Below are 56,194 nucleotides of genomic sequence, written 5' to 3' on the forward strand. Positions count from 1 at the left end.
CGCGCCGGGCACGTCGGCCGGCCCGGGGGTGCGGCGTCCCTCGCGGTCGCGCCGGCGCGAGCGCATGGCGCCGACCAGGTCGAGCGCCGCGACGTCGTGCCCCGAGAGCTGGCCGCTGCTGCGCGGGGTGTCGACGCCGCCGTCGGCCTCGATGTCGTAGACGTCGGGGCCGGGCACGGCGGTGAGGCGCCCGCCGACCGGGGCGTCGGACGACGGCACCTCCTCGCTGAGCCAGCGCGCCTCGTCGTCGGCGGGAGTGGCGCTGCGGCCGACGAGGTCGAGGTGCCAGCGGGCCTGCCGGTCGCGACCGCCCGCGCTGAAGGACACGACGACCGTCCAGGGGCCGTCGTCGACCCGCCAGCTGTCCCAGGTGACGGCGTCCGCGTCGACGCCGCGCGCGGCCAGCCGCGAGGCCACCTCGGCGCCGAGCGTCACGCCCGGTCCGGAGCGGCGGCGCAGCCGGATGTTTCGCGCGAGGCCGGCGCCGTGCTCGCGCTCGGCCTGCACCGGGCCCTCGAACCGGCGCACGCGCTCGACCTGCCAGCCGGTCACTCGGGCGACCTCGTCGGCGCTGGCCCCGGCGCGGATGCGGCTCTGCACGTCGCGCGGCCGCATGCCGCCGTCCATCTCGATCTGCAGCTGACCCAGGTGCGCGCGGTCGCGGCGCACGGCGGCGCGCAGCGGCTCGTCGACGGGCAGCAGGTACCGCTCGCCGGCGGCGTCCTCGAGCACGAGGTGCTCGCCGTCGTCGTGCACGGCGACCAGTCGCAGGTCGGGCATGTGGCACCTCTCGGGCCGGGGGGCCGGGTGGCGGCCGCGCTCGGCGGGTGGGTCGGCGGGTCCGTCGCCCACTGTGCCACCTGCACCGCTCGACCCCGAGCAGGCGCGCCCTACCCTCGCCGGGTGATCCTCGCCGACGCCCGCCTGCAGCTCGTGCTCGACCTCGTGGGGGTGTTCGTCTTCGCGCTGAGCGGCGGTCTGGTCGCGGTGCAGCGCCGGCTCGACCTGTTCGGTGTGCTCGTGCTGGCGGTCGTGGCAGGGCTCGGCGGCGGCATCCTGCGCGACGTCCTGATCGGCGCCACCCCGCCGCGCGGGCTCACCGACTGGCGGCTGCTCGCGGCGGCGGCGCTCGGCGGTCTGGTGACGTTCCGCTGGCACCCGAACCTGGGACGTCGCCGGCTGCTCGTGCGGTCGGTGCGGGTGCTCGACGCAGCGGGGCTCGGTGCCTTCTGCGTGTCGGGTGCGCTGACCGCGCTGGCGCAGGGGGCTGCGCCGCTGACGGCGGTGATCGTCGGCACGCTGACGGCGATCGGCGGCGGCATGCTGCGCGACGTCCTGGCCGGTCAGGTGCCCGAGGTGCTGCGCCGCGAGCTGTACGCCGTGCCCGCCGCGCTCGGCGCCACGGCGGTCGTCGTCGCCCGCGAGCTGGGGGTGCTGGGCACCGGCGTGGCGCTGGCCGCCGCGCTCGGGGTGGCGGCGCTGCGGGTGCTCGCGGTGCTGCTCGACCTGAACGCGCCGAGCCCGCTTCGCACGTCCGCGCCGTCGCGGGCAGAATCGCGCGAGTGACCACCCTCGCCCCGTACGACGCCGTCCTGCTGCTCTCCTTCGGCGGGCCGAACGAGCCGGACGACGTGATGCCCTTCCTGCGCAACGTCACCCGCGGCCGCGGCATCCCCGACGAGCGCCTGACCGAGGTCGCCGAGCACTACCACCACTTCGGCGGCCGCAGCCCCATCAACGAGCAGAACACCGCCCTGCTGGACGCCCTGCGGGCCGAGCTGGTGCGCCGCGGCCACGAGCAGCCGGTGGTGTGGGGCAACCGCAACTGGGCCCCGTTCGTCGTCGACACCCTGCGCGAGCTGCACGACGACGGCGCCCGGCGCGTGGTCACGGTGCTGACCAGCGCCTACTCGTCGTACTCCTCGTGCCGGCAGTACCGCGAGGACCTCGGTGGCGCCGAGGTGCAGCTGGCCGCCGAGGGCCGGTCGCTCGAGGTCGACAAGGTGCGCAACTACTACAACCACCCGGCGTTCGCCCGGCAGAACGCCGAGGCGGCGCTCGCGGCCCTGCGCGAGCTGCCGGACGGCGCGCACCTGGTCTTCGTGACCCACTCCGTGCCGACCGCGATGGACGACGCGTCCGGGCCGACCGGCAACTGGTACGAGGCGCAGCACCGCGACCTCGCGGCGGTGGTGGCCGACGCCGTCGCGGCCGAGCTGGGGCGGGCCGTGCCGTGGGAGCTCGTCTACTGCTCGCGCTCGGGCCCGCCGTCGCAGCCGTGGCTCGAGCCCGACGTCAACGACCACCTGCGGGCGCTGCACGAGGCCGGCGTGCCGGGCGCCGCCGTCTGCCCGATCGGGTTCGTGAGCGACCACATGGAGGTCGTGTACGACCTCGACACCGAGGCCGAGGAGACGGCGCGCGAGATCGGCCTGCCGTTCGCCCGGGCGGCCACGGTCGGCACCGCCGAGCGGTTCGTCGCCGGGCTGGTCGACCTGCTGGAGGAGCGGGCGGCGCTGGCCCGCGGCGAGCAGCCCGAGCAGCCCGCGGTCGGCAGCCGCGGCCCCGTGCACTCGGTCTGCCCGGTCGACTGCTGCCGCAACCTGCGCGGTGCGAAGCCGGCCGCCTGCCAGGTCGACTGGACGACGCCCGAGCCGACCGCGGCCGCGCAGTGAGCGGCGCGCCGGAGGTCACCGACGCGCAGCTCGACCAGCTGGTGGCGCTGGCCACCTCGGCCGCGCACCGGGCGGGGGCGCTGATCCGCGACGAGCGGCCCGACCGGCTCGGCGTCGACGCCACGAAGTCGAGCCCGACCGACGTGGTGACCGTGATGGACCGTCGCAGCGAGGTGCTGCTGCACGAGCTGCTGCTGGGCGCCCGGCCGGACGACGGCCTGCTGGGCGAGGAGGGCGCGAGCGTGGCCGGCACGTCCGGGCTGACGTGGGTGGTCGACCCGATCGACGGCACCGTGAACTACCTGTACGAGATCCCGGCGTACGCCGTGAGCATCGCGGTCGTCACGGGCGACCCGCGCACCCCCGGCGGCTACGAGGTGCTGGCGGGGGTCGTGCACAACCCGGTGCTCGGCGAGACCTTCTCGGCGGTGCGCGGCCGGGGCGCCCGGCTCACCGACCCGCGCGGCGAGCGGCCGCTGGCGGTGCGGGTGGACGGCGACGCCGTCACCGACCTCGGGCAGGCGCTGCTGGCGACCGGCTTCGGGTACGAGGCGCGGCGTCGCGTCGTGCAGGCCGAGGTGGTGCAGCAGCTGCTGCCGCGGGTGCGGGACATCCGGCGGATCGGCAGCGGGGCGCTCGACCTCTGCAACGTGGCGGCCGGGCGGGTCGACGGCTACTTCGAGCGCGGCCTCAGCCCGTGGGACCTCGCGGCCGGTGAGCTGGTCGCCCGCGAGGCCGGTGCGCTCGTGACCGGGCTCGGCGACGCGCCGGCCGGGCACGAGCTGGTCGTCGCCGCGCCACCGGTGCTGCACGGGCTGCTGCAGCGTGAGCTGGCACCCCTGCGACCGGACCGCGACGCCTGACCTTCGTTTGCGGCGTCCCCCGGGCAGGAAGAGGATGGGGGCATGGCCGACTACACGCTGCCCGATCTGCCCTACGACTACTCCGCGCTCGAGCCGCACGTCAGCGGCGAGATCATGGAGCTCCACCACAGCAAGCACCACCAGACCTACGTCTCGGGCGCGAACACCGCCCTCGAGCAGCTGGCGGAGGCGCGGGCGACGGACTCGCTCGGCCCGGTCAACCTGTTCGAGAAGAACCTGTCGTTCAACCTCGCCGGGCACGTCAACCACTCGGTGTTCTGGCCGAACATGAGCCCCGACGGCGGCGACAAGCCGGACGGCGAGCTCGCGGCCGCGATCGACGAGCACTTCGGCTCCTTCGACGCGTTCCGTGCGCACTTCACCGCGAACGCGCTCGGCATCCAGGGCTCCGGCTGGTCGATCCTCGCCTGGGACTCGGTCGGGCAGAAGCTGCTCAACGTGCAGCTCTACGACCACCAGGGCAACCTCTCCGTCGGCCTGGTGCCGCTGCTCATGCTCGACATGTGGGAGCACGCCTTCTACCTGCAGTACCGCAACGTGAAGGCCGACTACGTGAAGGCGTGGTGGAACGTCGCCAACTGGGCCGACGTCACCGAGCGCTTCACCCGCGCCCGCACCGCGACGTCCGGGCTGATCGTCCCGACCGCGCTGTAACCACACGACACCACGTCAGGGCCGGTACCCGTTCGGGTACCGGCCCTGATCGCGTTGCGGCAGAACGTCTCTAGCGGACGATCTTGCCCGGGTTGAGGTTGCGGCCCGGGTCGGTGGCCGCCAGCACGCCGCTGATCATCGCGACACCCGGCTCGCTGATGTCCTGCGCCAGCCAGGGGGAGTGCTCGGTGCCGACGCCGTGGTGGTGCGAGAGCGTGCCGTTGTTGTCGACGAGCGCCTGCTGGATGGCCGACTTCACCACCTCGTACTGCCCGATCGGGCCGACGCCGTCGTGGCGGAACGCGAACGTGAAGTACAGGCACGCACCCGAGTGGTACGAGTGCGACAGGTGGCACATGATCCAGCCCTTGACGCCGATCTGCGCGAACGCCTTGTCGGCCGCCGTGCGGACCTCGGTGTAGAGCGGCAGCAGCTGCGACCACGGGGCCGCGGTCTCGGACACGTCGGCCGCCGCGCCCCGGTCGAGCAGGAAGTCGCGGATGTACGGGGTGTCGAACTTCTTCTGGTCGTAGAGCGCACCCGGGCCCTTGCCGACGACGATGCCGCCGTGCTTGCGCACGATCGCCCGGACGGCGCGCTTCTGCGCCGCGACGTGCTTCGGGCCGCCCTCGTACCCGATGAACGACAGGCAGATCTGGTCGAGGTCCCACCCGCGCTTCGCCAGGAAGGCCATCAGGCCCTTGCTGACGTAGGAGGAGATGCCGCTGCTCTCCTTGCGGGTCGCGAACGAGAACTGCGTCTCGCGCGCGTCCGACACCCGGGTGATGCTCGGCGTCGCGTCGCTGGCCGAGATCGCCTGCATGGCGGCCAGCCCGGCCTCCCACGAGGGGAAGAAGTACCCGAGCACCACGCGCTCCTCGGGCACCCGGTGCACCTGCACGGTCGCCTCGGTGATGATGCCCAGCCGGCCCTCGCTGCCCAGGATCATCTCCCGCACGCTGGGACCGGTCGAGGTGCTCGGCACCGCGCGGACGACGAGCGTGCCGTCGGGCTGCACCACCCGCAGGCCCTTGGTGATGTCGGCGATGTCGCCGTACTTGTCGGACTGCATGCCCGACGAGCGGGTCGCGATCCAGCCGCCGAGGGTGCTGTGGGTGAAGCTGTCGGGGAAGTGCCCGAGCGTCCAGCCGCGGGCGCCGAGCTGCCGCTCGATGCTCGGACCGAGCGCGCCTGCCTGGATGCGCGCCAGGCCCGAGTCCTCGTCGACGTCGAGCAGCTGGTCGAGCCGGCCCAGGTCGAGCGAGAGCACCGGTCGCTGCTCGGCGGGCTCGGGCTGCAGGCTGCCGGAGATGTTGCTGCCGCCGCCGAACGGGATGAGCACCGCGTCGGCCGCCAGCGCGGCGTCGACCACCGCGCGCACCTGCGCCTCGTCGGCCGGGTACACCACGGCGTCCGGTACGCGGGGCAGGTCGTTGGCGCGGATGCGCAGCAGGTCGCGCACGCTCTTGCCGTAGGTGTGCACGACGCGGTCGAGGTCGTCGGTGCGCACCGCCTCGTCACCGACGGCCGTGCGCAGCGCGGTCAGCAGCTCGTCGGGCGCCCGGGTGGCCGGCACGTCGAGCTGGTCGAGCGACAGCGCCGGCGCGCCCTCGACGTCGAGGTCGACGTCGACCGCGTGCACGACGAACGGCTTGAGGTGCGGCTTGTCGGCGTGGCTGAACGCGACGCCGTCGACGCCCCACCCCCACCACTTCATGTGCTGGACGTCGTCCACCGCGGTCATCGTCGCTCGCCTTCGTCTTCGGGGCCACCTGCCCCCGAAGCGTACGACGAGCCGGTCGGTAGGGTCGCCGCCATGGCAACCGCGCTCGTCACGGGAGGCACCTCCGGCATCGGTCTGGCGTTCGCGAACGCGCTCGCCCGCCGCGACCACGACCTGGTGCTGGTCGCCCGCGACACCGAGCGGCTCGAGCGCACCGCCGAGCTGCTGCGCGGCACCTACGGGGTGCAGGTCGAGGTGCTGGCCGCCGACCTCGCCGACCGCGCCGCCGTCGACCGCGTCGCCTCGCGCCTGCTCGACCCGGTGCGCACGATCGACCTGCTGGTGAACAACGCCGGCTTCGGCGTGCACGCCCGGCTCACCGACGAGGACCTGTCGGAGATCGAGCTCGGCCTCGACGTCATGTGCAGGGCGGTCGTGCTGCTCGGCGGTGCCGCCGGCCGGGCGATGCGCGAGCGCGGCCACGGCGCGATCGTCACCGTCAGCAGCGTCGCCGGCTACGTCACGATGGGCGGCTACTCGGCCCTGAAGGCCTTCGTCACCACGTGGTCCGAGAGCCTGTCGGTCGAGCTGGCCGGCAGCGGCGTCACCGTGACCGCCCTCGCGCCGGGCTGGGTGCGCACCGAGTTCCACGAGCGAGCCGGCATCCGCACCACGAACCTGCCCGGCCCGGCCTGGGTCGACGTCGACCGGCTCGTCGAGGAGTGCCTGCGCGACGTCGCCCGCGGCCGCGTCGTCTCGATCCCGACGACCCGCTTCACCATCGCCGCCTGGCTCGCCCGGCACGCCCCCCGCGCCGCCGTCCGCGCGGTCAGCGGCAGGCTCGCCGGCAGCCGCCGCCGCTAGCGGGGGGCGAGGCCGGCGGCCTTCAGCACCGCGCGGCGCTGGCGGGCCTTGAGCAGGTCGACGTAGACCTGACCGTCGAGGTGGCCGACCTCGTGCTGGAAGCAGCGGGCGGCCAGGCCGTCGGCCCACCAGCTGACCGGCTGCTGGTGCACGTCGACGCCGTGCACCATGGCGGTGTACGCCCGCTCGACGGGGGCGTGCTCGCCGGGCACCGAGAGGCAGCCCTCGTCGTCCTCGACCCAGAGCCCGTCGGCGGGCAGGAACAGCTCGGGGTTCACGACGTGGCCGACCACGCGCTCGCCGGACGCCGTGGGGCAGTCGATGACGAACACGCGGGCGTCGACGCCGACCTGGTTCGCGGCCAGGCCCACGCCCTCGGCCGCGTGCATGCTGACCACCATGTCGGCCACGAGCTGCTCGAGCTCGGGGCCGAAGCGGGTGACCTCGCGGCACGGGCGGTGCAGCACCGGGTCGCCGTCGCGGCGCACCGGCAGCACCGTCGCCGACGGCGCGTCCTGCTCCACCTCACCGCTCACGGCGGCCAGTGTGCCAAGTACCCTCGCCGCATGCCCAGCCACCCCCGCGTCGTCCTCGGGGTCGAGACGTCGTGCGACGAGACCGGCGTCGGGCTGGTGGCCGACGGCGAGCTGCTGGGTCAGGCGCTGGCGTCGAGCATGGACGAGCACGCCCGGTACGGCGGCGTCGTGCCCGAGGTCGCCGCCCGCGCGCACCTGGCCACGATGGGGCCGGTGCTGCGGGCGGCGCTGGCCGACGCCGGGCTCGGCCTGGGCGACCTGAGCGCCGTCGCCGTCACCGCCGGGCCCGGGCTGGCCACCGCGCTGCTCGTCGGCGTCGCCGCGGCCAAGGCGGTGGCGCTCGCGGCGGGCGTGCCGGTCTACGCGGTGCACCACGCGGCCGGGCACGTGGCGGCCGACACCCTCGAGCACGGTCCGCTGCCCAGCCGCAGCGTCGCGCTCATCGTGTCCGGCGGCCACACCTCGCTGCTGCGGGTCGACGACCTCGCCCGCGACCCCGTCGTGCACCTCGGCGACACCCTCGACGACGCGGCGGGGGAGTCGTTCGACAAGGTCGCCCGGCTGCTGGGGCTCGGCTACCCGGGTGGGCCGGCGGTCTCGAAGGCCGCCGTCGACGGCGACCCGACCGCGGTGCGCTTCCCGCGGCCACTGCTCGGGCGCCGCGACCGGCACCGGTTCGCGTTCTCGTTCAGCGGGCTGAAGACGGCGGTGGCGCGGCACGTCGAGCAGGCGACGGCGGACGGCGCGCCCGTGGTCGCGGCCGACGTGGCGGCGTCGTTCCAGGAGGCCGTCGTCGACACCCTCACCGCGAAGGCGGTCGACGCCTGCCGGCACACCGGTGCCGACACGCTGCTCGTCGTGGGCGGCGTCGCGGCGAACGGCCGGCTGCGCGAGCTGGCCGCCGAACGGTGCGCGGCCGCCGGCATCGAGCTGCGGGTGCCGCGTCCGGCGCTCTGCACCGACAACGGGGCGATGATCGCCGCGGTCGGCGACCTGCTGCTGCGCGCCGACCAGCCGGCGTCCGGTCTGGGGTTCGCGGTCGACCCGTCCGTCGTGCTGGCCGGCGCCCGCATCGCCTAGCGCGCGGGGCGGGCCGGCCTCAGCAGGCGCGGGCCGCGGCCGGGCCGCGCAGGTCGATCACCAGGTCGTGCGCGGCGGCGGTCGTCGCCAGCGCGTCGAGCTCGGCCTGGTAGATGCCGACGAGGTAGTCGTCGCCGTCGGCGCACGCGTCGGCGAGGGCGGCGCTGGCCGCCGTCATCTGCTCGGTGATGGTGCTCTGGAGCTGGTGCATCGCGCACCTCCGTCGTCTGGTCGTTCCCCGAGAACCGCTGGACCTGCACTCCGACAAGGACCCCAGCGTGCTCCTGCATTCCCGCCGCTCCAACCCGCGCCGGGCCACCATCGGGTAAAGGCTCGGTGAAGGCGGGGGGCTCCGGAGAACCGGGTCGGCCCCGATCGCACCGGGTGAGCCGACATGGTGCACAATCCGTGTCTCGACCCGGGCACAAACCGACGCGGCGCCGCGTTCTGGAGGCAGCACCGCAACGGGCCGGCAGGGGCACCGAGTCCAGCACAGCACCACCACCACCCGCACCGCAAGGCGCGGGGCGACATCCCGGGAGACGACAGGCGACATGGCGACCGACTACGACGCGCCGCGCAAGACCGACGACGACCTGAACGAGGACAGCATCGAGGAGCTCAAGGCCCGCCGGGTCGACAAGGGCTCGTCCTCCGTCGACGTCGACGAGTCCGAGCAGGCCGAGGGGTTCGAGCTCCCCGGGGCCGACCTCAGCAACGAAGAGCTCTCCGTCCGGGTGCTGCCCCGGCAGGCCGACGAGTTCACCTGCTCCATCTGCTTCCTCGTGAAGCACCGCAGCCAGCTGTCCGGCGAGATGTCGACGCAGCCGGTCTGCCTCGAGTGCGCCTGATCCGGGCGCGCTCGGCCCCCGACGGCGTGGGCCACGGCAGCACCCGCACGACCAGCGCGACGGTGCCCGGCTCACCGGGCTGACGTCAGCGCGACCACCCGTCCTCGAACCCCTCGAACGGCTCGCCCGGCGTCGATCGCACCGCCGCAGCGAGCCGTTCCGGCTGTCTGGACGACAGCAGCCAGTACGGCGTGGGGTCGGTCGGGTCCACCACCTCCACCACCACGCCGCGGCGCAACCAGCCGCGCTGGCACAGGTACGCGCGGGCGTCCGCGTCGACGCCGCGCAGGGCCCGCATGCGCTCGGCGTCGAGCACCGCCACCCGGCCGAGCGCCGTCAGCGGGATGCGCGCCCGTCCGGCCCGCAGGCTGGCAGCCGACACCTCGACGATCGCGCTGGTGCGCGCGAGCGCGACCAGTGCCGCCGCGGTCACCGCGACGGCGGTGGTCAGCGCGGCCCACGGCGGGACGACGACGGCCAGGGCCAGCCCCGACAGCAGCCCGAGCGCCGGGGCCGTGCACCACACGCCGGGCGAGGGCCACAGCCGCTCGCGGTGCCGGACGGCGGGGTCGTCGACGGCGTCGCTCACCCCACCAGCCTGGCACGCAGGCGTCAGGGGCATGCCCTAGGGTCGACGTGATGCCCGCCGTCCCCGATCAGCAGCCCTCCGAGCCGTCGGCGCTGCCGCGCACTCTCCCGGTGCTGCTGCAGCGCCTCGACGACGAGCTGCCGCTGCCGGCGTACGCGCACCCCGGCGACGCCGGCGCCGACCTGGTCACCCGGGTCGACGTCGAGCTCGCGCCGGGGGAGCGGGCCACCGTCCCGACGGGTGTCGCCATCGCGCTGCCCGAGGGCTTCGCCGCGTTCGTGCACCCCCGCTCCGGCCTGGCGGCCCGGCACGGGGTCACGACGCTCAACGGTCCCGGCACGGTCGACGCCGGGTACCGCGGCGAGATCCAGGTGACGCTGGTGAACACCGACGCCCGCACCCCCGTGGTGCTGCGGCGCGGCGACCGCGTCGCGCAGCTGGTGGTGCAGCGGGTCGAGCACGCGCGGTTCGTCGTCGTCGACGAGCTGCCGACGTCGGTGCGGGGCGGTGGCGGCCACGGGTCGACCGGCGGCTTCGCGGCGGCGTCGTCCGGAGAGGGAGAGACACGATGAGCCTGTTCAAGCGCAAGCGCCGCGACGACGAGAAGCCCGCCGAGGGCGCCGACCCGGCCACCGGCGGCGACGACCCGACCTCGTCGGCCGGCGACGGGCCGACGGCGCAGGCGCCCGACGCGCGCGCCGACGGTCCGTACGACGTCTCCGAGGTCGGCGAGGCCGGCCGGGAGGGCCGCCTCGACGTCGGCTCGCTGTGGCTGCCGCTGGTCGAGGGGCTCGAGATCCAGCTGCAGATCGACGAGGCCAGCAACCAGGTGACCGGCGTGATGCTGGTCCTCGGCGAGTCCGCGGTGCAGGTGCAGGCGTTCGCCGCGCCGCGCAGCGAGGGCATCTGGCACGAGGTGCGCGACGAGATCGCCGGCGGCATCACCGAGCAGGGCGGCGAGGCCGAGACCGGCGAGGGCCCGTTCGGCACCGAGCTGCTCGGCCGCGTGCCGGCCACCCTGCCCGACGGCCGCGCAGGCTTCCAGCCGCTGCGGTTCACCGGCTTCGACGGCCCTCGCTGGCTGCTGCGCGCGGTGTTCCACGGTGCCGCCGCCGTCGACCGCGACGCCGCCGAGCTGCTCGAGCGCACCGTGCGCGGCATCGTCGTGTCGCGCGGCGCCGAGCCGATGGGGCCGCGCGAGCTGCTGCCGCTGACGCTGCCGGCCGACGTGCCGCAGGACGCGACCGACGCTGTCGACGACGACGTGCAGGCGTCCGACGACAGCACCGCCGAGGGCGACCGGCCGCCGGGCTGGGCCGACATGCAGCCGTTCCAGCGCGGGCCCGAGATCACCGAGCGCCGATAGGCCCGGACCGCCCGGATGCACGTACGCGAGAGGGTCCGGGCGGCGTAGCATCGACGTCATGGGACACGCCCAGACGACGTCACCCGGCCGCCTGCGGTCGGCGCTGCACAAGCTCACGAGCAGCGATCGCGTGCTCGAGGCCGAGGACCTCCGCGAGGAGGCCGGCCGCCTGGGTGGCACCCCCGTCGCCGACCTGCCGGACCGTCAGATGGCCTGCGTCTGCGGCACCGTCCGCTCGGTCACGCTGCGCCCGCGCGCCGGCGTGCCGGCCCTGGTCGCCGAGCTCTACGACGGCAGCGGCGTGCTGAAGGTCGTCTGGCTCGGCCGCCGCCAGATCCAGGGCATCCAGGCCGGCGCCAAGCTGCGCGTGCGCGGCCGCGTCGCCCAGCGCGACGGCAAGTCGATCGTGTTCAACCCCTCGTACGAGCTGCTGAGCGGCTGCGAGTGAGCCTGCCCGCACTGGGCGAGGTGCCGGCCGGCGCCACGACCGTCGAGCAGGTGGTGCGCGCCCGGCTGTCGGAGTCGGTCGGTGGGCTGCGGGGGTCGGTCGAGGCCGCGCTGCCGACGGTCGCGTTCGTGGTCTGGTGGACCGTCACGAAGAACCTGCGCCCGTCGCTGCTGGTCGCCGGCGCGGTCGTCGTCGTGGCCCTGCTGCTGCGTCTCGCGCAGCGCCAGACGCCCCGGTTCGCGCTGAGCAGCCTGTTCGCGGTGGCGATCGCCGCGGTGTTCGCGCTGCGCAGCGGTCGCGCCGAGGACGTCTTCCTGCCGGGCATCCTCTACAGCTGCGGGCTGCTGGTGCTGACGCTGCTCACCGTCGCGATCCGGTGGCCCCTGGTCGGCTTCCTGCTGGCGGCCGGCAACCCCGAGGAGCCGTTCGCCTGGCGCGGGCACGCCGGCGTCCGCCACCTGTGCAGCCGCCTCACGCTGGTGCTCTGCGGCATGTACCTCGTGCGGGTCGCCGTCATGCTCCCGCTGTACCTCGCCGACCAGGTGGGCTGGCTCGGCGTGGCCAAGATCGCGCTGGGCTGGCCGCTCTACGCGGTGGCCGTCGCGGTCATGGGCGCCGTGCTGCTCACCGGCCGCACCCCGCTCGACGCCGACTGACGCCCGCTCCGACCCCGAGGTCGGGCTAGGTGCGCGACTCCTGGTGGGCCGTCGGGGAGAGCATCCGCTCCAGCTCGCCCTCGCTCTCGGGCACGGTGAGGAACAGCAGCTCGTCGCGGCCCTCGAGCGCGTCGTCGCGGGACGGCGCGATGGGGCGGTCCTCGCGGATGATCCCCACCAGCACGCTGTCGGCCGGCCAGACGATGTCGCCGACCCGCGAGGCGACGTACGGCGAGTCGTCGGGCAGCGTCATCTCGACCATCGTGGCGCGGCCCTGCTGGAACTGGAAGATGCGCACGAGGTCGCCGATGCTCACGGCCTCCTCGATGAGCGCGGTCATCAGGCGCGGCGTCGAGACGGCGACGTCGACGCCCCACGCCTCGTCGAACATCCACTCGTTCTTGGGGTTGTTCACCCGGGCCACGGTGCGCGGCACGCCGAACTCGGTCTTCGCGATGAGCGACACCACGAGGTTCGCCTTGTCGTCGCCGGTGGCGGCCACCACGACGTCGCACTCCTCGAGCCCGGCCTCGTGCAGGGCGGTGATCTCGCACGCGTCGGCGAGCAGCCACTCGGCGTCCGGCACGCGCTGGGTCTGCACCGCCCGCGGCTCGCGGTCGACGAGCAGCACCCGGTGCCCGTTGCTCAGCAGCTCGCGGGCGATCGACCGGCCCACGCTGCCGGCTCCGGCGATGACGACGCGCACGCCTGCCTCCTCAGTCCTGGCCGGGCGCGCTGTCGAGCACGCCCTGGGCCGTCAGCAACGTGTCGCGGGTGCCGAGCACGTGCAGGATGTCGCCGTCCTGCAGCAGCGTGCGGGCCTCGGGCACGACGCCCTCGCCCAGGCGGGTCAGGAACGCCACCCGGACGCCGGACGCCGCCTGGATCTGCTCCATCGAGCGCCCGACCCACGCCTCCACGACGGGCATCTCGGCGAGGATCACCTGGCCGCTGGGGTCGCGGTAGAGGCCGGCGGCGCCGACCGGCAGCAGGCGGCGCAGCATCTGGTCCGACGTCCACTTCACGGTGGCCACGGTGGGGATGCCCAGGCGCTGGTAGATCTCGGCGCGGCCCGGGTCGTAGATGCGGGCGACGACGTTCTGCACGCCGAAGGTCTCGCGCGCCACGCGGGCGGCCAGGATGTTGGAGTTGTCGCCGCTGCTGACGGCCGCGAAGGCGTGCGCCCCCTCGATGCCGGCCTCGAGCTGGGTGTCGCGGTCGAAGCCGACGCCGGCGATCCGGCGGCCCTCGAAGCCGGTGCCGAGGCGGCGGAAGGCCGACTCGTCCTGGTCGATCACGGCGACGTCGTGCCCGCGGGCCTCCAGGCTGTGGGCCAGGCTGGAGCCCACCCGGCCGCAGCCCATGATCACGAAGTGCACGAGGACCTTCCCTGACGCCTGGCAGCCACCGACGCCCGGAACGCTACACGGCCCGGGTCATCTAGAGTTTCCCGACGTGGCTGTCGCCGGACGTGTGCTCAAGCGGTTGCTGGTCGGCCGTCCCCTCGGCAGCGACCGGCTCGCCGAGACCCTGCTGCCCAAGAAGATCGCGCTGCCGGTCTTCGCCAGCGACGCGCTGTCCTCGGTGGCCTACGCGCCGGACGAGATCTTCCTGACCCTGTCGGTCGCCGGGCTGGGCGCGTACGCGTTCTCCTGGAAGGTCGGCATCGCCGTCGGCCTCGTCATGCTGGTGGTCGTCGCCAGCTACCGGCAGAACGTGCACGCCTACCCCTCCGGCGGCGGCGACTACGAGGTGGCTACCACCAACCTCGGCCCGACCGCCGGCCTCACCGTCGCCAGCGCGCTGCTCGTCGACTACGTGCTGACCGTGGCGGTGTCGATCTCGTCGGCGGCGCAGTACGGCGCCGCGGCGATCCCGGCGCTGAAGGGGCACGAGCCGCTCGTGGCCTGCCTGGCGGTCGCGGTGCTGACCGCGATGAACCTGCGCGGCGTGCGCGAGAGCGGCGGGCTGTTCGCGATCCCGACGTACGTGTTCATGTTCTCGATCCTGGGGATGGCGCTCATCGGCCTGGTGCGGCTCACCTTCGGGGCGCTGCCGATGGCCGAGAGCGCGCGATTCGGCGTCGAGACGCAGCCGGCCTACGAGGGCGGGTTCGTGACGCTGGCCGGTGCCTTCCTGGTGCTGCGGGCGTTCTCCTCCGGCTGCGCGGCGCTCACCGGCGTCGAGGCGATCAGCAACGGCGTCCCTGCGTTCGAGCGGCCGAAGAGCAAGAACGCCGCGACCACGCTGGCGCTGCTCGGCGGCATCGCCGTCACCATGCTGCTGTCGATCCTGACGCTGGCGCACTTCACGAAGATCAAGTTCGTCGACACCGCCGACATCTCGCGCGAGCTGCTGCTGAACGGTCAGCACGGCACCCGCGCGGGCGACGGGTCGGTGCGGTTCGCCGACGGCACGACGTACACCCAGGACCCGGTGATCGGGCAGCTCGCGAAGTCGGTGTTCCACGGCTTCCCGCCGGCGTTCTACCTGGTCGCGGCGGCCACCGGCATCATCCTGGTGCTCGCCGCGAACACCGCCTTCAACGGCTTCCCGGTGCTGGGGTCGATCCTGGCGCGCGACGGCTACCTGCCCAAGCAGCTGCACACCCGCGGCGACCGGCTGGCCTTCAGCAACGGCATCCTGGCGCTCGCGCTGATGGCCGTGGTGCTGATCCTGGCGTTCGACGCGCAGGTCACCCGGCTGATCCAGCTCTACATCGTGGGCGTGTTCGTCTCGTTCACCACCAGCCAGATCGGCATGATCCGGCACTGGAACCGGCTGCTGCGCACCGCCGAGTCGAGCGAGAAGCCGGCCATGCTGCGCGCCCGGGTGATCAACGCCGTGGGCGCCGGGATGTCGGGCACGGTGCTCGTCGTCGTGCTCATCACCAAGTTCCTGAACGGCGCGTGGATCGCCATCGCCGCGATGGTCGTGATCTTCCTGCTCATGAAGGCGATCCGGCGGCACTACACCCACGTCGCCGACGAGCTGGCCCCCGGCGACGACTTCCGCGACGAGCTGCTGCCCTCGCGGGTGCACGCGCTGGTGCTGGTCTCGAAGATCCACCGCCCGGCGCTGCGGGCGCTCGCCTACGCGCGGGCCAGCCGCCCCTCCGTGCTGGAGGCGATCAACGTCAACGTCGAGCCGGAGGAGACGCAGGCGCTGCAGGACGAGTGGGAGAAGCGCGAGATCCCGGTGCCGCTCAAGTCGCTCGACTCGCCCTACCGCGAGATCACCCGGCCGATCATCGAGTACGTCCGGTCGATCCGCACCAACAACCCGCGCGACGTCGTCATGGTCTACATCCCCGAGTACGTCGTCGGGCACTGGTGGGAGCAGGTGCTGCACAACCAGAGCGCGCTGCGGCTCAAGGCCCGCCTGCTGTTCACCCCCGGCGTCCTCGTGGCCAGCGTGCCGTGGCAGCTGCACTCGTCCGAGGGTCTGGCGCACCGGCTCGAGGGCCCGGCCGCCGGCGCCGTCCGCCGCGGCACCCCGCCGCCGACGCACCTGGGCGAGACCCCGCCGCCGCCGTCCGCCACCGTGTCGGCGCCCCCCGGCCGGCAGCCGTGAGCGAGCCGACCGGGCCGACCGGGGTGGGGCCGGGGCAGGTCGTCGAGGTCGACGTCGAGCGGGTCGCGCACGGCGGGCACTGCGTCGCCCGGCACGAGGGGCGCGTGGTCTTCGTGCGGCACACACTCCCCGGTGAGCGGGTGCGCGTGCGGATCACCGAGGGCGGCGACGGCGACCGGTTCCTGCGCGGCGACGCGATCGAGGTGCTGCGCGCCGCGCCCGAGCGGGTCGAGCGGCGCTGCCCGTACAGCGGCCCCGGCCGGTGCGGCGGCTGCGACTGGCAGCACGTGTCGACGCAGGGGCAGCGGGCGCTGAAGGCGGACGTCGTCCGCGAGCAGCTGCACCGGCTCGGCGGGGTCGACCGCGAGGTGGTCGTCGAGGCCGTCCCCGGCGACGACGACGGGCAGGGCTGGCGCACCCGCGTGCAGCACGCCGTCGACGGCTCGGGGCACCTGGCCCTGCACAAGCACCGCTCGCACGACGTCGTGGCGATCGACGCCTGCCCGATCGCGCACCCGCGGGTGCGGGCGGTCGAGCTGGCCGCACCGGTCTGGCCGGGTGCCCGCGCCGTCGAGGTGGTCGCCCCGGCCGGCGGCGACGGGCCGCTGGTGCTCGTCGAGCCGACCGGCGCGACGCGGCCGCGCTGGCCGGCGCCCGACGGCGCGTCGCTCGGCGTGGTCACCGCCGACGGCATCGAGCGGGTGCGCGGGCGCACCTGGGTGCGCGAGGACGTGCCGCTGCCCGGCGCGCTCGAGCCGGTGTCGCTGCGGGTCAGCGGGTCGGGCTTCTGGCAGGTGCACCCCGGCGCCCCCGCGGCGCTGGTCGGCGCCGTGCTCGAGCAGCTCGACCCGCAGCCGGGCGAGCAGGCGCTCGACCTGTACGCCGGGGTCGGCCTGTTCGCCGTCGCGCTCGGTGCGGCGGTCGGCCCGGACGGCGCCGTGCTCGCGGTCGAGGGCGACGCGGGCGCCGTGCGCGACGCCCGGCGCAACCTGCACGACGCGCCGCACGTGGCGATCACGCCCGGACGGGTCGACCGGGTGCTGGCGACGCTGCTCGAGGCGGGCACCACCGCCGACCTCGTGGTGCTCGACCCGCCGCGCACCGGGGCCGGGCGCACCGTCGTCGACCAGGTGGTCGCGCTGGCGCCGCGCGCCGTGTCGTACGTGGCGTGCGACCCGGCCGCCCTGGCCCGCGACGTCCGCACGTTCGCCGACGCCGGCTACGAGCTGGCCGCCCTGCGCGCCTTCGACTGCTTCCCGATGACGCACCACGTCGAGTGCGTCGCCCTGCTCGTGCCGCGCGGGTGACTGGCAGGTATCTCGACATCAAGATACATTGGCGGGCGGTACCAGCGACGGTGCCGGACGACGAGGGAGGACTCTGGTGACCCAGGACAGCTTCGGGGCGAAGGGCGAGCTCGAGGTCGGTGACCGGCGGTACACGATCTTCCGGCTCGCCGGGATCGAGGGCGCGGCCGACCTGCCGTTCAGCCTGAAGGTGCTGCTCGAGAACCTGCTGCGCACCGAGGACGGCGCGAACATCACCGCCGACCACGTGCGCGCGCTCGCCGGGTGGGACCCGTCGGCCGAGCCCGACACCGAGATCCAGTTCACGCCGGCCCGCGTGCTCATGCAGGACTTCACCGGCGTGCCCTGCATCGTCGACCTCGCCACGATGCGCGAGGCCGTCAAGGAGCTCGGCGGCGACCCCAACCGGATCAACCCGCTGGCGCCGGCCGAGATGGTCATCGACCACTCGGTGATCATCGACGTCTTCGGCCGCGCCGACGCCTTCGAGCGCAACGTCGAGATCGAGTACCAGCGCAACGGCGAGCGCTACCAGTTCCTGCGCTGGGGGCAGACGGCCTTCGACGACTTCAAGGTCGTCCCGCCGGGCACCGGCATCGTGCACCAGGTGAACATCGAGCACCTCGCGCGCACCGTCATGACCCGCGAGGTCGACGGCGAGCTGCGGGCCTACCCCGACACCTGCGTCGGCACCGACAGCCACACCACGATGGTGAACGGCATCGGCGTGCTGGGCTGGGGCGTCGGCGGCATCGAGGCCGAGGCGGCCATGCTCGGCCAGCCGGTGTCGATGCTCATCCCGCGCGTGGTCGGCTTCAAGCTGACCGGCGAGATCCCGGCCGGCGCCACCGCGACCGACGTGGTGCTCACCATCACCGAGCAGCTGCGCCGGCACGGCGTGGTCGGCAAGTTCGTCGAGTTCCACGGCGAGGGCGTCGGGGCGGTGCCGCTCGCCAACCGCGCCACCATCGGCAACATGAGCCCGGAGTTCGGCTCCACCTGCGCGATCTTCCCGATCGACGACGTGACCATCGACTACCTGCGGCTCACCGGCCGCAGCGACGAGCAGGTGGCCCTGGTCGAGGCGTACGCCAAGGAGCAGGGGCTGTGGCACGACCCCAGCCGCGAGCTGCGCTACAGCGAGCACCTCGAGCTCGACCTGTCGACGGTCGTGCCGAGCATCGCCGGCCCGAAGCGCCCTCAGGACCGCGTGCTGCTGTCGGCGGCCAAGGCCGGTTTCCGCGAGGCGCTCGGCGCGTACGTGACCCACGACGTCGAGCGCGACGGCATCGTGTCGGCCGCCGACGAGGGCTCCGCCGAGTCGTTCCCGGCGAGCGATCCGCCGGCCGTCGGCGCCTCCGACGCCGGGTCCGACGACCCGGCCCCGGCCGAGCCGGCCGCCACCCCGGACGTCGCGGGTCCGCTCTCGCAGCCGGTCACCGTCTCGCTCGGCGGCTCCGACGTCGAGCTCGACCACGGCGCCGTCGCCATCGCCTCGATCACCAGCTGCACGAACACCTCGAACCCCTCGGTGATGGTCGGCGCCGGACTGCTGGCCAAGAAGGCCGTCGAGGCCGGGCTCACCCGCAAGCCGTGGGTGAAGACCTCGCTCGCCCCCGGCAGCAAGGTCGTCACCGGCTACCTCGACGCGGCCGGCCTCACGCCGTACCTCGACGAGCTGGGCTACAACCTCGTCGGCTACGGCTGCACGACCTGCATCGGCAACTCGGGCCCGATCATCGACGAGGTGTCGGCCGCGGTGAACGAGCACGACCTGGCCGTGGTGTCGGTGCTGTCGGGCAACCGCAACTTCGAGGGGCGCATCAACCCCGACGTGAAGATGAACTACCTCGCCTCACCGCCGCTGGTCATCGCCTACGCGCTCGCCGGCACGATGGACTTCGACTTCGAGACCGACGCGCTCGGCCAGGACCAGCAGGGGCGCGACGTCTTCCTGAAGGACGTCTGGCCCTCGCCGGCCGAGGTCGACCAGGTGGTGGCGAGCTCGCTGAACCGCGAGATGTTCACCCGCGACTACGCCGACGTCTTCGCCGGCGACGAGCGCTGGCAGGGGCTGCCGACGCCCACCGGCGACACCTTCGAGTGGGACGGCGGGTCGACGTACGTGCGCAAGCCGCCGTACTTCGACGGCATGCAGGCCGAGCCCTCGCCGGTCACCGACATCACCGGCGCGCGGGTGCTGGCGCTGCTCGGCGACTCGGTGACCACCGACCACATCAGCCCGGCGGGGTCGATCAAGGCCGACAGCCCGGCCGGCCGCTACCTGGCCGAGCACGGTGTGGAGCGCCGCGACTTCAACAGCTACGGCAGCCGCCGCGGCAACCACGAGGTGATGATCCGCGGCACCTTCGCCAACATCCGGCTGCGCAACCTGCTGCTCGACGGCGTCGAGGGCGGCTTCACCCGCAACCACCTCACCGGCGAGCAGACGTCCATCTACGACGCGGCGCAGGCGTACGCCGAGGCGCAGGTCCCCCTGGTGATCCTGGCCGGCAAGGAGTACGGGTCGGGCTCGAGCCGCGACTGGGCGGCAAAGGGCACGGCGCTGCTCGGCGTCCGGGCCGTGATCACCGAGTCCTACGAGCGCATCCACCGCTCGAACCTCATCGGCATGGGCGTGCTGCCGCTGCAGTTCCCGGACGGCGAGAGCGCCACCTCGCTGGGGCTCGACGGCACCGAGACGTTCGACGTGCTGGGCGTCGAGGCGCTGAACGAGGGCAGCGTGCCGCGCACCGTGCGCGTCGTGGCCCGTCGCGAGGGGGCCGCGGACGTCGAGTTCGACGCCCGGGTGCGCATCGACACGCCGGGGGAGGCGGACTACTACCGCAACGGCGGCATCCTGCAGTTCGTGCTGCGCTCGCTGGTGGCCTGACCCGCCCCACCGCCCCACCGCACCGTCGTCCGCCGTCAGCCCGCCCGGGACCCGTCCCGGGCGGGCTGACCTGCGCAAACCGGGCAACGCGCGCGAACGGGCCGCTCTTGCTGAGCCACACAAGTGAACGTGATCCACCCGTGACCATTTGTTGTGCCGAACTGCTGGACGATTGGCCAGAGCGGCACATACGTTGTCGCTCACAACAATTTCGTTGACGTTGCGGGCAGGTGAACGACGCCCGCAGCACCGAGGCCTCGAGGAGGCGGTCTGTGGTGGGACGCAAGCGCTACGTGGCGCTGGCTGGTGTCGTGGGCGTGACGCTCGCGCTCACCGCCTGCGGTGGCAGTGACAGCAGCAGCGGCGGTAGCGGCAGCGGTGGCGGTTCGACCGCTGCCAAGGGCAAGGTCGGCGTGATCCTGCCCGACACGAAGTCGTCGGCTCGGTGGGAGTCCGCGGACCGCCCCCAGCTGGAGAAGGCCTTCAAGGAGGCGGGCATCGACGCCGTCATCCAGAACGCCGAGGGTGACGCGTCGCGCATGCAGACGATCGCCGACCAGATGCTGACCCAGGGCGTCACCGTCCTGGCGATCGTGAACCTGGACAGCGACAGCGGCAAGGCGATCGAGGACAAGGCCAAGGCGCAGGGCGTCAAGACGATCGACTACGACCGTCTGACCCTCGGCGGCAGCGCCGACTACTACATCTCGTTCGACAACACCAAGGTCGGCGAGCTGCAGGGCACGGGTCTCGCGACCTGCCTCGGCGACAAGGACGCGAACATCGTGTTCCTGAACGGCGCCCCCACCGACAACAACGCGACGCTGTTCGCGGCCGGTGCGCACAAGGTGCTCGACGCCAAGTCGAACTACAAGAAGGTGGCCGAGCAGGCCGTGCCGAAGTGGGACAACCAGCAGGCCGCCACGATCTTCGAGGGCATGTACACGAAGAACAAGGGCAACATCCAGGGCGTGCTGGCCGCCAACGACGGTCTCGGCAACGCCGCGATCTCGATCCTGCGCAAGAACGGTCAGGCCGGCAAGGTCCCCGTCACCGGCCAGGACGCGACCGCCCAGGGCCTGCAGAACATCCTGGACGGCTCGCAGTGCATGACCGTCTACAAGCCCGCCACCGCCGAGGTCGGCGCGCTGGTCGAGCTGGCCACCGGTCTGGTCAAGGGCCAGCCCGCCAAGGCCACCGGCACCACCCGTGACGAGACGGGCAAGCGCGACGTCCCGTCGGTGCTGCTCGACCCGGTCGCGATCACGAAGGACAACGTCAAGACGCCGATCGACGACGGCGCCGTGGCGTCGGCGGACGTCTGCACGGGCAAGTACGCCGCCCTGTGCAAGACGGCCGGCATCTCCTGATCCGGTCCTGACCGTCGACCAACGGGCGGGCGTCCTGGGAGCCGAGAGGCTCCCGGGGCGTCCGCCCCGGCCGCGTGACGAGCACGTCGCGCGGCACCCCGACGGGCGCAGCCAGACCAGTCGACCCGGATCACCAGAGAGCGCGAGGAGCACGTCATGGCAGAACCCCTGCTCGAGCTGCGGGGCATCAACAAGAGCTTCGGCGCCGTGCACGTGCTGCACGACGTCGACCTGAAGATCTACCCCGGTCAGGTCACCGCGCTCGTGGGCGACAACGGCGCCGGCAAGTCGACGCTCGTCAAGACCATCGCGGGCATCTACCCCTTCGACACCGGCACCTACCGGTTCGAGGGCAAGCAGGTGCTCGTGCACGGCCCGAAGGACGCCGCCGACCTCGGCATCGAGATCGTGTACCAGGACCTCGCGCTGTGCGACAACCTCGACATCGTCGAGAACATGTTCCTCGGCCGCGAGCGGCACAACGGCATCCTCCTCGACGAGGTCGCCATGGAGGAGCAGGCCCGCGAGACCCTCGCGTCGCTGAGCGTCCGCACCGTGAAGTCGGTGCGCCAGCAGGTCGCCAGCCTCTCCGGCGGCCAGCGCCAGACCGTCGCCATCGCGAAGTCGGTGCTCTGGAACTCCAAGGTCGTGCTGCTCGACGAGCCCACAGCGGCCCTCGGTGTCGCGCAGACCCGCCAGGTGCTCGACCTCGTGCGCCGGCTGGCCGACCGCGGCCTCGGCGTGCTGCTCATCTCGCACAACATGGTCGACGTGTTCGAGGTCGCCGACCGCATCACCGCCCTCTACCTCGGTCGCGTGGCCGCCGACGTGCCGGCGTCCGAGGTCGACAACCGCCGGGTGGTCGAGCTCATCACCGCGGGTCGCTCCGGCGACCTCGGGATCGCTCCCGCCACCGCCGCCGAGTCGGCCTGAGACAGAGAGACCTGAGATGTCCACCTCCCCGGGCGACCCGTCCCGACTCGACAAGCCCTCCGCCGCGACGGTCGCCGGTGGCGGCGCGAACGCCACCACCTCGCTGGCCGGCACCGACTTCAGCGGTGACGTCAAGGCCACCACGCTGAGCGGCGCCTGGCGCGACTACCTCGACCGCGTCAAGGGCGGTGACACCGGCGCGCTGCCGGCCGTCGCCGGCCTCGTCGTGCTCGGCATCGTCTTCTTCATCCTGCAGCCCGACGTGTTCCTGTCGGTCGCGAACATCGCGAACCTGCTGGTGCAGGCCGGTTCCATCTGCGTGCTCGGCATGGCGCTCGTGCCGGTGCTGCTGCTCGGCGACATCGACCTGTCGGCCGGTGTCGCGGGCGGCGCGGCCGCCGGCGTCATGGCCATCCTGGTGAACAAGGGCCTGGCCTGGCCGATCGGCATCCTGGGTGCCGTCGGCACCGGCGTGCTCATCGGTCTGTGCATCGGCCTGCTCGTGGCCCGCCTCGGCATCCCGAGCTTCGTCGTGACCCTGGCCTTCTTCATCGGCCTGCAGGGCGTCACGCTGCGTCTCATCGGCGAGGGCGGCACCGTGCCGGTGCGCAACGAGACCCTCGTCGGCATCGCCAACAGCGCGCTGCCGGTGACCGCCGGCTGGATCGTGGCGATCGTCGTCGCCCTGCTCTTCGCCGGGCTGACGTTCAACCGCTACCGCCAGCAGGTCGCCAAGAACCTGCAGCACCCGCCGCTCGCGCTGGTCATCATGCGCATCGTCGGCGTGGCGATCATCCTGCTCGGCATCGCCGCGATCCTGAACTCCAACCGCTCGCGCGTGCCGAACTTCTTCGTCGGCGGCATCCCCTACACGGTGCCGATCGTCGGGCTGCTGCTCGTGGTCTGGACGTTCGTGTTCAGCCGCACCCGCTACGGCCGGCACGTCTACGCCGTCGGCGGCAACCGCGAGGCCGCGCGCCGCGCCGGCATCCGCATCACCGGCATCCGCATCTCGGTGTTCGTGATCGCCTCGAGCATGGCGGCCATCGCCGGCATCCTCGACGCCTCGCGCCTGAACTCGGTGACGCCGGACGCCGGTGGCGGCAACACGCTGCTGTACGCCGTCGGTGCGGCCGTCATCGGTGGCACCAGCCTCTTCGGCGGCCGGGGCAAGATGCGCGACGCGATCATCGGTGGTCTGGTCATCGCCGTCATCAACAACGGCCTGTCGCTGATGAACCTCTCGTCGTACATCAACTTCTGGGTCACCGGCCTGGTCCTGCTGCTCGCTGCCGCCGTCGACGCGATCTCGCGCCGCCGCCGGAACGCCTCGGGCATCTGACCATGGCCCGGGGCAGGCCGGGCGCCGGGACGACGCAGGCAGGGGTGCGGCGGCACAACCTCGCCACCCTGCTGTCGCACCTGCACCACGACGGCCGGCTGTCACGGGCCGAGCTCACCGAGCGCATGCAGCTCAACCGCAGCACCATCGCGGGGCTGGTCGGCGAGCTCGTCGAGCTCGGCGCCGTGCACGAGACCGCTCCCGAGGGGGAGCGGAGCAGCGCGGGGCGCCCGTCGCTCGACGTCGGGCTCAGCTCCGACGCGGTCTTCGTGCTCGCCGCCCAGGTCGGGGTCGACGCCGTGCGCGTCGCCCGCGTCGGCCTGGGCGGCGAGGTGCTGGCCCTCACCTCGGGCCGCACCCCGCCGTCCGGCTCGCCGGCGGCGGTCGCCTCGACCCTGGTGCGGCTGCTGCGCCAGCTCGTGGCCGACGCACCGGCGGACGGCGTGCTGCTCGGCATCGCGGTGGGCGTGCCCGGCGTGGTGCGCGAGCTCGACGGCCTGGTGCGCTTCGCGCCGAACATGGGCTGGCGCGACGTGCCGCTCGCGACGCTGCTGCGGCAGCGCCTCGGGTCGGCGTCGCTGCCGCTGCTGGTCGCCAACGACGCCGACCTCGGTGCGCTCGCCGAGCACACCCGCGGGGCGGCCGTCGGTCACACCGACCTGGTCTTCCTCGCCGGCGACGTCGGCGTCGGCGGCGGCGTCATCGTGAACGGCCAGCCGCTGCACGGCACCGGCGGGTACGCCGGCGAGCTGGGGCACCTCGTGGTGAACCCGCGCGGGCGGGTCTGCCGCTGCGGCAGCCGCGGCTGCTGGGAGACCGAGATCGGCTCCTCGGCGGTGGCGCGGGCGCTCAAGGTCGACAGCGGCGTCGAGGTCGACCTCGCCGAGCGGCTGGCCGAGGTGTCGCGCCCGTCCGCCGGGCTGCGCACCGTCGGACGGTACCTCGGCCTCGGTCTGGCCAGCATCGTGAACGTGCTGAACCCCGAGGTGGTCGTGCTGGGCGGCATGCTGCGCTCGCTCTACCCGGTGGTGCGCGACGAGGCCGACGCCGTGCTGGAGACGTCGGCCCTCACCGCACCGTTCGAGCAGGTGCGCGTCGTGGTGCCGGCCCTCGGCGGCGACGCCGTGCTCGTGGGCGCGGCCGAGAAGGCGTTCGAGGCCGTGCTCGGCGACCCCGCGGGCGTGCTGGCGACGGCCTGCCGCGACGCCCGCGCCGCGCTGGGCACCGCGCCCCGCCGCCGTGCCGCGGTGGCGACCGACACCAAGGTGCCGGTTCAGGCCAAGGCGAGCGTTCCGGCGTAGACCTCGGCCAGCACGTCGGTGGCGGCGCCGAGCGCCGCCGCCTGCAGCCCGAGCGTGCTCGGCTCGACCCGGCAGGCGGGCTCGCCGGACGCCGTGGCGCCACCGGGGCGGGTCGAGGCGCGGCGTCCGAGCACCTCGCGCACGGTCGGCAGCAGCAGCGGGCCGAGCGGCACGAAGTAGCCGCCGAGCACCACGATCGACGGGTCGAGCGCGCCGACCAGCGGCAGCAGCCCGGCGGCCAGGTCACCGGCCAGGCCGGCGACCGCGTCACGGGCCCGGTCGTCGCGTGCCGCCAGCTCGGCCAGCGCGGCCCCGGCGGTGGTCGGGTCGGTGCCGTGGGTGACCGGTGCGCCGGCAGCGGCCTGCACGGCGTGCAGGCCGATCGAGGCCTCCCAGCAGCCGCGGCGTCCGCACACGCACTCGCGGGTCGAGCGGCCGAACGGCACGTGACCCACCTCGCCGGCGAACCCGTGCCGGCCGCGGCGCACCTCGCCGTCGACGAGCAGCCCCGCGCCGATGCCGACGGTGCCGGTCAGGTAGAGCGCGTCGCCGACCCCGCGGGCGACGCCGCGCACGTGCTCGGCCAGGGCCGCGCAGTTCGCGTCGTTGTCGACCCGCACGGGACAGCCGCCGAGCGCGTCGTCCTGGCCGGTCACCGCGGCGACGACGTCGACGTCGTGCCAGCCGAGGTTGGGGGCGTCGACGACGACGCCGGCCTCGCGGTCGACCAGGGCCGGCACGGCGACGGCGACGCCGAGCACCCGGTGCCCGCCGCCGACCAGCTCGGCGTGCGTCTCGCGCACCAGCGCCGCCAGGTCGTGCGGGGTCGACGGCGCGCTGCTCGCCGGCCGCTGCCGGGCCAGCACCGTGCGGCCCGACAGGTCGAGCGCGGTCACCGCGAGGTGGTCGACGTTCACCTCGAGCCCGAGGCCCACCGTGGTGGCGCCGTCGAGCCGCACCGGGCGTCCCGGTCGGCCCGTGCGACCGCCGGCCCGGGCCGCGGACGCCGGCTCGGCGACGTCCTCGGTCACCGCGCCGACGCCCTGCAGGGACTGCACGATCGTGCCGACCGTGGCCTTCGACAGCCCGGTGCGGCCGGCCAGCTCGGCCCGGCTGCCCGGGCCCTCGTCGCGCAGCGAGCGCAGCAGCAGCGCCGTGTTCTGGCGTCGCAGCCGCTCGGTGGCGACGGGACCCTGGACGAGCCGGGCCGGCTGGGCTGGGTCGAGCACGGTCAGCCGCGCACCCCGTACAGGTGCTCGAGCGCGAGCTGGTCGAGGTGCTCGAACGCCATGCCGCGGGCGCCGAGCGCGTCGAGGGTGGCCAGGTCGGGCGCGGCCTCGGCCTGCAGCTGCTGCCAGGTCTCGCCCTCGTTCAGGGTCGGCACCGACAGCTCGGGCACGCGGGCGGCCTCGAGCGCCTCCTGCACCTCGGGGTCGGCGCGGAACGCCTGCACCTTCTCGCGCAGGATGAGGTAGTTGCGCATGCAGGCCGCGGCCGACACCCACACGCCGGCGTCGTCGTCGGTGCGGGCCGGCTTGTAGTCGAAGTGCACCGGGCCGTCGTACCCGCCGGCGAGCAGCACGTCGACCACCCAGAAGGCGCCGCGCACGTTGCCCGCACCGAAGCGCAGGTCCTGGTCGAACTTCGGGCCGTGCTGGCCGTTGAGGTCGATGTGGTAGAGCTTGCCCTGCCACAACGCCTGCGCGAAACCGGCTGCGGCAGAGAGGTTCGCCATCTCCTCGTGACCGATCTCCGGGTTCACGCCGTACAGCTCGGGGCGCTCGAGGGTCTCGATGAACGCCAGCGCGTGGCCGACGGTCGGCAGCAGGATGTCGCCGCGGGGCTCGTTCGGCTTGGGCTCGATCGCGAAGCGCAGGTCGTAGCCGTTGTCGACGACGTACTGGCCCAGCAGGTCGAAGCCCTCCTTGTAGCGGTCGAGCGCGGCCGGCACGTTCTTCGAGCCACCGGTCTCGGAGCCCTCGCGACCGCCCCAGGCGACGAACACCTTGGCGCCGAGCTCGGCGGCGAGGTCGAGGTTGCGCATGACCTTCTGCAGCGCGAAGCGGCGCACGGCGCGGTCGTTCGAGGTGAACCCGCCGTCCTTGAAGACCGGGTGCGAGAACAGGTTCGTGGTCACCGTGGTGGTGACGAGGCCGGTGTCGGTCAGGCCCTGCTTGAAGCGGTCGAGGATCTTCGTGCGCTCGGCGTCGTCGCTGCCGAAGGGCACCAGGTCGTCGTCGTGGAAGTTCACGCCGTACGCGCCGAGCTCGGCCAGCTTCTCGAGCCCGCGCACCGGGTCGAGGGGGGCGCGGGTCGGCTCGCCGAACGGGTCGCGGCCGCTGTAGCCGATGGTCCACATGCCGAAGGAGAACTTGTCCTCGGGCTTGGGGGTGGGGATCTGCACAGGTGCTCCAGAGTGGTTGTGAGAGAGCGGTTCCGGACGGATGTCGTGCGGGTCGGTCGGGTCGATCGGTTCAGGCGAGGCTGCGGTGCCAGTCCTCGGTGCGGTCGCGCAGCCCGGCGTACTGCTCCCGGACGTGCGGGGTGGGCTCCGCCTCGAACGTGCGGACGTCGGGCAGCGCCCAGTGCGGGGGCTCGGCGGTGCCGGCGGCGGCCCAGGCGGCCTGCCGGGCGGCGCCGAGCGCGACGTACTCGGCCTCGCCGGGCACGTGCACCGACTGCCCGAGCACCGCCGGGGCGAGGGCGCGGACGGCGGCGTTGCGCGCGCCGCCGCCGACCATCACGATCCGCCGCACCGGCTGGCCGGTGGCGGCGACGAGGTGGTCCAGCGCGTCGGCGAGCGAGCAGAGCAGGCCCTCGACGGCGGCGCGGGCGATCTCGGCGGGGCCGGTCGAGGTGGTGATGCCGTGCAGGGTGCCGGCGGCGTCCGGGCGGTTGGGGGTGCGCTCGCCGTCGAGGTAGGGGAGCAGCACGACCCCGCCCGCGCCGGGTGCGGCCTGCATCGCGAGCCGGGCCAGGCCCTCGTGGTCGACGCCGAGGATGCGGGCGGCGGTGTCGAGCACCCGGGCGGCGTTCAGCGTGCAGGCCAGCGGCAGGTAGGCGCCGGTCGCGTCGGCGAAGCCGGTGACCAGGCCGGTGGGGTCGGCGGTCGGACCGGTGGCGACGGTCGACGCGACGCCCGACGTGCCGATCGACAGCGCGACGTCACCGGCCTGCAGGCCGAGGCCGAGCGCGGCGGCCATGTTGTCGCCGGTGCCGGCGCCGATGCGCGGGGCCGACCCGGCCGAGCGGGCGTCGGCGGCCAGCACGGCCTCGCCCACGACCTCGTCGGGACGGGCGACGCGGGGCAGCCGCACCGGGTGCCCGAGGGCGTTCTCGGCGAGCTCGGGCAGCCAGCGGTCCTCGGCCGGCGAGAAGTACCCGGTGCCGGAGGCGTCGCCGCGGTCGGTGGTGGCCTCGTCGGGGCGGCCGGCGAGGTGCCAGGTCAGGTAGTCGTGGGGGAGCAGCACCTGCTTCACGAAGGGCGCGAGGTCGGGCTCGTGGTCGCGCACCCAGCGCAGCTTGGTGGAGGTGAAGCTGGCGACGAGCACCGAGCCGACGGCCTCGGCGCAGGCCTTCGGGCCACCGAGCTCCTCGACGAGGGCCTCGGCCTGCCGGGCGGAGCGGGTGTCGTTCCAGAGCAGCGCCGGGCGCACCGGCTCGCCGTCCGCACCGAGGGCCACGAGGCCGTGCTGCTGGCCGCCGACCGCGACGGCGGTGGCGCGGGGGAGCAGCTCGGAGGTGGTCGCGGCCAGCGCGTCGAGCCAGGCGCGCGGGTCGACCTCGGTGCCCTCGGGGTGACGCGCCGAGCGCTGGTCGACGACGGTGCCGTCGCGGGCGTCGACCAGCAGCGCCTTCGTCGACTGGGTGGAGGAGTCGATGCCCAGCACCAGGGGTGCGTCCGAGCGGTCCACGGTGGTCATCGGTGTGCCTCCAGGCGGTCGTCCACGCTGACGTCACCGATCTTCGTACGAGTCCTGAACGAAGTCAACCGGGAGGGCGGTCGATTCACCCGGGAGGCAGACTGGTGGGGTGAGCGACGGGCGGGTGCCACCGGGCTGGCCGCGGGACGTGCGACCCGCCGGCACCGAGGGCTTCGAGCGGACGGCGGTCGGCTGGCTGCTCGACCAGTGCCCGCACGAGTACCGCGCCCACCCCGGCCTCGCGCAGCCGGTGGCGCTGGCCTGGCTGGCCGAGCGGCACGTGCTCGCGCAGGGGCAGGCCAACGCCGCGGCCCGCGGGGCGGCGCGGGCCGAGCTGGGCGAGCACCTCGACGCGCGCGACGTGCAGCGCGTGCTCGACGCGCTCGACCACGAGCACGCCAGGCTGCTGGCGGCGCACCGCGGCGTCCGGCTCGTCGGCGACGCGCTGCGCGGCCTGCGGTACGTGCCGCGGCTGTAGCGCGGTGCGCAGATCCTGTGCAGACGGCAACTTGTTGCGCTTCGAAGGGTGCATCCGGCAGGTGCCGCACCTACACTCGCAGACGTGCTCGAGACCATCGGCGGCCCTCGCGACCTGCGCGCGCTGCGCCCGGATCAGCTGCCGGCGCTCGCCGACGAGATCCGCCAGCTGCTCATCACCACCGTGTCGCGCACCGGGGGCCACCTCGGGCCGAACCTGGGTGTGGTCGAGCTCACCATCGCCCTGCACCGCGTGTTCGACTCGCCGCGCGACACGCTCGTGTTCGACACCGGGCACCAGTCCTACGTGCACAAGCTGCTCACCGGCCGCCACGACTTCAGCAGCCTGCGGCAGGCCGGCGGCCTCTCCGGCTACCCCAGCCGCGCCGAGAGCCCGCACGACGTCGTCGAGAACTCGCACGCGTCGACCTCGCTGTCGTGGGGCGAGGGCGTCGCCAAGGCCTACCGGCTGCGCGCCGAGCAGCGGCACGTCGTCGCGGTCATCGGCGACGGCGCGCTCACCGGCGGCATGGCCTGGGAGGCGCTGAACAACATCGCCGCCGACAAGTCGCTGCCGCTGGTGATCGTGGTGAACGACAACGAGCGCTCCTACAGCCCGACCACCGGCGGCCTCGCCGACCACCTGGCGACGCTGCGCACCACCAGCGGCTACGAGCGCTTCCTCTCGTGGGGCAAGCGGTCGCTGAGCCGCACGCCCGTCGTCGGCGGCCCGGTCTACGACACGTTGCACGGTGTCAAGAAGGGCCTGAAGGACATCGTCGCGCCGCAGGGCATGTTCGAGGACCTCGGGCTGAAGTACCTCGGCCCGGTCGACGGGCACGACGTCGAGGCGGTCGAGCACGCGCTGGTGCGGGCCAAGGAGTTCGGCGGCCCGGTGCTGGTGCACGTCATCACCCAGAAGGGCCGCGGCCACGTGCCCGCCGTGAGCGACGTGGCCGACCACTTCCACGCCGTCCGGCCCGGCACCGACCCCACCACCGGCGCACCGTCGCCGTCCGGGCGGCAGAGCTGGACCAGCGTGTTCTCCGACGAGATGGTGCGCGTCGCCCACGAGCGGCCGGACGTCGTGGCCACCACCGCGGCGATGATGATCCCGGTGGGCCTCGACCGGTTCGCAGCGGCCTACCCCGAGCGGGTGTTCGACGTCGGCATCGCCGAGCAGCACGCGGCCACGAGCGCGGCCGGCCTGGCCTTCGGCGGGCTCCACCCCGTGGTCGCCGTCTACGCGACCTTCCTCAACCGCGCCTTCGACCAGGTGCTCATGGACTGCGCGCTGCACCGTGCCGGCGTCACGTTCGTGCTCGACCGCGCCGGGGTGACGGGCACCGACGGCGCCAGCCACAACGGCATGTGGGACATGTCGGTGCTGCAGGTCGTGCCCGGCCTGCGGATCGCCGCCCCGCGCGACGCCACCACCCTGCGCGCCGAGCTGCGCGAGGCCCTCGCCGTCGACGACGCGCCCACCGTCGTCCGGTTCCCGAGCGGCGCGGTGCCCGACGACCTGCCCCCGGTGCGCACCGTCGGCGGTGTCGACGTCCTGCACGAGCCGGACGACGCCGACGTGCTGCTCGTCGCGGTCGGCGCCATGGCCGGCACGGCGCTGGAGGCCGCCCGGCTGCTCGTCGCCCACGGCATGACCGCGACCGTCGTCGACCCCCGCTGGGTGCTGCCCGTCGCCCCCGCCCTCGTCGGCCTCGCCTCGTCGGCGAAGCTCGTCGTGACGCTCGAGGACAACAGCCGCGTCGGTGGCGTGGGGTCGCGCCTCGCCCAGGCCCTGCGCGACGCCGGGTCGACCGTGCCGCTGGTCGACCTCGGCATCCCGCCGCGCTTCCTCGACCACGGCACCCGCGCCGAGGTGCTCGCCTCGCTCGAGCTCGACGCCCAGGGCGTCACCCGCCGAGTCGTCGAGGAGCTCGCCCGGCGCCAGCCCGCCCTCGAGGACGCCCCCGTCGGCGACGACCGGCGCAGCTGACCCCCGCTCGACCCGCGACGGGTGCGTGCGAGCCACGTGAAGTCGGCTGACGCGCCGTTCGAGGGGCCTGCACGCCGTACGAAGGGTGCCGCAGCCTCGGGGAGTGGCCGCCGCCGCACGATCGTGGCAACGGCCTTCGCCGGAGCGGTGCTGGTCGCCCCGATGCGCGCCCCGTGAGACGGCGTCGGTCGAGCGGGTGAGCGCCGGCAGCCGTCGCCCTCGGCGGGGCGGCAGGGCGGCGGGGCGGCGGGGCGGCGGGGCGGGGCGGCGGGGCGGCAGGCGAGTGCGGCTAGCGCCAGCGGACGTCGCGCTCGGTGGCGGTGAGGTCGATGGGGGCGGCAGGGTCGGCCAGCGCGGCGCGGACCAGGTCGACGACGCGCTCGCGGCGGGGGGCCAGGCCGACCTCGTCGACCGTCACGAGCAGCGGACGGCCGATGCCGCGCTGCTCGGGCTCGGTCGCGGTGGCCGCGGCGCCCACGTAGGCGGGGTCGATGCGGCTGAGGTCGAACCACGCGCGGGTGCGCATCGGGGCGGCGACGGCCCGCATGCCGGTGCCGTCCGAGCCCGCGAGGTGCGCGCGCAGGGAGGGGGAGGCGAGCAGGGTCAGCGCGTCGCAGCCACCGACCGGCGAGACGACCCGGCCGTCGTCGCGCACCAGGCGGTCGCGGGTGACGCGGCCCATCGCCTCGACGCGCTGCCGCAGGAACGGCCACCACGGAGCGGCGTCGACGCCCGCCCAGGCGAGCGCGGTCGTGGGCAGCGGCACCGCGGTCTGGGTGCCGGCCAGCCGCTCGGCGGGGGACAGGTGCACGGCCGCCGAGAAGGGGTCGGGCCGCAGGCCGATGCCGAGGTCGAGCGCGCCACCGAGCAGCTGCTCGCGCACCCAGTCGCGGCCCGGGTGCAGCGCGTGCCCCGCCGGGAGGGCGAGCGGCACCGCCAGCTCGCGCACCCGCTCGCGGTCACGGCCCAGCAGGGCCACCGCACGCAGCCAGTCGCGCAGCCGCAGGCGGCCGGTCGGCTCCTCGGGGTCGGCGCCGATCAGCGCGTCGTGCAGGCACGACCACGGCACGGGGGTCCACGTCGAGCGTGCGTCGTCCCACGACGCACCGACCCGGACGCCGGCCGCGTCGGGCTCGAGCGGGACGTCGTCGAGGACGCTGACCGCGAGGACGCCGCGGCGCAGCGCCGTGTCGCCTGAGCGGTGCCTGCCTGCCATGTGCTGCAACCTAGCCCGCCCTGAGAGCGGCGGCGACGCGCCAGGCGGCTCTGCGGCACCTGACGTCCCGAGGTCCATGCGATCGGTGGAGGGTCGTCGCGCAGCGCAGCCGTCGGTGACTCGACGATGACGATCGCGTCACGGCCTCGCCGAACGCCTCCACCCCGGCCGCCGACCCGCCGATGCTGCCCTCCGTGAGCCTCCTCGACCGGCCGGCCGACGCGACCGACCCTGAGCGACCGGCAGGTCCGGCGCGTCCTGCGGCCGACTCGGACGACCCGGCGCTCGCGCCCGGCCCGCTGCCTGCCGCCCGGGCGCCCGAGGCCGCGGACGACGACGAGCCTGCCGCTCGGGGTCGCGTCGAGCTGCGCCCGTGGCGCTGGCGGCTGCGCACCCGGGTGCTCGCGGTCGCGGGCGCGCTGGTGGCGCTGCTGCTGGTGAACACGGTCGTCGAGGTGGCGGGCGCGGGCGACGACGGCAGCGGCCTGCCGCCCGGCGCGCGCGACGCCGCGGTGCAGCGGCTGCTCGACGTGCGGGCCCGGGCGGTGCTGACGCACGACGAGGCGGCCTGGATGTCGGTGGTCGGCACGGACGACGCGTCGTTCGTCGAGCGCCAGCGAGCGCAGTTCCGCGGGCTCGACCGCCTGCCGTTCCAGACGTTCGCGTACCGGGCGCTGCCCGGCCGGTCGTACACGGTGCCCGGCACCACCCGCAGGTGGGGGCCGACGGCGACGGTGGCGGCGGTCGTCGCGACCCACCGGCTGCGTGGCTACGACGAGGGCGACGTCGCGGAGGCCGTCGCGCTGACGATCGCCCGGGTCGACGGCGGGTGGCGGCTGCTCAGCGACACCGACGCGGACGCCTTCCTGCCCCCGGGCGGGCACTCGGCGCCCTGGGACCTCGGCGAGGTGCAGGTCGCCACCGGGCGGCACTCGCTGGTCGTGGGCGACGCCGGCGACGACGAGGCGCTGCCGGCACTCGCCCGCCGCGCCGACCAGGCCGTGGAGGCCGTCGAGCGGGTCTGGCCCGCCGGGCCCTCGACCTGGCCCGGCCGGGTCGTCGTCTACGCCGCGCACGACTCGCAGACCATGGAGCGGATGCTGCGCGGCACCGACCTCGGCGGCGCGCAGCCGCTGGCCATCGCCTACCCGGTGCTCGACGGCTTCACCTGGTTCGACACCCCGACGCTGGCGCCGGCCGAGGTGGGGTCGCGGATCGCCGTCGACGCCGCGGGCGCCGACGTCGACCCGTCGACCCTGCGGCACGAGATCACCCACGTCGCGACGCAGCGACAGCAGCTGCCGGGCACACCGACCTGGATGGTCGAGGGGATCGCGGAGTACACGGCGCTGCGGCCCTCGTCGGTGCAGACGCTGCTGGAGGACGAGGACGTCCCCGACCCCGAGCTGTACGAGTCGATCGGGGAGGGGGACTTCGCGCTGCACCTGCCGGCGTCGGTGAGCTTCTACACCGGCGACCAGGGCACCGTGGTGGGCCACTACTCCGACGCGCTGATCGCCTGCACGTACGTGCGGGAGCGCTGGGGCGAGGCGACGCTGCTGCGACTGCACGCCGAGCTGTCGAAGAGCGTCGACGCGCTGGACGAGCCCGCCGTGCAGTCGCGCGTGCTGCGCGACGTGCTCGGCGTCACGCCGCAGCGCTTCCAGGAGGATGCCGGGCGAGCACTCGACGACGCGCTCTTCGGTTAGCTCACCCGGCGGGCAGCACCTCGAGCTCGGCGACGCCGATGCCGGCGGTGCCGTAGCCGGACGTCGCGACGACCCGCACCCAGCGGGCGGTCGTCGGGGGCAGCAGCACGACGTGCGGTCCCTCGGTGTTCGGCAGCGTGGTGGCGGCGAGCGTCGTCCAGGTGGTGCTGTCGGGGGAGGACTGCACCTGCACCGCGGCCGGTCCCGAGCCGGCGCGCGACCAGACGCTCACCGTGTCGAACGCGCGCGGTGCACCGAGGTCGACGCGCAGCCGCTGCGGGCCGGTCGCGGTCGGCTTCGCCGCCGACGCCCAGGCGGTCGACGTCACGCCGTCGACCGCGTTCGCGGCCGCCGACCCGGCGGCCGTCGTGGTGCCGGCCACCGGTGCGCGGTGCGCGAGGTTCGTGCGCGGCCGGTAGCGGTCGTGTACCGAGAACTCCTGGATGCTCGTCGACGTCGTCCCGGTGGCCCCCAGCACCGTGAGCCGCGCGTAGCGCAGCCCGACCGTGCCCGCGGGGAAGGCGTCCGAGCGCGACCCGGTGGCGGTGTTCGTGCTGCGGTCGAGCGCGAGGGTCCACTGGACGCCGTCGACGGACGTCTCGACGCGGTACCGGTAGGCGCGGTCGGCCGTCGGCACGAGCGTGACGTTGCTGGCCCGGTGGCCGGCACCCAGGTCGACGGTCAGCGTCTGCGGGAAGCCGCTCGCCGTCCACCGGGTCGTGACGTCGCCGTCGACCGCACGGGAGGCCTCGGCGCCGGTCTGCTGGGCGCTCGCGGTGACCGGCCGGCCGGTCGACTCGGCGCTCGCGAGCCGCGCCACGGCGCTGCCCGCGAGCAGGAACGAGCCGACGCAGAACGGCGGCGAGTCGGCCGTCACGGTGCCCGGGGAGGTCGCGGTGGCGGGCGTGCGCGGGGCGGTCGCCGTGTACAGCGTGCCGTCGGGCCGGTCGCCCTCGAGCTGGCAGCCGGTGACGAACCCGGACGGCTGCTCGGCGATCGTCGACAGGCCCTTCCAGGCGCGGGCGATCACCGGCACGTACGTCGCGCGGTCGAGCAGGCCGGCCTCGACGCCGTAGCCGAGCGCGTAGGTGATGAGCGCGGTGCCCGACGTCTCGGGCTGCGGGTAGAGCGGGGTGTCGAGCAGGCTGCGCCGCCACATGCCGTCGGCGCCCTGCAGGGTGCGCAGCCGTCCGGCCATGGCGACCAGCACGTCGCGGTACTTCGCGCCGCGGGCGTCACCCGGGGGCAGGGTCTGCAGCACGTCGGCCATCGCGGCGATCGCCCAGCCGTTGCCGCGCGACCAGAACACCTTCTTGCCGTTGGCGTCCGGTGCCCCGATGAAGCGGCAGTCGCGGTACCAGAGCGCCTCGGCGTCGTCGTAGAGCCCGCCCGTCTTGGTCCTGCACGTGGTCAGCGCGGGATTGAGCCCGACGTCGCGCGACCAGGTGAACAGCTGGTCCATCTTGTCGAGGTAGGCGGTGTCGCCGCGCCGCGTCGCCCAGCGCGTCCAGTCCGGCAGCCCCATGAAGAGCGCGTCGGACCACCAGTACTGCGTCTGCGGGAGGCCGGTGAGGTCGGCCTGCATCCGCGCGTCCATCGGCGCCAGGTTCGCTGCGCTGCTCACCCGCGAGACGTCGTAGTAGGTCTGCCCGGCCTTCACCGTGTCGGGGTTCGTCTCGTTCGTGCCGGGCTGCCAGCCGGTGGCCGTGCCCCAGGCGACGAGGTCGTCGAGGTACCGCTGGTCGCCGGAGGTGCGGTACAGCTCGTGCACGCCGTCGAAGTACGTGCCCCACGACCAGCCGGCCGGCTTGGTGGGCGACTGCGACGCGGTGCCCCGGTAGGAGTCGGCGGCGCGCTGCAGGGCCGTCACGACGTCGGAGTGCCGGGGCACGTCGACCGTCTCGGTGACCACGGACGCCGCGCCGGCCGACGCGGGCGTCACGAGCCCCGCGAGCAGGCAGGCGGCGGCGAGCAGGGCGGTGCGGGCGAGGCGTCGGCGCACGGGTTCCTCCGATCGGGTGACCCGACGCTACTGCGCCGGGCCACCCGCTCGCAGGCCCTTGTGGACGACGGGCGCTACGCCCCGACGTCGGCGACGTCGGCGACGTCAGCGACCCCACGCGGGTGGAAGCGTCGCCCGGTGGCGGCTTCGGCGGCACCGGTGCGGTCGAGCAGCGGCGTGAGGCCGCCGTTCCAGAACGCGAAGCCGGCCCCGGTGATCATCGCCAGGTCGAGGTCCGCGGCCGCCACGACGACCCCCTCGTCGAGCATCAGCCGCGCCTCCTCGGCGAGGGCCGACAGCACCCGCTCGCGCACCTGTTCCGGCTCGAGCACCACCGGCTCGGCCGGCTGCTCGAGCATCGCCTCGACGTCGGGGTCGAGGCGCGGGCGGCCGCCGTCCTGCAGGTAGAAGCCGCGCTTGCCGGCCTCGACGACCCGGCGCAGCAGCGGCGACACGTGGAACCGGTCGGGGAAGGCGGCGGCGAGCGTCTCGCTGTTGTGCAGCGCGATCGCCGGTCCCACCAGACCGAGCAGCACGAACGGCGGCATCGGTGCGAGGCCGGCGAAGGCGCCGTCGACCACCTGCAGGGGCGTGCCCTCGTCGACGACGCGGCCGACCTCGCCCATGAACCGGCCGAGCAGCCGGTTCACGACGAACGACGGCGAGTCCTGCACGCCGACGCAGGTCTTGCGCAGTGCCTTGCCGGTCGCGTACGCCGTGGCGAGCGTGGCGTCGTCGGTCTGCTCGCCGCGCACGATCTCGACGAGCGGCATCACCGCCACCGGGTTGAAGAAGTGGATCCCGATGACCCGCTCGGGGTGCTGCAGCCCCGACGCCATCGCGGTGATCGACAGCGACGAGGTGTTGGTGGCGAGCACGCACTCCGGCGACACGACGGCCTCGACCTCCGCCAGCACCTGCTGCTTGACCGACAGCTCCTCGAACACCGCCTCGACCACGAGGTCGGCGTCGGCGAACCCGTCCTTCGACGTCGAGCCGGTGACCAGCGACCGGTACCGGGCGGCCCTGTCGGCGCTCAGCCGCCGCTTCTCGACGAGCTGCTGCAGCTCGGCGTGCACCCAGCCGACGCCCTGGTCGACACGGGTCTGGTCGAGGTCGGTGATCAGCACGGGCACCTCGAGCCGGCGCACCAGCAGCAGCGCGAGCTGGCTGGCCATCAGACCGGCGCCGACGACGCCCACCGCCGTGACCCGGCGCGCGAGGTCGCGGTCGGGTGCGCCCGCGGGGCGCTTGGCGCGACGCTGCACGAGGTCGAACGCGTAGACGCCGGCGCGGAACTCGTCGCTGACGATCAGGTCGGCGAGCGCGTCGTCCTCGCGGGCGAAGCCGGTGTCGCGGTCGTCGGTGCGGGCAGCCCGCAGCAGCTCGATCGCCCGGTACGGCGCGAGCGCGGCCCGCCCGGTGCGCTGGTCGGCCTCGCGGCGGACGGCGGTGAGCGCGGTCTCCCACGCCTGCTCGTCGCGGTCGACGTCGGTGCGCTCGACGACCTGCTCGCCGCGCAGCACGGCACCGGCCCAGGCCAGCGACCGCGCGAGGAAGTCGGCCGGCTCGAACAGCGCGTCGGCCAGGCCGAGCCGCGACGCCTGCACCCCGTTGATCATCCGGTTCTGGTTCAGCGGGTTCTGCAGCACGAGCTGCGCGGCCCGCTCGACCCCGACGAGGTTCGGCAGCAGGTGGGTGCCGCCCCAGCCGGGCACCAGCCCGAGGAACACCTCGGGCAGCGCGACCGCCGGCACGCCGGAGCTGATGGTGCGGTAGGTGCAGTGCAGCGCGATCTCGACGCCACCGCCCATCGCCGCACCGTTGACGAAGGCGAACGACGGCGCCGGCAGCTCGGCGAACCGGCGCAGCTGCTCGTGCCCGAAGCGCGCGATGGTCAGCGCCTGGTCGCGCGAGCCCAGGCCGCCGACGTCCTTCAGGTCGGCGCCCACGGCGAACACGAACGGCTTGCCGGTGAGCCCGACCGCGACGATCTCGCCCGCCTCGGCGCGCGCCTGCACGCCGTCGAGCGCCCGCTGCAGCCCGAGCAGACCCGAGGGCCCGAACGTCGTGGGCTTCGTGTGGTCGAAGCCGTTGTCCATGGTGATCAGCGCCATGGTGCCGGGGCCGCCGGGCAGCGCGACGTCGCGCACGTGCCAGCTGGTGACGCGCTCGTCGGGAGACGCGGCGGCGAGCTCGCGGACCCGGTCGGTGAGGCCGGTGAGGGTGCCGGTGTCGGTGCTCATGCGGCCACCTCCGTGCCGTAGTCGGCGTGCTGCGGGTTCTCCCAGACCACGGCGCCGCCCATGCCGATGCCGATGCACATCGCCGTCAGGCCGTAGCGCACCTCGGGGTGCTCGGCGAACTGCCGGGCCAGCTGCGTCATGAGGCGGACGCCGGACGACGCGAGCGGGTGGCCGGTGGCGATCGCGCCGCCGTACTGGTTCACGCGCGGGTCGTCGTCGGCGATGCCGAAGTGGTCGAGGAACGCGAGCACCTGCACGGCGAAGGCCTCGTTCAGCTCGAACAGCCCGATGTCGTCGATGCGCAGCCCGGTCTGCCGCAGCACCTTCTCGGTGGCCGGCACCGGGCCGTAGCCCATGACCTCGGGCTCGACGCCGGCGAACGAGTAGCCCACGAGTCGCATCTTCGCCGTCAGACCGAGCTCCTCGGCGGCGTCGGCCGAGGTGAGCAGGCAGGCGGTGGCGCCGTCGTTCAGCCCGGCGCTGTTGCCGGCGGTCACCTTGCCGTGTGGGCGGAACGGCGTCTTGAGGGTGGCGAGGTGCTCGACGGTGGTGCCCGGGCGGGGCGGCTCGTCGACGGTGGCCAGGCCCCAGCCGAGCTCGTCGTGCCGGGTCGCCACCGGCACGAGGTCGGGCTGGATCCGGTGTGCCGCATACGCTTCGGCGAGCTTGCGCTGGCTGCCGGCGGCGAACGCGTCGGAGCGCTCCTTGGTGATCTCGGGGTAGCGGTCGTGCAGGTTCTCGGCGGTCGAGCCCATGACGAGCGCGCTGGGGTCGACGAGCCGCTCGGCGACGATGCGCGGGTTGGGGTCGACGCCCTCGCCCATCGGGTGGTGCCCCATGTGCTCGACGCCGCCCGCGATCACCACGTCGTACGCGCCGAAGGCGATGCCGGACGCCGTGGTGGTGACCGCCGTCATCGCGCCCGCGCACATGCGGTCGATCGCGAAGCCCGGCACCGTCTTCGGCAGGCCCGACAGCAGCGCGGCGAGCCGGCCGATGGTCAGGCCCTGGTCGCCGATCTGGGTGGTGGCGGCGATCGCGACGTCGTCGACGCGCTCGGGCGGCAGCTGCGGGTTGCGGCGGACCAGCTCGCGGATGCAGCTGACCACCAGGTCGTCGGCGCGGGTCTGCGCGTAGACGCCCTTCTCGCCGGCCTTGCCGAACGGCGTGCGGACGCCGTCGACGAAGACGACGTCGCGGAGCGTGCGGGGCACGGGTCCTCCTGGCAGTGGGGGAGCAGCGCCCGGGCGACGCCGCCGGCGCCATGCTACTCACCGGTAACCTGCGGGTCGAGGGCGGAGGTCGTGGGCCCCGTCGCGGCGCGCCGCGGTGCGGCGGACCGTAGGATCCGGCGCATGTCGGACGCCGTGGCCCAGGTGGCGGAGCCGGGTCCCGAGGTGGTCGACCTGGTGGTGCTGGGGGCGGGACCGGCGGGTGTGGCGGCCACCCGGCGGGCGGCGCAGGCGGGCCGGTCGGTGGTGCTGCTGGAGCCGACCGAGCTGCTCGGCGGGCGGGCCTCCAGCCACGAGGTGGCCGGTGTGCGCGTCGACCTGGGCTCGCACCGGGTGCACGAGTCGGTCGACCCCGAGCTGCTGGCCGACCTGCGCGGGCTGCTCGGCACCGACCTGCAGACCCGCGAGCGCGACGGCCGGGTGCGCGTCGCCGGGCGCTGGGTCGGCTACCCGGTGCGTCCCGGCGAGCTGGCGTCGGTGCTGCCCGGGCGCCTGCTGGCGCGGGCCGCCGCCGACACGGTGCTCGGCGTCGCCCGGCGCCGGCACGACGACTCCTACGCCGGGGTGCTCCGGGCCGGCCTCGGGCCCGCGCTGTACGACGCCGTGTACGGCCCGTTCGCCCGCAAGCTCTGGGGGCTCGACGGCGAGCAGCTCGACGCCGAGGAGGCGCGCCGCCGGATCGGCGCGGACTCGGCGTGGAAGGTCGCCGCACGGGCTGGCCGGCACCGCGGCGGGCGAGGCGGCCGCGGGCTGTACCACTACCCGCGCAACGGGTTCGGGCAGATCACCGAGGCGCTGGTGACGGCCGCCCGCGCCGACGGCGCCCGCATCGTGACCGGTGCCCGCCTGCACGCGGTGCGGGCCCGGCACGACGGCGTGCTCGTCGAGTGGGACGGCGGCCGGCTGCTGGCGCGGCACGCCTTCTCGACGCTGCCGCTCACCGCGCTCGGTCGCGTCGCCCGCCCCGCGCCGTCCGCCCAGGCCGCGGGGGACGCCGCCGGGCTGGTGTTCCGCGCGATGGTGCTGGTGTACCTGGTGCACCGCGGCGGCCGCTGGACCGGGCACGACGCGCACTACCTGCCCGGCCCCGAGACGCCGATGACGCGCATCAGCGAGCCGGCGAACTACCGCGACAGCCCCGACGACCCCACCGACCGCAGCGTGCTGTGCGCCGAGATCCCCTGCGCGGTGGGCGATGCGACGTGGTCGGCGGCCCCCGACGACCTGGCCCGCCTGGTGCAGCAGTCGCTCGCCCGGGTGGGCCTGCCGCCGATCGACCTGCCCGCCGAGGGCGGCGTCGAGGTGCGACGGCTGCCGCGGGTGTACCCGGTCTACACGGTCGGGTACCAGCAGCGGCTGGCCGGTCTGTCGGCGTGGGCCGACCGGCTCGCGCACGTCACGGTGCTCGGACGGCTCGGGCTGTTCGTGCACGACACCAGCCACACCGCGATGCGGATGGCGTACGACGCGGCCGACTGCCTGCTGCCGGGCGGCGGGTTCGACCACGCCGCCTGGGCGTCGGCGCGCGAGCGCTCGCGGCGACAGGTGCTGGACGACTGAGCCGTCAGGCCGGGGGAGTCGGCGAGCTCGGCTCGTCGTCGGCAGCCGCCTCGGCGGCCTCGGCGGCCTCGGCGGCCTCGGCGGCCTCGGCGGCCTCGGCGGCCTCGGCCTCGCGGGCGGCGCGCGTCTCGGCGGTCTCGTCGAGGGCGGCCCGCAGCACGGGCTCGACCAGGTCGACCTGCCACGGGCGGCTGCCCAGCTCGGCCAGGCGGTCGGCGATCGCGTCGGGCGCCGGCGGCTGCCAGAGCACGCGGCGCACCGTGTCGGGCGTCATGAGGTTCTCGACCGGCACGGTGAGCCGCTCCGACAGGTCGGCGAGCTCGGTGCGGGCGTAGGTGAGGCGGGCGGCGGCGTCGGGGTCGCGGTCGGCCCAGGCGCGCGGGGGCGGCGGCGCGTCGGAGGGCAGGGTGTGCGGGGGCAGCTCGCGCTCGGACACCTTCTGCCCGCGGGCCACGGCGTCGAGCCAGACGTTGGCGTGCCGGCGGGCGGCCGGCCCGCGGAACCCGGCGAGCGCGGTCAGCTCCTCGACGGTGCGCGGTGCGCCGGCGGCGGCCTCGACGAGCGCGGCGTCCGGCAGCACCCGGCCGGGGGAGACGTCGCGCTTGCGGGCCAGCGCGTCACGGGCCTGCCAGAGCGCGCGGGCGATCGCGAGCTGACGACGCGAGCGCAGCTTGTGCAGCCCGCTGGTGCGGCGCCACGGGTCGACGCGCGGGGCCGGCGGCCCGGCGGCGACCAGGGCCGCGAACTCCTGCTCGGCCCAGCCGAGCTTGCCCTGCTCCTCGAGCAGCCGGGCGACCTCGTCGCGCAGCTGCACCAGCACCTCGACGTCGAGCGCCGCGTAGCGCAGCCACGGGTCGGGCAGCGGGCGGGTCGACCAGTCGACGGCGGAGTGCTCCTTGGCCAGCGTCAGCCCGAGCAGCTGCTCGACGACGGCGCCGAGGCCGACGCGGGGCAGCCCGGCCAGGCGGGCGCCGAGCTCGGTGTCGAACAGCCGGCTGGGCCGCATGCCGACCTCGGCCAGGCACGGCAGGTCCTGCGTCGCGGCGTGCAGCACCCACTCGACGTCGGCGAGCGCGTCGTGCACGGGGGAGAGGTCGGGCAGCGCGGCGGGGTCGATCAACCAGGTGCCCGAGCCCTCGCGGCGCAGCTGCACCAGGTAGGCGGCCTGCCCGTACCGGTAGCCCGACGCGCGCTCGGCGTCGACCGCGACCGGGCCGGTGCCGGCGGCCAGCGCGGCGGCCGCCTCGAGCAGCGCGCGCTCGTCGGTGACGACGTCCGGGACGCCGTCCCGCGGTTCGAGCAGCGGGATGGGGACGGCCTGGGTCACGCGCAGATGCTACGCGGTCGCACCGACACGCCGGTGCGCACCGGTGCTTGCCGCGCGGCGAGCACGTCGCCGGGCGTCAGCTGATGACCCCGGCGCGCAGGGCGAGCATGACCATCTCGGCGCGGTCGCCGGTGCCGACCTTGCGGGCGATGCGGGCCAGGTGGCTCTTGACGGTGAGGGCCGACAGGCCGAGCGCGGCGCCGATCTCCTTGTTGGAGCGGCCGTTCGCGACGTGCTGCAGCACCTCGACCTCGCGGGTCGACAGCTGCTCGGCGAGCCCGCCCGCACCCGGCACGGGCACGACCGCGGCGGGGCGACCCGACACGAGGAAGCAGCGGACGCCGGCCGACAGGGCCGCGCGCACGGTGTAAGGGTCCTCGGCGTGCGACAGGGCGAGCCCGCGCAGCCAGCCGACGGCGCGCAGCTCGCGCAGCAGCGTCAGCCCCGAGCCGTCGGGCAGCGAGACGTCGGCGACGCACATGGCCGGGCCGCCCAGCAGCGCGGCGCGCCGGCGGGCCTCCTCGACGGACGCCGCCTGCACGACCTCGCGCACGCCGAGCGCGCGCAGGGTGCGGCTGACCGACTCGCGCTGACCCTGCGGTCCGATGACGACCAGCGCCGTGAAGCGTCCGGTGCGGGGCAGCGGCGGGAGCCCCACCCGTTCGGTGACAGCAGCCACCGGCACCTCCAGGCTCGTGAACGGCACCCCGGTCGCTCGCTGTAGCGCGCGACGTCGTCCGTCTGGGGGTCTATCGGCACCCCCTGTCGGGTCCTTGACCCATCACCTGTCGACGCGCTGTGACCGACCTGCGGTCGACGGGTCAGCGGTTCAGAGCCGGCGGGCGGGCAGCGCGGTGACGCCGTCCGGCACCGGGGGCAGCCCGGCGACCGTGCACAGCAGGTCGGTCCAGGCCAGCAGGTGCGCGGTGAGGTCGGCGGTCTCCGGCGTCCACGACGCACGCACCTCGACCTCGGCGGACGCCGGCCGGTCGGCGAGCGCCGCGAACGACTGCGACACCACCCGGGTCACCGTGCCGCCCTCGTGCGAGTAGGTCGCACCGCGCTCGTGCAGCGCGTCGACCAGCCACGCCCAGCCGACCTCGCCGAGCACCGGGTCGACGCCCATCTCCGGCTCGAGCGCGGCCCGCACGAACGTCACGGCGCGGAACGTGCCGCCCCACGGGGACGGCGCCGACGGGTCGTGCAGCAGCACGAAGCGGCCGCTCGCCAGCTCGTCGGGGTCGCTCTCGGGGCCGGTCGAGCGCCGCTCGACGACCTCGGCGGTCAGCGCGACGGCGTACGGCGCGATCCGCTGCGGCGCGGGCGCCTCGCCGAGCCGCACCTCGGGCCGCAGCCGGGCCGCGCGCATCGCGGCGAGCGCCTGCTGGAACTCCAGCGGCGCGTCGTCGGGCACGGTGCCGGCGGCCATGCGGGCAGCGTACGTCCGGGTCTCGCGCCCGCGGCGGACGGCGCGCCGGGCGCACGGGCCGGTGCGCGCCACCCGTGGGACCATCGCCGGGTGACCCAGCCCCCGAGCGACGCCCCGCTGCTGCGCGCCTGCCGCCGCCAGCCGACCGACCGGGTGCCGGTGTGGTTCATGCGGCAGGCCGGGCGCTCGCTGCCCGAGTACCGCCGCGTGCGCGAGGGCATCTCGATGCTCGACTCGTGCCGCCGTCCCGACCTCGTCACCGAGATCACCCTGCAGCCGGTGCGCCGCTACGGCGTCGACGCCGCCATCTTCTACAGCGACATCGTGGTGCCGCTGAAGGCGATCGGCGTCGACCTCGACATCGTGCCCGGGGTCGGCCCCGTCGTCGCGCAGCCGTTCGCGTCGGCCGCCGACCTCGACCGGCTGCCCGACCTGACCGTCGACGACGTCCCGTACGTCGACGAGGCGGTGCGCCTGCTGGTCGCCGAGCTCGGCGACACGCCCCTCATCGGGTTCGCCGGCGCGCCGTTCACCCTCGCGTCGTACCTCGTCGAGGGCGGTCCGTCGAAGGGGCACGAGCGCACCAAGGCGCTGATGCACGGCGACCCGCAGCTGTGGCACGCCCTGCTGTCGCGGCTGGCGGCGATCACCGGCGCGTTCCTGCGGGTGCAGGCGCAGGCCGGGGCGAGCGCGGTGCAGCTGTTCGACTCGTGGGTCGGCTCGCTGCCGCTGGCCGACTACCTCACGCACGTGCAGCCGCACTCGGCCGCGGCGCTCGCCGCCGTCGCCGACCTCGACGTGCCGCGCATCCACTTCGGGGTCGGCACCGGCGAGCTGCTGGCCGCGATGGGCGAGGCCGGCGCCGACGTCGTGGGCGTCGACTTCCGCGTACCGCTCGACGAGGCCAGCCGCCGCATCGGCCCCGACCGCGCCGTGCAGGGCAACCTCGACCCGGCCCTGCTCTCGGTGCCGCCCGAGGTGCTCGAGCGGCACGTCCTCCGCACCCTCGAGGCCGGCAGCCGCACCCCCGGTCACGTCTTCAACCTCGGCCACGGCGTCCCGCCCGGCACCGACCCCGCTGCCCTGCAACGGGTCGTCGACGTCGTGCACGCCTGGACGCCGCCGGCGAGCTAGACGGGTGGGGCCGCGGGCAGGCCCTGCGTCGGCACGGGCGCCGGGCGCCGGGCTGCGCGGCGGCGCAGCACGACCACCAGCGGGACGAGCACGAGCGCGAACAGGATCGCGAACGGCAGCAGCGCGCCGACGACCGTGACGAGCACCTTCGCGCTGGCGCCGAGGGCGTGCCAGCCGCCGAGCAGGCCGTCGACGAACCCGTTGTGCTGCTTCGGCTGCACGGCGGCGACGCCCTTCGGCTGCAGGCTCACGGTGAACGTCGACAGCGCCGCCGAGTCGGAGAGCACCTTGAGCTGGGCCTCGAGCGACTCGAGGTCGGCCTGGCGCTTCGACAGCTCGCCCTCGACCTGCACGACCTGGCCGACGGTGGTGGCCTTCGCCAGCAGCGCCCGCACCCGCTGCACGCTGGCGCGCTGCGACGCGAGGCGGCTCTCGGTGTCGACGACCTTCGCGGTGACGTCCTCGCTCGACTGCGACCGGTCGACGAGCCGCCCGACGCCGGCGACCCGGCTCATCACGCCGTCCAGCCCGGCGGTCGGCACGCGCAGGGTCAGCACCGAGCTGGCGTCCGACCCGGCGCCGCCGGCGGTGGTCTGCTCGTCCTGCACGAACCCCTTGGCGGCGGTGACGATCGAGCGCACCTTCACCCCCGCCGCCTCGACGTCGGCGGCCTCGACGGTCATCGCCGCGGTGCGCACGATCCTGCGCTCGGTCACCAGCGGCGCCGCCTGCTGACCGCCCGAGGAGCCCTTCTCGTCGGACGGCGCGGCCGGGGCGTCGCCCTGGGCGCGCGCCGCGCCGTCCTGCACCTCGGCCGACCCGGCCGACCCGGACGACGCGCCGCCGGAGTCGTCCCCGCCGCCGCCGCACCCGCCCAGCACGCTGCCCGCCAGCAGCACCGCCCCCACCACCGTCACGACCCGACGTCCACGCACGGTCCTCACCCCTTCTCGGTCCAGGCATCGTCGGGCCTGGGACGACGCGGTGTCCGGCGGTCGTTCCACCCGGGACGTCTCGATCGCATCACGGTCTGCGAGGGTGGGCCGGTGGCACGGGTCGTGGTGGTGGGCGCGGGCATCGGCGGGCTGGCTGCGGCGCAGCGGCTGCTGGCCGAGCGACCCGGCCTGGACGTCGTGGTGCTCGACGCCGCCGGCCGGGTCGGGGGCAAGCTCGCGCTGGGCGAGGTGGGCGGTCTGACCGTCGACCTGGGTGCCGAGTCGCTGCTGGCCCGGCGCCCGGAGGCGGTCGACCTGGCCCGGGCGGTGGGCCTGGGGGACGACCTGGTGACCCCGCGCTCGGCCGGTGCGCTGGTGCGCTCCGGGGGCCGCCTGCACCCGCTCCCGACCGGCACGGTGATGGGCGTGCCGTCGCGCACCGAGGGCCTCGACGGGCTGCTGCCCCGGCGCGCCGTCGACGCCGTCGCCGCCGAGCCGCGCACGCCCCACGAACGGTTGACCGACGACACCGACGTGGCGACCTTCGTCCGCGGGCGGGTGGGCGACGACGTCGTGGCCCGGCTGGTCGAGCCGCTGCTGGGTGGGGTGTACGCCGGGCACGCGGAGCGGCTGTCGCTGCGGGCGACGGTCCCCGCGCTGTGGGAGGCCGCCGTCAGCGGCGGGTCGGTGGTCGAGCGGGCGGCCGCCGCGACCAGGGCCGGCACGGCGACGGCGGGGCCGGTCTTCGCCGGGGTGCGCGGCGGTGTCGGACGCCTGCCGCTCGCGGTCGCCGACGCCGTGCGCGCGGCGGGCGGTGACGTGCGCACCGGTGCAACGGTTCGCGAGCTGCGCCGGACGCCGTTCGGCTGGCGGCTGGTCGTCGGCCCGACGACCGCACCCGAGGTGCTGGACGCCGACGCCGTGGTCGTCGCGGTGCCGCCACCGGCGGCTGCCCGGCTGCTGCGCGACGTCGCACCCGTCGCGGCCTCGACGCTCGCCGGGGTCGAGCTGGCCAGCCTGGCGCTGGTCACCGCGGTGCTGCCGCGCGCCGCGGCCGACCTGCTCCCCGCGGGCTCCGGGGTGCTGGTGCCACCGGTCGAGGGCCGCGTCGTCAAGGCCGTCACGGCGTCGTCGGCGAAGTGGCCGTGGCTCGACGACCGCGACGCCGAGCACGTCGTCGTCCGCGCCTCGGTGGGCCGCCACGGCGATGAGCGCGACCTGCAGCTCGACGACGACGCGCTGACCGCGCGGGTGCTCGCCGACCTCACCGGCGTGCTCGACCTGCGCGAGCCGCTGCGGCCGGTCGCCACCGCCGTCACCCGGTGGGGCGGGGGCCTGCCGCAGTACGCCGTCGGGCACGTCGACGCGATGGCCCTGGTGCGGCGCGAGGTGGCGCGTCGTCCGGGGCTCGCGGTGGCCGGCGCGGCGTACGACGGGGTGGGGGTGCCGGCGGTGATCGCGTCGGCGCACCGGGCCGCGCGCGACGTCCTGAGCCACCTGGGAGACTCGACCCCATGAGCGAGCAGACCGACCAGAAGCCGAAGGCGCGCGACATCAACGACACCATCCGGTACGCGATGTGGTCGGTGTTCGCCGCGCCGCAGCCGGTGCAGGGCGACCGCGCCGCGCTGGCGGCCGAGGTCGAGGCGCTGCTGGCCGAGCTCGTCGACGAGGGGCTCGTGGTGCGCGGCTGGTACGACGTGGCCGGGCTGCGCGCCGACGCCGACCTGATGGTGTGGTGGCACGCCCCGACCGTCGAGACCGTCCAGCGCGCCTACCAGCGGTTGCGGCGCAGCGAGCTCGGCCGCCAGCTGCTGCCGGTCTGGTCGAACGTCGCGCTGCACCGCCCGGCGGAGTTCAACAAGGGCCACGTGCCGGCGTTCATGGCGGGGGAGGAGGCGCGGGCGTACGTCTGCGTCTACCCGTTCGTGCGCTCCTACGAGTGGTACCTGCTGCCGGACGCCGAGCGCCGCGACATGCTCGTCGAGCACGGCAAGGCCGCGCGCGGCTACCCCGACGTCCGGGCCAACACGGTGTCGTCGTTCGCGCTCGGCGACTACGAGTGGGTGCTGGCGTTCGAGGCCGACGAGCTGCACCGCATCGTCGACCTCATGCGCGACCTGCGGGCGACCGACGCCCGCCGGCACGTCCGCGAGGAGATCCCGTTCTACACCGGTCCCCGCGCGGACCTGCCGGAGCTGGTCGAGCGCCTGCCCTGAGCGGTCAGGCCTTCGGCCGCAGCGTCATCGAGACGCTGTTGATGCAGTAGCGCTGGTCGGTCGGCGTCGGGTAGCCCTCGCCGGAGAAGACGTGCCCGAGGTGCGAGCCGCAGGTGGCGCAGCGCACCTCGGTGCGCACGCTGCCGAACGAGCGGTCCTCGATGTACTCGACCTTGCCCTCCTCGGGGGCGTAGAACGACGGCCACCCGCAGTGCGACTCGAACTTGGTGTCGCTGGTGAACAGCTCGGTGCCGCACGCGCGACAGGCGTAGACGCCCTCGGTGGTGGTGTCGGTGTACTCGCCGACGAACGGCCGCTCGGTGCCGGCCTCGCGCAGCACGTGGAACTCCTCGGCGCTCAGCTGCTCGCGCCACTCGGCGTCGTCTTTCACGACGAGGTACTGGGTGGTGGTCGGCTTCATGGCAGGTCCCTTCGAGAAGATGCTCACGACGTCTCAACACCCTGCCGGTGGCGGGCGTTCCCGGGTGGCGGGCAGCGGCCGACCGCGCTTGCATGGACGGAGCGGCTTCGATCGGCGAAGCCCGGCAGGCAGAGGCGGCACCCCATGAGCGTCGGACGGTTGATCGCACGAGGCGTCGTCGGAGGGCTGTTCGTGGGCCACGGCCTGCAGAAGCTGACCGGCGCGTTCGGCGGGCCGGGCATCGAGGGCTTCTCCGGCGCGATGGAGAGCATGCAGATGCGCCCCGCCCGCCGCAACGCCTACGCGGCCGGCGTCACCGAGACCGCGGGCGGCGCGGCGCTGGTGCTGGGGCTGTTCACGCCGCTGGCCGCCGCCAGCCTGATCGGCACGATGATCACCGCGATCCGCAAGGTGCACCTGAGCAACGGCCCGTGGAACACCGACGGCGGCTGGGAGTACAACGGCACGCTGATCGCGGCCGTCGCCTCGCTCGCCGAGACCGGTCCCGGCGCCGTCTCGCTCGACCGCGCGCTCGGGATCGAGAAGACCGGCCCGAAGTGGGCGCTCGGCGCGCTGGCCCTGGGCGCCGTCGCGTCGACCGCGGCGATCGAGCTGGGGAAGCGCGGCCCCGCCGCCGAGCCCGCCGAGCAGGCCTGACGACGGGGCGCGCCCCCGGCTAGCGGACCGACAGGCGCACGACCTGCGGGTCGTGGTCGCTGTCCTGGTCGGCGAACTCCGCGTTCGTGTGCACGACGTCGTACGAGAGCCGCTTGCGCAGCCCCTGGCTCACCAGGATGTGGTCCAGCACCTGGCTGTTGCCCTCGTAGACGTACGTGTACCGCTCGGACGCCGGGAGCGTGCGCGGCAGGTCGATCAGCGCCGTCCGCCCCGAGCCGACCAGGATGTCGGCCGTCTGCGAGAACTCGAAGTCGTTGAGGTCCCCGAGCACCACCACGCGGGCCCTGCGGTCGACTGCCAGCACGTCGTCGACGAAGGCGCGCACGGCGGTCGCCTGGGCGTGCCGCTGCACCTCGCTCGAGCGCTCCGGCTGCTGGTAGCGGCCCATCAGGGGCTGGTCGCCGCCCTTGCTGGCGAAGTGGTTGGCGACGACGAAGACGTCCTTCCCGCGGAACCGGAGCTGCGCCGCGAGCGGCTTGCGCGAGCTGGTCCACGCCGGGTTCGCCGGGTCGATGCGGCCGGGGCTGACCGACAGCTGCGGCTTCCCGCGGCGCGAGGTCACGGTCACCGGGGTGGTGGCGTCGCCGCCGGGCCGGTCGACGAACGAGACGCCGCGGGCCGGGTCGAAGAGCAGCACCTGGCGGATGTTGCCGCCCGGCTGGCCGCCGTCGGTGTCGTTCGTCGGGTCGATCCACCGCGCGTCGTAGCGCGGGCCGCCGGCAGCGGCGATCGCCGCCACCAGCTTGCTCACCGTGACACCGCTGGTGACCGTGCCGTCGTCCGTCGCGCCGGTGTCGTCCTGGATCTCCTCCAGCGCCAGGACGTCGGGCGAGGCCAGGTTGCGCACGATCTGGCCGGCCAGCCGCTCGAACTTCGTGGCCGGGTCGCTCGGCGCGAGGTTCTCGACGTTGAACGTCGCGACCGACAGCTCCTTGCGGCCGGCGGCCTGCGTCGTCTCGCGCCGCAGGTGCCGGTCCTGGACGGTCGGCAGCGCGGTGACCAGCAGCTCGTAGTTCGAGAACGAGTAGTCGACGACGCCTGTCGTGGTGCCGGTGACGGTGTCACCCACGTTCGCGGCCGGCATGTCCGGCGCGAGCAGCGCACCGTCGAGCTGGATGCGCGAGGTGTTCGGGTGGTCGTACCCGGAGTAGACGACCCCGCCCCGGCGCGAGGTCACGGTCTGCGCCGGACGCCCCGGGACGACGGTGATCTCGCCGAAGTCGTTGGTGGGGCCGACGACGCGGGCGTCGCGGACGGCGACCCGCATGCCCTCGAGCGACTCGTAGAAGTCGAGCGCGCCCGTGGCCGGGTCGAACGGCGCGAGCTCGACGTCGCCCGGGTCGCCGGGCTCGACGGTCTGCGGCGGCGCGACGCGGTCGACGCCGAGCAGCACCGGCGCCGGCAGGGGAGCGGTGCCGGTGACGGTCACGGTCGGCCGGCTGAGCTCGGTGGTGGTCAGGTTGGTGGCACCGCCCGCGCGGTACTCGGTCACCGTGCCGGCCAGCGACACGGCGTCCCCGACGTGCTCGGTCGGGGCGCTGCTGGTGAAGACGTACAGCCCCTCGCTGGTGGACGGGTCGGTGTCGGGCTGCGTGCTCGAGACGTAGAAGCCGTTGCTGCGCAGCGCGGTCACGACGCCGCGCAGACCGGTGACGGCCTTCCCCTCGAGCGGCGAGCGGTGCGCGGCGCCCTGCACCTGCGCGATGGTCGCCTCCTGCGCCGGGGGAGGGGGTGTCGTCCCACCGCCCGCGCCGCAGGCGTGCCCGCCGGCGGCCGTGCCCTGCGGCGTCGGCGCGCCGGCGGTGAAGTCGGTCGCGTTGGCGTCGGTGTCGCTGCACGAGCCGGAGCGGGCGACCGAGGTGGTGTTCGACGCTGCGGGCGCGGGGGCGCCCTCAGACAGGTTGGCGGTGCCGTAGCCGACCCGGTCGACGAGCGCGCCGTCGTGCAGCAGGTCGACGCGACCGGACGTGCCGCTGAGGTTGCTCGCCCCCGTCACGTCGGGCGACGGCAGCGGCGTCGTGCCACCGGCCCCGGCGCCGAGCTGCACCAGGTAGCTGGCGCCCGCGGGCACCGAGCCGGTGAGGTCGACGGGTGCGGTGGCGGTGCCGCCCGCGGAGGCGTACTGCACCTGCCAGCCGGACAGGTCGACCGCAGCGGTGCCCAGGTTGTAGAGCTCGACGAAGTCGTTGGTGTACGTCGCGCCGGAGTTGCCCCCGCCGCCGTACACCTCGCTCACGACGACGGACGTGGAGGCGGCGAGAGCAGGTGCGGGCGCGGCCAGGGTGAGGCCGGTGGCCGCGAGGGCCGCGCCGAGGGGGACGGCGAGCAGTCGCGTCGGGTGCGACACGGGCATGGGTGCTCCAGGGTCGGGGGCGGGGTGGCCCGTGTCTACCAGCCCGAAATGCCCCGAGAACACCTTCTGCGGGCAAAGACGCGGTGAATGCCGGGATCGCGTGCCGCGGCCCGGCGCTGTCGGCGCGCCGCCCTAGGCTCTCGGCATGGCGGCTGACGCGGTGGTCCTCGAGCTCGACGCGCCCGACGCGCCCGACGGCGTCCGGCAGCAGCGGCTCTCGAGCCCGGGGCGGCTGGTGTGGCCCGAGGCGGGCGTCACGAAGCGCGACCTGGCCGACTACTGGGTGGCCGTGGCGCCGGCCGCACTGCGCGCCCTGGCCCGGCGTCCGGTCACGCTCGAACGGTTCCGCGACGGCGTCGGCGGCGAGGCGTTCTTCTCGAAGAACCCGCCCAAGGGGATGCCGGAGTGGATCGAGACCGTCGAGCTCACCTACCCCAGCGGACGCCGGCACCCGCAGGTCGTGGTGAGCGAGATCGCCACGCTGGTGTGGGCGGCGCAGATGTCGACCATCACCGTGCACCCCTGGCCGGTGCGGGTGCCGGACGTCGACCGGCCCGACGAGCTGCGCATCGACCTGGACCCGCAGCCGGGCCGCACGTTCGCCGACGCCGCCACCGCCGCGGTGCTGCTGCGCGAGCTGATGGGCGAGCTCGGCCTGACCGCGTTCGTGAAGACGTCCGGCAACCGCGGCGTGCACGTGTTCGCGCGGATCCGCCCCGAGCACGAGTTCCTCGAGGTGCGGCACGCGGTGATCGGCATCGGCCGCGAGCTCGAGCGGCGCGACCCCGACCTGGTGACGATGGCCTGGTGGAAGGAGGAGCGCGGGAGGCGGATCTTCGTCGACTTCAACCAGAGCAACCGCGACCGCACCATCGCGGCCGCGTGGAGCCCCCGCCCGCTGCCGCACGCCCCGGTGTCGACGCCGCTGTCGTGGGACGAGCTGGCCGGCACCGACCCCGCGCTGCTCACCGTGCGCTCGGTGCCCGAGCGGCTGGCCGACGGCGACCCGTGGGCCGCGATGGACGACGCGGTCGGCTCGATCGACGCCGCCCTCGACCTGTGGCGCGCCGACGTCGAGGAGCGCGGGCTGGGCGAGCTGAGCTTCCCGCCCGACTACCCGAAGATGCCCGGCGAGCCGCCGCGGGTGCAGCCCAGCCGCAAGGTCGCGGCCCACTGGACGGACGGGGACTGACGTGTTCTGGCAGCTGACCATCGACGCGAACGACCCGGCGCGGCTGACGGCGTTCTGGGGGCAGGCGCTCGGGTGGAGCGGCACGCCACCGGAGCCGCCGCAGGCGCCCGACACCGTGTGGTGGGCGCACTACCGCGGGCGCCTCGACGGTGCCCCGGCGTTCGCCGACCGGCTGTTCGACCCCGAGGGGCTGCGGCCGGCGCTGTGGTTCCAGCAGGTGCCGGAGGAGAAGGCCGGCAAGAACCGGCTGCACCTCGACCTGTACCCGACCGGACGCGACGACGCGATGCCGTACGAGCGGCGGGCGGAGGTCGTCGAGGCGCTGGTGGCCGAGCTGCTCGACCTCGGCGCCACGCGGGTCGGCACCGTGGCGGACGACGACCCGAGCGACCTCGTGTACTTCGTGACCCTGCGCGACCCGGAGGGGAACGAGTTCTGCGTGTCGTGAACCCGGTCACCTCCGGTTGACAACCTGTCGTCTGCGGATGACGCTGCGAGACAACAGGATCGGACGTCGAGCCCAGGCGGACCCTTTCACCCTCGATGGCGAGCAGGTGACGACGATGCACCAGAAGATCGGCACAGAGGTCCTGGACCTGCGAGACACCGACGAGCCCACGGCCGAGACCGAGGCGCTGCGCCAGCGCGTGTCCGACCTCGAGGCGCAGGTCGAGAGCCTGCGGGCCGAGGTGGTCACCCGCGCCCGCGTCGCGCAGGCCACCGGCATCCTCATGGCGACGTACCGGCTGCCGGCCGGTGGCGCCCGCGAGATGCTGCACGCCGCCGCGGGGCAGCACGACCTCACGCCGTACGAGCTCGCGGTGCGGGTGACCGAGGCGGGCGAGCTGCCCGTCGAGCTGCCGCAGGGGCGGCTGCCGCAGTCGGCCCGCCGTCCGCGCGGTCGCCCCAGCCGCTAGGCCGGGCGGGTTCGACCCACTCAGTGCAGCGGGTCGTGGCCCCAGTTCATCAGCGAGTACCGCCACCGCGAGTGCTCGACGTCGCTCTTCGGGCCGCCCTGCGTCAGGTGCCGGTGCACGTAGCCGGTGACCCTGCGCATGTGCTCGTGGTCGTCGTCGGTGAGGTCGGCGACCTTCGTCCGCTTGATCTCGACGATGCGGCGGCCGCTCTCGTGCCCGACCGACTCGCCCTCGCCGACGCCGACGCGCTTGCTGTCGTCGGTCTGCAGCCAGTCCTCGAGCTGCTTCGGCGTCATGTTCACCGCCTCGTCGAAGTCGCGGCGGATGCCCTTGCGCTCGTCGTCGTCCATGCGCACGACCCTGGCACGCCCGTCGTCCGCCGCACCTCGGCTCGCCGTCGACCGCGCCGGGCGCCAGGCTGTGGGGATGGTGAGGGACACGGACCGCGACAGCCTGGACGACCCGGACGCCGGACCGCTGAACGCGGCCGAGCAGGACCCGGTGCCGGAGAAGCAGGACGGCGCACCCGACCACGTGCCGGACGCGCCGGTGGGCGAGCAGGACCCGGTCGACGGCACCGGCTACCACGAGGGTGCCGAACAGGTGCCCGGCGACCACGGCGGGCCGAGCTGAGCGCTCAGCCCAGGAAGGTCGTGCCCGCGTAGACGTGCAGCACGGGCACGCCGAGCTCGTCGCGGGCGCGGCTGGCCCAGTCGCGGTGGAAGGTGTCCTCGACCGCGTGCGGGCGGGTCACCACGACCACCTCGCGGGCGCCGAGCCGTTCGACGTGAGCGCGCAGCGCCGGCAGCGGGTCGTCGCCGGTGACCTCGCCCTCGGCCTCGACGCCGGCCGCCCGCAGCGCGCTGAGCGAGGCGTCGAGCGCCTGGGCGGCGGTGGCCCGTGCCTCGTGCTGCCCGGGCTGGTGGCGCACCTCGGCCAGGGCGGCGCGCAGCTCGAGCAGGCTGAGGTGGTCGAGGACGTCCGCGAGCAGGTTGCGCTCGGTGTCGGCCGGCACCAGCACCCGGTAGCCGGGACGCACGTCGTCCGCGGCGTGCAGGGCGACGATGCGTTCGGCGTCGCCGGCCTGCAGGGCCTGCTCGGTCAGCAGGACGACGAGGTCTGCCACGGGTGCTCCTGGTGGTATGGGGTGTCGAGGCCGTGGCGATCCTGGCACAGCGGGGTCAGGCGCCGGACAGCACGTCGGTGACGCGGAAGCGCACCGGCCGGTCGAGCTGCTCGTAGGTGCAGCTGGCCGGCTCGCGGTCGGGCCGCCAGCGCAGGAACTGCGCCGTGTGCCGGAACCGCACGCCCTCCATCGCGTCGTACTTCACCTCGACGACCAGCTCGGGCCGCAGCGGGGTGAACGAGAGGTCCTTGCCGCCGTTCCACCGGCTGCCCTCGCCCTTGCGCGGCGTGCGCTCGCCCTCCTCCTGCCGGGCCCAGGCCCACGGGTGGTCGTCGAAGTCGGTGACCAGCGGCTGCAGCTCGGCGAACAGCTCGCGGCGCCGCGCCATGGTGAACGCGCCGATCACGCCGACCGAGGCCAGGTGGCCCTCCTCGTCGTACAGCCCGAGCAGCAGCGAGCCGATCGCGTCCGGCCCCGACTTGTGCACCCGGTAGCCGGCCACGACGCAGTCGGCGCTGCGCACGTGCTTGATCTTCGTCATGACGCGCTTGTCGGGCTGGTAGCGCAGGTCGAGCTTCTTGGAGATGACCCCGTCGAGCCCCGCGCCCTCGAAGCGCTCGAACCACTGCGCGGCCTCCTCGACGTCACGGGTCGCCGGCGTGACGTGCACCGGCGGCGCGGCGTGCGCGAGGGCCTGCTCGAGCATCGCCCGCCGCTGCTCGAACGGCAGCCCGCGCAGGTCGTCGTCGCCGAGCGCCACGAGGTCGAACGCCACGAAGCTGGCCGGCGTCTCGACCGACAGCTTCCGCACGCGGCTGTCGGCCGGGTGGATGCGCTGCTGCAGCGCCTCGAAGTCGAGCCGGTTGCGGGCGACGTCGGCGACGACGATCTCGCCGTCGACCACCACCCGCTCGGGCAGGTTCGCCAGCACCGCCTCGACGACCTCGGGGAAGTACCGGGTCATCGGCTTCTCGTTGCGGCTGCCGATCACCACCTCGTCGCCGTCGCGGAAGATCACCGACCGGAAGCCGTCCCACTTCGGCTCGTAGTGCTGGCCGGG

General features: G+C 74.6%; 53 protein-coding genes (1 of these 53 cut by a window edge). 30 read left to right on the forward strand and 23 right to left on the reverse strand.

All coding sequences use genetic code 11. The annotated features are described in order from the left end of the window. Nucleotides 1–780, reverse strand: a 780-nt coding sequence (sepH, locus tag ACYVI6_RS03375) for a septation protein SepH (RefSeq protein ID WP_460445021.1), incomplete at its 3' end; no start/stop codon positions are given. A 123-nt stretch (nt 781–903) separates the two neighbouring features. On the opposite strand from sepH, the gene ACYVI6_RS03380 reads away from it, so the two are divergent. The 4 genes from ACYVI6_RS03380 to ACYVI6_RS03395 are packed head-to-tail and all read left to right on the forward strand — an operon-like array spanning nt 904 to nt 4,213. Next, nucleotides 904–1,566, forward strand: a complete 663-nt coding sequence (locus tag ACYVI6_RS03380; protein WP_460445022.1) for a trimeric intracellular cation channel family protein — start codon at nt 904–906, stop codon at nt 1,564–1,566. After that, entirely contained in the window at nt 1,554–2,675 is a 1,122-nt protein-coding gene (locus ACYVI6_RS03385) for a ferrochelatase (RefSeq protein ID WP_460445082.1), read from the forward strand. Before ACYVI6_RS03380 ends, ACYVI6_RS03385 begins: the two co-directional genes overlap by 13 nt. After that, a complete protein-coding gene (locus tag ACYVI6_RS03390; protein WP_460445023.1) occupies nt 2,672–3,538 on the forward strand; it encodes an inositol monophosphatase family protein in 867 nt (288 codons plus the stop codon). Before ACYVI6_RS03385 ends, ACYVI6_RS03390 begins: the two co-directional genes overlap by 4 nt. Nucleotides 3,539–3,580: 42 nt before the next feature. Next, complete coding sequence (locus tag ACYVI6_RS03395) at nt 3,581–4,213, forward strand: superoxide dismutase (protein ID WP_460445024.1); 633 nt, start codon at nt 3,581–3,583, stop codon at nt 4,211–4,213. Between the two features lie 70 nt (nt 4,214–4,283). On the opposite strand, the gene ACYVI6_RS03400 is transcribed toward ACYVI6_RS03395, so the two are convergent. Beyond that, nucleotides 4,284–5,957, reverse strand: coding sequence for an FAD-binding oxidoreductase (locus ACYVI6_RS03400; RefSeq protein WP_460445025.1), 1,674 nt, complete (start codon nt 5,955–5,957; stop codon nt 4,284–4,286). A gap of 72 nt (nt 5,958–6,029) precedes the next feature. Between ACYVI6_RS03400 and ACYVI6_RS03405 the strand changes: the two genes are divergently transcribed. Continuing rightward, a complete protein-coding gene (locus tag ACYVI6_RS03405) occupies nt 6,030–6,800 on the forward strand; it encodes an SDR family NAD(P)-dependent oxidoreductase (protein WP_460445026.1) in 771 nt (256 codons plus the stop codon). Here the strand turns inward: ACYVI6_RS03405 and def are convergent. Next, a complete protein-coding gene (gene def, locus ACYVI6_RS03410; RefSeq protein WP_460445027.1) occupies nt 6,797–7,336 on the reverse strand; it encodes a peptide deformylase in 540 nt (179 codons plus the stop codon). The two genes, ACYVI6_RS03405 and def, sit on opposite strands and share 4 nt — an antisense overlap. A gap of 30 nt (nt 7,337–7,366) precedes the next feature. Between def and tsaD the strand changes: the two genes are divergently transcribed. Then, on the forward strand, nt 7,367–8,416 hold the full coding sequence (gene tsaD / locus ACYVI6_RS03415; RefSeq protein WP_460445028.1) for a tRNA (adenosine(37)-N6)-threonylcarbamoyltransferase complex transferase subunit TsaD: 1,050 nt from the start codon (nt 7,367–7,369) through the stop codon (nt 8,414–8,416). A gap of 19 nt (nt 8,417–8,435) precedes the next feature. Here tsaD and ACYVI6_RS03420 read toward each other — a convergent pair whose 3' ends face one another. Next, nucleotides 8,436–8,627: a hypothetical protein gene (locus ACYVI6_RS03420; RefSeq protein ID WP_460445029.1), complete on the reverse strand. Its 192-nt coding sequence runs from the start codon at nt 8,625–8,627 to the stop codon at nt 8,436–8,438. A 343-nt stretch (nt 8,628–8,970) separates the two neighbouring features. Here ACYVI6_RS03420 and ACYVI6_RS03425 point away from each other — a divergent pair, with 343 nt between their 5' ends. Further along, nucleotides 8,971–9,267 carry a DUF4193 domain-containing protein gene (locus ACYVI6_RS03425; RefSeq protein WP_460445030.1) on the forward strand — a complete coding sequence of 99 codons (297 nt, stop codon included), beginning with the start codon at nt 8,971–8,973 and terminating at the stop codon, nt 9,265–9,267. Nucleotides 9,268–9,352: 85 nt separating this feature from the next. On the opposite strand, the gene ACYVI6_RS03430 is transcribed toward ACYVI6_RS03425, so the two are convergent. Further along, a complete protein-coding gene (locus tag ACYVI6_RS03430; RefSeq protein WP_284287321.1) occupies nt 9,353–9,856 on the reverse strand; it encodes a DUF3093 domain-containing protein in 504 nt (167 codons plus the stop codon). Nucleotides 9,857–9,906: 50 nt separating this feature from the next. On the opposite strand from ACYVI6_RS03430, the gene dut reads away from it, so the two are divergent. Genes dut through ACYVI6_RS03450 form a run of 4 tightly spaced genes read left to right on the forward strand, consistent with a single transcriptional unit; the run spans nt 9,907 to nt 12,326 of the window. Continuing rightward, nucleotides 9,907–10,428, forward strand: coding sequence for a dUTP diphosphatase (gene dut / locus ACYVI6_RS03435; protein WP_460445031.1), 522 nt, complete (start codon nt 9,907–9,909; stop codon nt 10,426–10,428). Next, nucleotides 10,425–11,222 (forward strand): DUF3710 domain-containing protein, encoded by a 798-nt coding sequence (locus ACYVI6_RS03440; RefSeq protein ID WP_460445032.1) that lies wholly within the window; start codon nt 10,425–10,427, stop codon nt 11,220–11,222. Before dut ends, ACYVI6_RS03440 begins: the two co-directional genes overlap by 4 nt. 58 nt (nt 11,223–11,280) lie before the next feature. Further along, nucleotides 11,281–11,670, forward strand: coding sequence for an OB-fold nucleic acid binding domain-containing protein (locus ACYVI6_RS03445; RefSeq protein ID WP_460445033.1), 390 nt, complete (start codon nt 11,281–11,283; stop codon nt 11,668–11,670). Further along, nucleotides 11,667–12,326: a DUF3159 domain-containing protein gene (locus ACYVI6_RS03450; protein ID WP_460445034.1), complete on the forward strand. Its 660-nt coding sequence runs from the start codon at nt 11,667–11,669 to the stop codon at nt 12,324–12,326. The genes ACYVI6_RS03445 and ACYVI6_RS03450 overlap by 4 nt, the downstream gene beginning before the upstream one ends. A gap of 25 nt (nt 12,327–12,351) precedes the next feature. On the opposite strand, the gene ACYVI6_RS03455 is transcribed toward ACYVI6_RS03450, so the two are convergent. Continuing rightward, the gene (locus ACYVI6_RS03455) at nt 12,352–13,032 is read right to left on the reverse strand and encodes a potassium channel family protein (protein WP_460445035.1); all 681 of its coding nucleotides are present in this window, start codon (nt 13,030–13,032) and stop codon (nt 12,352–12,354) included. Between the two features lie 10 nt (nt 13,033–13,042). Further along, nucleotides 13,043–13,705 carry a potassium channel family protein gene (locus tag ACYVI6_RS03460; RefSeq protein WP_460445036.1) on the reverse strand — a complete coding sequence of 221 codons (663 nt, stop codon included), beginning with the start codon at nt 13,703–13,705 and terminating at the stop codon, nt 13,043–13,045. A gap of 76 nt (nt 13,706–13,781) precedes the next feature. Here ACYVI6_RS03460 and ACYVI6_RS03465 point away from each other — a divergent pair, with 76 nt between their 5' ends. The 7 genes from ACYVI6_RS03465 to ACYVI6_RS03495 all read left to right on the forward strand — a co-directional run bounded on the left by ACYVI6_RS03465 (nt 13,782) and on the right by ACYVI6_RS03495 (nt 25,045). After that, a complete protein-coding gene (locus ACYVI6_RS03465; RefSeq protein ID WP_460445037.1) occupies nt 13,782–15,899 on the forward strand; it encodes an APC family permease in 2,118 nt (705 codons plus the stop codon). Continuing rightward, nucleotides 15,896–17,206: a class I SAM-dependent RNA methyltransferase gene (locus ACYVI6_RS03470; protein WP_460445038.1), complete on the forward strand. Its 1,311-nt coding sequence runs from the start codon at nt 15,896–15,898 to the stop codon at nt 17,204–17,206. The genes ACYVI6_RS03465 and ACYVI6_RS03470 overlap by 4 nt, the downstream gene beginning before the upstream one ends. 73 nt (nt 17,207–17,279) lie before the next feature. Then, entirely contained in the window at nt 17,280–20,099 is a 2,820-nt protein-coding gene (locus ACYVI6_RS03475; protein WP_460445083.1) for an aconitate hydratase, read from the forward strand. 275 nt (nt 20,100–20,374) lie between these two features. Continuing rightward, a complete protein-coding gene (locus ACYVI6_RS03480; RefSeq protein ID WP_460445084.1) occupies nt 20,375–21,469 on the forward strand; it encodes a sugar ABC transporter substrate-binding protein in 1,095 nt (364 codons plus the stop codon). Nucleotides 21,470–21,625: 156 nt separating this feature from the next. After that, nucleotides 21,626–22,402 (forward strand): ATP-binding cassette domain-containing protein, encoded by a 777-nt coding sequence (locus ACYVI6_RS03485; protein WP_460445039.1) that lies wholly within the window; start codon nt 21,626–21,628, stop codon nt 22,400–22,402. 16 nt (nt 22,403–22,418) lie between these two features. After that, a complete protein-coding gene (locus ACYVI6_RS03490) occupies nt 22,419–23,744 on the forward strand; it encodes a sugar ABC transporter permease (RefSeq protein WP_460445040.1) in 1,326 nt (441 codons plus the stop codon). A gap of 2 nt (nt 23,745–23,746) precedes the next feature. Then, entirely contained in the window at nt 23,747–25,045 is a 1,299-nt protein-coding gene (locus tag ACYVI6_RS03495) for an ROK family protein (RefSeq protein ID WP_460445041.1), read from the forward strand. Here ACYVI6_RS03495 and ACYVI6_RS03500 read toward each other — a convergent pair. The 3 genes from ACYVI6_RS03500 to xylB form a co-directional block, all read right to left on the reverse strand. Continuing rightward, nucleotides 25,018–26,274: an ROK family protein gene (locus tag ACYVI6_RS03500; protein WP_460445042.1), complete on the reverse strand. Its 1,257-nt coding sequence runs from the start codon at nt 26,272–26,274 to the stop codon at nt 25,018–25,020. The genes ACYVI6_RS03495 and ACYVI6_RS03500 overlap by 28 nt on opposite strands. Before the next feature lie 2 nt (nt 26,275–26,276). Next, entirely contained in the window at nt 26,277–27,404 is a 1,128-nt protein-coding gene (gene xylA / locus ACYVI6_RS03505; RefSeq protein ID WP_460445085.1) for a xylose isomerase, read from the reverse strand. Nucleotides 27,405–27,519: 115 nt separating this feature from the next. Next, nucleotides 27,520–28,968, reverse strand: coding sequence for a xylulokinase (gene xylB, locus ACYVI6_RS03510; RefSeq protein ID WP_460445043.1), 1,449 nt, complete (start codon nt 28,966–28,968; stop codon nt 27,520–27,522). A gap of 109 nt (nt 28,969–29,077) precedes the next feature. Here xylB and ACYVI6_RS03515 point away from each other — a divergent pair, with 109 nt between their 5' ends. Together ACYVI6_RS03515 and dxs are read left to right on the forward strand one after the other, a co-directional pair. After that, nucleotides 29,078–29,446 carry a hypothetical protein gene (locus tag ACYVI6_RS03515; protein ID WP_460445044.1) on the forward strand — a complete coding sequence of 123 codons (369 nt, stop codon included), beginning with the start codon at nt 29,078–29,080 and terminating at the stop codon, nt 29,444–29,446. Between the two features lie 84 nt (nt 29,447–29,530). Beyond that, entirely contained in the window at nt 29,531–31,438 is a 1,908-nt protein-coding gene (dxs, locus tag ACYVI6_RS03520; protein WP_460445045.1) for a 1-deoxy-D-xylulose-5-phosphate synthase, read from the forward strand. A gap of 289 nt (nt 31,439–31,727) precedes the next feature. Here dxs and ACYVI6_RS03525 read toward each other — a convergent pair whose 3' ends face one another. After that, nucleotides 31,728–32,654 (reverse strand): hypothetical protein, encoded by a 927-nt coding sequence (locus ACYVI6_RS03525; protein WP_460445046.1) that lies wholly within the window; start codon nt 32,652–32,654, stop codon nt 31,728–31,730. Nucleotides 32,655–32,848: 194 nt separating this feature from the next. On the opposite strand from ACYVI6_RS03525, the gene ACYVI6_RS03530 reads away from it, so the two are divergent. Further along, nucleotides 32,849–34,363, forward strand: coding sequence for a hypothetical protein (locus ACYVI6_RS03530; RefSeq protein WP_460445047.1), 1,515 nt, complete (start codon nt 32,849–32,851; stop codon nt 34,361–34,363). A gap of 1 nt (nt 34,364) precedes the next feature. Here the strand turns inward: ACYVI6_RS03530 and ACYVI6_RS03535 are convergent, their stop codons facing one another. The 3 genes from ACYVI6_RS03535 to ACYVI6_RS03545 form a co-directional block, all read right to left on the reverse strand. After that, nucleotides 34,365–36,365: a glycoside hydrolase family 88 protein gene (locus tag ACYVI6_RS03535; RefSeq protein ID WP_460445048.1), complete on the reverse strand. Its 2,001-nt coding sequence runs from the start codon at nt 36,363–36,365 to the stop codon at nt 34,365–34,367. Nucleotides 36,366–36,439: 74 nt separating this feature from the next. Then, nucleotides 36,440–38,611, reverse strand: coding sequence for a 3-hydroxyacyl-CoA dehydrogenase NAD-binding domain-containing protein (locus tag ACYVI6_RS03540; protein ID WP_460445049.1), 2,172 nt, complete (start codon nt 38,609–38,611; stop codon nt 36,440–36,442). Next, a complete protein-coding gene (locus ACYVI6_RS03545; protein WP_460445050.1) occupies nt 38,608–39,825 on the reverse strand; it encodes a thiolase family protein in 1,218 nt (405 codons plus the stop codon). Before ACYVI6_RS03545 ends, ACYVI6_RS03540 begins: the two co-directional genes overlap by 4 nt. Nucleotides 39,826–39,966: 141 nt before the next feature. Here ACYVI6_RS03545 and ACYVI6_RS03550 point away from each other — a divergent pair, with 141 nt between their 5' ends. Continuing rightward, nucleotides 39,967–41,403 (forward strand): protoporphyrinogen/coproporphyrinogen oxidase, encoded by a 1,437-nt coding sequence (locus ACYVI6_RS03550; protein ID WP_460445051.1) that lies wholly within the window; start codon nt 39,967–39,969, stop codon nt 41,401–41,403. 4 nt (nt 41,404–41,407) lie between these two features. On the opposite strand, the gene ACYVI6_RS03555 is transcribed toward ACYVI6_RS03550, so the two are convergent. From ACYVI6_RS03555 to ACYVI6_RS03565, 3 genes are all read right to left on the reverse strand, one after another. Next, nucleotides 41,408–42,730 carry an HRDC domain-containing protein gene (locus ACYVI6_RS03555; RefSeq protein WP_460445052.1) on the reverse strand — a complete coding sequence of 441 codons (1,323 nt, stop codon included), beginning with the start codon at nt 42,728–42,730 and terminating at the stop codon, nt 41,408–41,410. Nucleotides 42,731–42,806: 76 nt separating this feature from the next. Further along, on the reverse strand, nt 42,807–43,421 hold the full coding sequence (locus ACYVI6_RS03560; protein WP_460445086.1) for a response regulator transcription factor: 615 nt from the start codon (nt 43,419–43,421) through the stop codon (nt 42,807–42,809). 138 nt (nt 43,422–43,559) lie between these two features. Next, nucleotides 43,560–44,159 (reverse strand): DUF3000 domain-containing protein, encoded by a 600-nt coding sequence (locus ACYVI6_RS03565; protein ID WP_460445053.1) that lies wholly within the window; start codon nt 44,157–44,159, stop codon nt 43,560–43,562. Between the two features lie 90 nt (nt 44,160–44,249). On the opposite strand from ACYVI6_RS03565, the gene hemE reads away from it, so the two are divergent. Continuing rightward, the gene (gene hemE / locus ACYVI6_RS03570) at nt 44,250–45,293 is read left to right on the forward strand and encodes a uroporphyrinogen decarboxylase (protein WP_460445054.1); all 1,044 of its coding nucleotides are present in this window, start codon (nt 44,250–44,252) and stop codon (nt 45,291–45,293) included. Here the strand turns inward: hemE and ACYVI6_RS03575 are convergent. Further along, on the reverse strand, nt 45,290–46,228 hold the full coding sequence (locus tag ACYVI6_RS03575; protein ID WP_460445055.1) for a DUF4349 domain-containing protein: 939 nt from the start codon (nt 46,226–46,228) through the stop codon (nt 45,290–45,292). The genes hemE and ACYVI6_RS03575 overlap by 4 nt on opposite strands. 111 nt (nt 46,229–46,339) lie before the next feature. On the opposite strand from ACYVI6_RS03575, the gene hemG reads away from it, so the two are divergent. Continuing rightward, a complete protein-coding gene (hemG, locus tag ACYVI6_RS03580) occupies nt 46,340–47,746 on the forward strand; it encodes a protoporphyrinogen oxidase (protein ID WP_460445056.1) in 1,407 nt (468 codons plus the stop codon). Next, nucleotides 47,743–48,447, forward strand: coding sequence for a hydrogen peroxide-dependent heme synthase (gene hemQ / locus ACYVI6_RS03585; RefSeq protein ID WP_460445057.1), 705 nt, complete (start codon nt 47,743–47,745; stop codon nt 48,445–48,447). The genes hemG and hemQ overlap by 4 nt, the downstream gene beginning before the upstream one ends. A 4-nt stretch (nt 48,448–48,451) precedes the next feature. On the opposite strand, the gene msrB is transcribed toward hemQ, so the two are convergent. Further along, nucleotides 48,452–48,868 (reverse strand): peptide-methionine (R)-S-oxide reductase MsrB, encoded by a 417-nt coding sequence (gene msrB / locus ACYVI6_RS03590; protein WP_460445058.1) that lies wholly within the window; start codon nt 48,866–48,868, stop codon nt 48,452–48,454. Between the two features lie 144 nt (nt 48,869–49,012). Between msrB and ACYVI6_RS03595 the strand changes: the two genes are divergently transcribed. Next, nucleotides 49,013–49,525 carry a DoxX family protein gene (locus tag ACYVI6_RS03595; RefSeq protein ID WP_460445059.1) on the forward strand — a complete coding sequence of 171 codons (513 nt, stop codon included), beginning with the start codon at nt 49,013–49,015 and terminating at the stop codon, nt 49,523–49,525. 19 nt (nt 49,526–49,544) lie between these two features. Here the strand turns inward: ACYVI6_RS03595 and ACYVI6_RS03600 are convergent, their stop codons facing one another. After that, nucleotides 49,545–51,899 (reverse strand): lamin tail domain-containing protein, encoded by a 2,355-nt coding sequence (locus ACYVI6_RS03600; protein WP_460445060.1) that lies wholly within the window; start codon nt 51,897–51,899, stop codon nt 49,545–49,547. Between the two features lie 145 nt (nt 51,900–52,044). On the opposite strand from ACYVI6_RS03600, the gene ligD reads away from it, so the two are divergent. The 3 genes from ligD to ACYVI6_RS03615 all read left to right on the forward strand — a co-directional run bounded on the left by ligD (nt 52,045) and on the right by ACYVI6_RS03615 (nt 54,008). Further along, entirely contained in the window at nt 52,045–53,091 is a 1,047-nt protein-coding gene (gene ligD, locus ACYVI6_RS03605) for a non-homologous end-joining DNA ligase (protein WP_460445061.1), read from the forward strand. Between the two features lies 1 nt (nt 53,092). After that, nucleotides 53,093–53,539, forward strand: a complete 447-nt coding sequence (locus ACYVI6_RS03610; RefSeq protein WP_460445062.1) for a VOC family protein — start codon at nt 53,093–53,095, stop codon at nt 53,537–53,539. A 115-nt stretch (nt 53,540–53,654) separates the two neighbouring features. Further along, nucleotides 53,655–54,008, forward strand: coding sequence for an ANTAR domain-containing protein (locus tag ACYVI6_RS03615; protein WP_460445087.1), 354 nt, complete (start codon nt 53,655–53,657; stop codon nt 54,006–54,008). Nucleotides 54,009–54,028: 20 nt separating this feature from the next. On the opposite strand, the gene ACYVI6_RS03620 is transcribed toward ACYVI6_RS03615, so the two are convergent. Next, nucleotides 54,029–54,358: a DUF3140 domain-containing protein gene (locus tag ACYVI6_RS03620; RefSeq protein ID WP_460445063.1), complete on the reverse strand. Its 330-nt coding sequence runs from the start codon at nt 54,356–54,358 to the stop codon at nt 54,029–54,031. Between the two features lie 76 nt (nt 54,359–54,434). Between ACYVI6_RS03620 and ACYVI6_RS03625 the strand changes: the two genes are divergently transcribed. Next, nucleotides 54,435–54,641, forward strand: coding sequence for a hypothetical protein (locus ACYVI6_RS03625; protein WP_460445064.1), 207 nt, complete (start codon nt 54,435–54,437; stop codon nt 54,639–54,641). A gap of 4 nt (nt 54,642–54,645) precedes the next feature. Here ACYVI6_RS03625 and ACYVI6_RS03630 read toward each other — a convergent pair whose 3' ends face one another. Beyond that, on the reverse strand, nt 54,646–55,134 hold the full coding sequence (locus tag ACYVI6_RS03630) for a hypothetical protein (protein WP_460445065.1): 489 nt from the start codon (nt 55,132–55,134) through the stop codon (nt 54,646–54,648). 55 nt (nt 55,135–55,189) lie between these two features. After that, nucleotides 55,190–56,194 carry the 3' portion of an ATP-dependent DNA ligase gene (locus ACYVI6_RS03635; RefSeq protein ID WP_460445066.1) on the reverse strand. 63 nt of this gene lie beyond the right edge of the window, so the window shows 1,005 of its 1,068 coding nt (coding positions 64–1,068); the start codon falls outside the window, past its right edge; its stop codon occupies nt 55,190–55,192.

It is taken from the genome of Angustibacter aerolatus, from assembly GCF_054776675.1.

Coding starts and splice junctions, on each gene's coding strand:
- ACYVI6_RS03400 (WP_460445025.1), bottom strand. CDS start 5,957: ATGACCGCGGTGGACGACGTCCAGCACATGAAGTGGTGGGGGTGGGGC.
- ACYVI6_RS03495 (WP_460445041.1), top strand. CDS start 23,747: ATGGCCCGGGGCAGGCCGGGCGCCGGGACGACGCAGGCAGGGGTGCGG.
- ACYVI6_RS03620 (WP_460445063.1), bottom strand. CDS start 54,358: ATGGACGACGACGAGCGCAAGGGCATCCGCCGCGACTTCGACGAGGCG.
- ACYVI6_RS03395 (WP_460445024.1), top strand. CDS start 3,581: ATGGCCGACTACACGCTGCCCGATCTGCCCTACGACTACTCCGCGCTC.
- ACYVI6_RS03540 (WP_460445049.1), bottom strand. CDS start 38,611: ATGAGCACCGACACCGGCACCCTCACCGGCCTCACCGACCGGGTCCGC.
- xylA (WP_460445085.1), bottom strand. CDS start 27,404: ATGTGGACCATCGGCTACAGCGGCCGCGACCCGTTCGGCGAGCCGACC.
- msrB (WP_460445058.1), bottom strand. CDS start 48,868: ATGAAGCCGACCACCACCCAGTACCTCGTCGTGAAAGACGACGCCGAG.
- dut (WP_460445031.1), top strand. CDS start 9,907: ATGCCCGCCGTCCCCGATCAGCAGCCCTCCGAGCCGTCGGCGCTGCCG.
- ACYVI6_RS03550 (WP_460445051.1), top strand. CDS start 39,967: ATGTCGGACGCCGTGGCCCAGGTGGCGGAGCCGGGTCCCGAGGTGGTC.
- ACYVI6_RS03565 (WP_460445053.1), bottom strand. CDS start 44,159: ATGGCCGCCGGCACCGTGCCCGACGACGCGCCGCTGGAGTTCCAGCAG.
- xylB (WP_460445043.1), bottom strand. CDS start 28,968: ATGACCACCGTGGACCGCTCGGACGCACCCCTGGTGCTGGGCATCGAC.
- tsaD (WP_460445028.1), top strand. CDS start 7,367: ATGCCCAGCCACCCCCGCGTCGTCCTCGGGGTCGAGACGTCGTGCGAC.
- ACYVI6_RS03490 (WP_460445040.1), top strand. CDS start 22,419: ATGTCCACCTCCCCGGGCGACCCGTCCCGACTCGACAAGCCCTCCGCC.
- ACYVI6_RS03625 (WP_460445064.1), top strand. CDS start 54,435: ATGGTGAGGGACACGGACCGCGACAGCCTGGACGACCCGGACGCCGGA.
- ACYVI6_RS03420 (WP_460445029.1), bottom strand. CDS start 8,627: ATGCACCAGCTCCAGAGCACCATCACCGAGCAGATGACGGCGGCCAGC.
- ligD (WP_460445061.1), top strand. CDS start 52,045: ATGGCGGCTGACGCGGTGGTCCTCGAGCTCGACGCGCCCGACGCGCCC.
- ACYVI6_RS03600 (WP_460445060.1), bottom strand. CDS start 51,899: ATGCCCGTGTCGCACCCGACGCGACTGCTCGCCGTCCCCCTCGGCGCG.
- ACYVI6_RS03525 (WP_460445046.1), bottom strand. CDS start 32,654: ATGGCAGGCAGGCACCGCTCAGGCGACACGGCGCTGCGCCGCGGCGTC.
- ACYVI6_RS03445 (WP_460445033.1), top strand. CDS start 11,281: ATGGGACACGCCCAGACGACGTCACCCGGCCGCCTGCGGTCGGCGCTG.
- ACYVI6_RS03615 (WP_460445087.1), top strand. CDS start 53,655: ATGCACCAGAAGATCGGCACAGAGGTCCTGGACCTGCGAGACACCGAC.
- ACYVI6_RS03595 (WP_460445059.1), top strand. CDS start 49,013: ATGAGCGTCGGACGGTTGATCGCACGAGGCGTCGTCGGAGGGCTGTTC.
- ACYVI6_RS03440 (WP_460445032.1), top strand. CDS start 10,425: ATGAGCCTGTTCAAGCGCAAGCGCCGCGACGACGAGAAGCCCGCCGAG.
- hemQ (WP_460445057.1), top strand. CDS start 47,743: ATGAGCGAGCAGACCGACCAGAAGCCGAAGGCGCGCGACATCAACGAC.
- ACYVI6_RS03425 (WP_460445030.1), top strand. CDS start 8,971: ATGGCGACCGACTACGACGCGCCGCGCAAGACCGACGACGACCTGAAC.
- ACYVI6_RS03405 (WP_460445026.1), top strand. CDS start 6,030: ATGGCAACCGCGCTCGTCACGGGAGGCACCTCCGGCATCGGTCTGGCG.
- ACYVI6_RS03485 (WP_460445039.1), top strand. CDS start 21,626: ATGGCAGAACCCCTGCTCGAGCTGCGGGGCATCAACAAGAGCTTCGGC.